The 52,677-nt window shown below is 40.1% G+C and carries 45 protein-coding genes (1 of these 45 running past the window's edge); 31 read left to right on the forward strand and 14 right to left on the reverse strand.

Annotation, left to right across the window (positions count from 1 at the left end; all coding sequences use genetic code 11):
* The 10 genes from EHQ52_RS13250 to EHQ52_RS20270 all read left to right on the forward strand — a co-directional run.
* A protein-coding gene (locus EHQ52_RS13250) for an LL-diaminopimelate aminotransferase (protein ID WP_135615600.1) crosses the window boundary here: on the forward strand, positions 1-302 show its 3' end. Its footprint begins 925 nt before the window's first position; 302 of the gene's 1,227 nt are visible here — the last part of the coding sequence; the start codon falls outside the window, past its left edge; its stop codon occupies positions 300-302.
* Positions 303-499: 197 nt separating this feature from the next.
* The gene (locus tag EHQ52_RS13255; RefSeq protein WP_135615601.1) at positions 500-1,519 is read left to right on the forward strand and encodes an adhesin OmpL37 family surface protein; all 1,020 of its coding nucleotides are present in this window, start codon (positions 500-502) and stop codon (positions 1,517-1,519) included.
* Positions 1,519-2,175 carry a PROCN domain protein gene (locus EHQ52_RS13260; RefSeq protein ID WP_135615602.1) on the forward strand — a complete coding sequence of 219 codons (657 nt, stop codon included), beginning with the start codon at positions 1,519-1,521 and terminating at the stop codon, positions 2,173-2,175. Before EHQ52_RS13255 ends, EHQ52_RS13260 begins: the two co-directional genes overlap by 1 nt.
* Before the next feature lie 195 nt (positions 2,176-2,370).
* Positions 2,371-3,492: a helix-turn-helix domain-containing protein gene (locus EHQ52_RS13265; protein ID WP_135615603.1), complete on the forward strand. Its 1,122-nt coding sequence runs from the start codon at positions 2,371-2,373 to the stop codon at positions 3,490-3,492.
* Positions 3,493-3,703: 211 nt separating this feature from the next.
* Positions 3,704-5,128 (forward strand): transcription termination factor Rho, encoded by a 1,425-nt coding sequence (rho, locus tag EHQ52_RS13270; protein WP_135615604.1) that lies wholly within the window; start codon positions 3,704-3,706, stop codon positions 5,126-5,128.
* Between the two features lie 24 nt (positions 5,129-5,152).
* Positions 5,153-5,353, forward strand: coding sequence for a 50S ribosomal protein L31 (rpmE, locus tag EHQ52_RS13275; RefSeq protein WP_008592280.1), 201 nt, complete (start codon positions 5,153-5,155; stop codon positions 5,351-5,353).
* 277 nt (positions 5,354-5,630) lie between these two features.
* Positions 5,631-6,425: a pentapeptide repeat-containing protein gene (locus EHQ52_RS13280; protein WP_135615605.1), complete on the forward strand. Its 795-nt coding sequence runs from the start codon at positions 5,631-5,633 to the stop codon at positions 6,423-6,425.
* Entirely contained in the window at positions 6,412-6,603 is a 192-nt protein-coding gene (locus EHQ52_RS13285; protein ID WP_008592353.1) for a hypothetical protein, read from the forward strand. Before EHQ52_RS13280 ends, EHQ52_RS13285 begins: the two co-directional genes overlap by 14 nt.
* Before the next feature lie 80 nt (positions 6,604-6,683).
* Positions 6,684-8,546, forward strand: coding sequence for an esterase/lipase family protein (locus EHQ52_RS13290; RefSeq protein WP_135615606.1), 1,863 nt, complete (start codon positions 6,684-6,686; stop codon positions 8,544-8,546).
* Between the two features lie 217 nt (positions 8,547-8,763).
* Entirely contained in the window at positions 8,764-9,111 is a 348-nt protein-coding gene (locus EHQ52_RS20270; protein WP_244244867.1) for a hypothetical protein, read from the forward strand.
* Positions 9,112-9,180: 69 nt separating this feature from the next.
* Here the strand turns inward: EHQ52_RS20270 and EHQ52_RS13300 are convergent, their stop codons facing one another.
* Both EHQ52_RS13300 and EHQ52_RS13305 read right to left on the reverse strand, forming a co-directional pair.
* A complete protein-coding gene (locus tag EHQ52_RS13300; RefSeq protein WP_135615607.1) occupies positions 9,181-9,819 on the reverse strand; it encodes a TetR/AcrR family transcriptional regulator in 639 nt (212 codons plus the stop codon).
* A 10-nt stretch (positions 9,820-9,829) separates the two neighbouring features.
* Entirely contained in the window at positions 9,830-10,831 is a 1,002-nt protein-coding gene (locus EHQ52_RS13305; RefSeq protein ID WP_135615608.1) for an NAD-dependent epimerase/dehydratase family protein, read from the reverse strand.
* 286 nt (positions 10,832-11,117) lie between these two features.
* Between EHQ52_RS13305 and EHQ52_RS13310 the strand changes: the two genes are divergently transcribed.
* A complete protein-coding gene (locus EHQ52_RS13310; RefSeq protein WP_135615609.1) occupies positions 11,118-11,642 on the forward strand; it encodes a hypothetical protein in 525 nt (174 codons plus the stop codon).
* A 3-nt stretch (positions 11,643-11,645) separates the two neighbouring features.
* Positions 11,646-11,996 (forward strand): hypothetical protein, encoded by a 351-nt coding sequence (locus tag EHQ52_RS13315; RefSeq protein ID WP_135615610.1) that lies wholly within the window; start codon positions 11,646-11,648, stop codon positions 11,994-11,996.
* Between the two features lie 2 nt (positions 11,997-11,998).
* On the opposite strand, the gene EHQ52_RS13320 is transcribed toward EHQ52_RS13315, so the two are convergent.
* Positions 11,999-13,099, reverse strand: coding sequence for an AraC family transcriptional regulator (locus EHQ52_RS13320; protein ID WP_135615611.1), 1,101 nt, complete (start codon positions 13,097-13,099; stop codon positions 11,999-12,001).
* A gap of 150 nt (positions 13,100-13,249) precedes the next feature.
* Here EHQ52_RS13320 and EHQ52_RS13325 point away from each other — a divergent pair, with 150 nt between their 5' ends.
* Positions 13,250-15,001, forward strand: coding sequence for a C45 family autoproteolytic acyltransferase/hydrolase (locus EHQ52_RS13325; protein ID WP_135615612.1), 1,752 nt, complete (start codon positions 13,250-13,252; stop codon positions 14,999-15,001).
* Positions 15,002-15,142: 141 nt separating this feature from the next.
* Here the strand turns inward: EHQ52_RS13325 and EHQ52_RS13330 are convergent, their stop codons facing one another.
* Together EHQ52_RS13330 and ispG are read right to left on the reverse strand one after the other, a co-directional pair.
* Positions 15,143-16,210 (reverse strand): Lcl C-terminal domain-containing protein, encoded by a 1,068-nt coding sequence (locus tag EHQ52_RS13330; RefSeq protein ID WP_135615613.1) that lies wholly within the window; start codon positions 16,208-16,210, stop codon positions 15,143-15,145.
* 85 nt (positions 16,211-16,295) lie between these two features.
* The gene (gene ispG, locus EHQ52_RS13335; RefSeq protein WP_135615614.1) at positions 16,296-18,293 is read right to left on the reverse strand and encodes a (E)-4-hydroxy-3-methylbut-2-enyl-diphosphate synthase; all 1,998 of its coding nucleotides are present in this window, start codon (positions 18,291-18,293) and stop codon (positions 16,296-16,298) included.
* 191 nt (positions 18,294-18,484) lie between these two features.
* On the opposite strand from ispG, the gene EHQ52_RS13340 reads away from it, so the two are divergent.
* From EHQ52_RS13340 to EHQ52_RS13360, 5 genes are all read left to right on the forward strand, one after another.
* A complete protein-coding gene (locus EHQ52_RS13340) occupies positions 18,485-19,111 on the forward strand; it encodes a hypothetical protein (protein ID WP_244244868.1) in 627 nt (208 codons plus the stop codon).
* 350 nt (positions 19,112-19,461) lie between these two features.
* Complete coding sequence (locus EHQ52_RS13345) at positions 19,462-20,352, forward strand: hypothetical protein (RefSeq protein WP_135615616.1); 891 nt, start codon at positions 19,462-19,464, stop codon at positions 20,350-20,352.
* Between the two features lie 50 nt (positions 20,353-20,402).
* Positions 20,403-22,484 carry an NHL repeat-containing protein gene (locus tag EHQ52_RS13350; protein ID WP_244244869.1) on the forward strand — a complete coding sequence of 694 codons (2,082 nt, stop codon included), beginning with the start codon at positions 20,403-20,405 and terminating at the stop codon, positions 22,482-22,484.
* A gap of 279 nt (positions 22,485-22,763) precedes the next feature.
* Positions 22,764-23,081: a hypothetical protein gene (locus EHQ52_RS13355; protein ID WP_008592154.1), complete on the forward strand. Its 318-nt coding sequence runs from the start codon at positions 22,764-22,766 to the stop codon at positions 23,079-23,081.
* Positions 23,082-23,150: 69 nt separating this feature from the next.
* On the forward strand, positions 23,151-24,419 hold the full coding sequence (locus EHQ52_RS13360; RefSeq protein ID WP_135615618.1) for a hypothetical protein: 1,269 nt from the start codon (positions 23,151-23,153) through the stop codon (positions 24,417-24,419).
* A 4-nt stretch (positions 24,420-24,423) separates the two neighbouring features.
* Here the strand turns inward: EHQ52_RS13360 and mdtD are convergent, their stop codons facing one another.
* Positions 24,424-25,833: a multidrug transporter subunit MdtD gene (mdtD, locus tag EHQ52_RS13365; RefSeq protein WP_135615619.1), complete on the reverse strand. Its 1,410-nt coding sequence runs from the start codon at positions 25,831-25,833 to the stop codon at positions 24,424-24,426.
* Positions 25,834-26,129: 296 nt separating this feature from the next.
* Between mdtD and gltB the strand changes: the two genes are divergently transcribed.
* From gltB to mdoH, 4 genes are all read left to right on the forward strand, one after another.
* Entirely contained in the window at positions 26,130-30,617 is a 4,488-nt protein-coding gene (gene gltB, locus EHQ52_RS13370; protein WP_135615620.1) for a glutamate synthase large subunit, read from the forward strand.
* 186 nt (positions 30,618-30,803) lie between these two features.
* Complete coding sequence (locus tag EHQ52_RS13375; protein WP_244244870.1) at positions 30,804-32,366, forward strand: OpgD/OpgG family glucan biosynthesis protein; 1,563 nt, start codon at positions 30,804-30,806, stop codon at positions 32,364-32,366.
* Entirely contained in the window at positions 32,353-32,763 is a 411-nt protein-coding gene (locus tag EHQ52_RS13380) for a hypothetical protein (protein ID WP_135615622.1), read from the forward strand. The genes EHQ52_RS13375 and EHQ52_RS13380 overlap by 14 nt, the downstream gene beginning before the upstream one ends.
* Complete coding sequence (gene mdoH / locus EHQ52_RS13385) at positions 32,760-34,934, forward strand: glucans biosynthesis glucosyltransferase MdoH (RefSeq protein WP_135615623.1); 2,175 nt, start codon at positions 32,760-32,762, stop codon at positions 34,932-34,934. The genes EHQ52_RS13380 and mdoH overlap by 4 nt, the downstream gene beginning before the upstream one ends.
* A 32-nt stretch (positions 34,935-34,966) precedes the next feature.
* On the opposite strand, the gene cfa is transcribed toward mdoH, so the two are convergent.
* Both cfa and EHQ52_RS13395 read right to left on the reverse strand, forming a co-directional pair.
* The gene (cfa, locus tag EHQ52_RS13390) at positions 34,967-36,085 is read right to left on the reverse strand and encodes a cyclopropane fatty acyl phospholipid synthase (protein WP_135615624.1); all 1,119 of its coding nucleotides are present in this window, start codon (positions 36,083-36,085) and stop codon (positions 34,967-34,969) included.
* 133 nt (positions 36,086-36,218) lie between these two features.
* Positions 36,219-37,334, reverse strand: coding sequence for a glycosyltransferase family protein (locus EHQ52_RS13395; protein WP_135615625.1), 1,116 nt, complete (start codon positions 37,332-37,334; stop codon positions 36,219-36,221).
* A 559-nt stretch (positions 37,335-37,893) separates the two neighbouring features.
* Here EHQ52_RS13395 and EHQ52_RS13400 point away from each other — a divergent pair.
* Positions 37,894-38,649: a transposase gene (locus tag EHQ52_RS13400; RefSeq protein ID WP_244244871.1), complete on the forward strand. Its 756-nt coding sequence runs from the start codon at positions 37,894-37,896 to the stop codon at positions 38,647-38,649.
* Here the strand turns inward: EHQ52_RS13400 and EHQ52_RS13405 are convergent.
* From EHQ52_RS13405 to EHQ52_RS13415, 3 genes are read right to left on the reverse strand one after another with little or no spacing between them, the layout of a single operon-like run.
* The gene (locus tag EHQ52_RS13405; protein WP_135615626.1) at positions 38,605-39,417 is read right to left on the reverse strand and encodes a TrmH family RNA methyltransferase; all 813 of its coding nucleotides are present in this window, start codon (positions 39,415-39,417) and stop codon (positions 38,605-38,607) included. The two genes, EHQ52_RS13400 and EHQ52_RS13405, sit on opposite strands and share 45 nt — an antisense overlap.
* Entirely contained in the window at positions 39,414-40,292 is an 879-nt protein-coding gene (locus tag EHQ52_RS13410) for a class I SAM-dependent methyltransferase (protein ID WP_135615627.1), read from the reverse strand. The genes EHQ52_RS13405 and EHQ52_RS13410 overlap by 4 nt, the downstream gene beginning before the upstream one ends.
* Positions 40,289-41,563, reverse strand: a complete 1,275-nt coding sequence (locus tag EHQ52_RS13415) for a class I SAM-dependent rRNA methyltransferase (protein ID WP_135615628.1) — start codon at positions 41,561-41,563, stop codon at positions 40,289-40,291. Before EHQ52_RS13415 ends, EHQ52_RS13410 begins: the two co-directional genes overlap by 4 nt.
* A 132-nt stretch (positions 41,564-41,695) precedes the next feature.
* On the opposite strand from EHQ52_RS13415, the gene EHQ52_RS13420 reads away from it, so the two are divergent.
* Entirely contained in the window at positions 41,696-41,890 is a 195-nt protein-coding gene (locus EHQ52_RS13420) for a hypothetical protein (RefSeq protein WP_135615629.1), read from the forward strand.
* A complete protein-coding gene (locus EHQ52_RS13425; RefSeq protein WP_135615630.1) occupies positions 41,890-42,624 on the forward strand; it encodes an ATPase in 735 nt (244 codons plus the stop codon). Before EHQ52_RS13420 ends, EHQ52_RS13425 begins: the two co-directional genes overlap by 1 nt.
* 73 nt (positions 42,625-42,697) lie before the next feature.
* Here the strand turns inward: EHQ52_RS13425 and EHQ52_RS13430 are convergent, their stop codons facing one another.
* Positions 42,698-43,984: a citrate synthase gene (locus tag EHQ52_RS13430; protein WP_135615631.1), complete on the reverse strand. Its 1,287-nt coding sequence runs from the start codon at positions 43,982-43,984 to the stop codon at positions 42,698-42,700.
* Between the two features lie 154 nt (positions 43,985-44,138).
* Entirely contained in the window at positions 44,139-46,394 is a 2,256-nt protein-coding gene (locus EHQ52_RS13435; RefSeq protein ID WP_135615632.1) for a lytic transglycosylase domain-containing protein, read from the reverse strand.
* A 57-nt stretch (positions 46,395-46,451) separates the two neighbouring features.
* Here EHQ52_RS13435 and EHQ52_RS13440 point away from each other — a divergent pair, with 57 nt between their 5' ends.
* A complete protein-coding gene (locus EHQ52_RS13440; protein ID WP_135615633.1) occupies positions 46,452-47,732 on the forward strand; it encodes a hypothetical protein in 1,281 nt (426 codons plus the stop codon).
* 1 nt (position 47,733) lies between these two features.
* Here the strand turns inward: EHQ52_RS13440 and EHQ52_RS13445 are convergent, their stop codons facing one another.
* Positions 47,734-49,065 carry an SBBP repeat-containing protein gene (locus EHQ52_RS13445; RefSeq protein WP_135615634.1) on the reverse strand — a complete coding sequence of 444 codons (1,332 nt, stop codon included), beginning with the start codon at positions 49,063-49,065 and terminating at the stop codon, positions 47,734-47,736.
* Positions 49,066-49,301: 236 nt separating this feature from the next.
* Here EHQ52_RS13445 and EHQ52_RS13450 point away from each other — a divergent pair, with 236 nt between their 5' ends.
* The 5 genes from EHQ52_RS13450 to EHQ52_RS13470 all read left to right on the forward strand — a co-directional run bounded on the left by EHQ52_RS13450 (position 49,302) and on the right by EHQ52_RS13470 (position 52,586).
* Positions 49,302-50,072 carry a hypothetical protein gene (locus EHQ52_RS13450; RefSeq protein WP_135615635.1) on the forward strand — a complete coding sequence of 257 codons (771 nt, stop codon included), beginning with the start codon at positions 49,302-49,304 and terminating at the stop codon, positions 50,070-50,072.
* Between the two features lie 50 nt (positions 50,073-50,122).
* The gene (locus EHQ52_RS13455) at positions 50,123-50,584 is read left to right on the forward strand and encodes a GNAT family N-acetyltransferase (RefSeq protein ID WP_135615636.1); all 462 of its coding nucleotides are present in this window, start codon (positions 50,123-50,125) and stop codon (positions 50,582-50,584) included.
* 104 nt (positions 50,585-50,688) lie between these two features.
* Positions 50,689-51,132 carry a bactofilin family protein gene (locus EHQ52_RS13460; protein ID WP_135615637.1) on the forward strand — a complete coding sequence of 148 codons (444 nt, stop codon included), beginning with the start codon at positions 50,689-50,691 and terminating at the stop codon, positions 51,130-51,132.
* A gap of 78 nt (positions 51,133-51,210) precedes the next feature.
* Positions 51,211-52,125, forward strand: a complete 915-nt coding sequence (locus tag EHQ52_RS13465; RefSeq protein ID WP_135615638.1) for a PdxA family dehydrogenase — start codon at positions 51,211-51,213, stop codon at positions 52,123-52,125.
* The gene (locus EHQ52_RS13470; protein WP_135615639.1) at positions 52,125-52,586 is read left to right on the forward strand and encodes a hypothetical protein; all 462 of its coding nucleotides are present in this window, start codon (positions 52,125-52,127) and stop codon (positions 52,584-52,586) included. Before EHQ52_RS13465 ends, EHQ52_RS13470 begins: the two co-directional genes overlap by 1 nt.
* Positions 52,587-52,677 lie beyond the last annotated feature (91 nt).

Raw genomic sequence — 52,677 nt, forward strand, 5'->3', positions numbered from 1 at the left:
AAGGTAAAAAAGAGATCCGCGCAAGTATTGATACTTATATGGCTAACGCAAAATTAATCCGTGAAGGATTGATCAAAGCAGGATATGATGTATTCGGAGGGGTGAACGCACCTTATATCTGGCTCAAAACTCCGAATAATCTTAGCTCTTGGGACTTCTTCGACCAATTATTGGATAAGGCTCAGGTGGTAGGAACTCCAGGCTCAGGTTTCGGCCCTGCGGGAGAAGGTTATTTCAGACTTTCCGCCTTCGGCAAAAAAGACGATGTGATCGAAGCAATCCGCCGTATCAGCGCTCTTTAAGGTTTCGCACGGAGCCCGCGGAGGTCACAGAGGGGAAATTGATTGTTGTAGGAGTTTCTACGCGGTAAAAATCCCTTCTTTGTTTGTCTCCGCGTTCTCGGTGAACTCTGTGCGAACCAAAAATCCTAACTTAATTCCTTAAAAAAAGAGAATATACATTTTGAAACCCTGCCGATAGACTACTAGTAGGGAAAGCTATGGGTTCGAAATATACACGCATTCTTCTTTTTATATTCGCTGCGGCGCCGATTTTTTTCACGGATAGGACTTACGCAGTTTCTCCGGACCAAACGAATCTCGCGATCCTGATTGATGAGAATAAGATAAATATAAAGTTCATCAATATATGCGTAAGTAACTTGGCACCACCTTTGGAAGAGGGTGCAGGGCCTAAATCCCAAGCAGGAGTAGCAACTGCTGCTGAAAATGCTCAATCCGGGCAAACTGCAACTGCAAGCGGGCAGACTGAACTTTTCAAAAAACTCAATACGATTGATAATTACAGATCGTTCAAGAAGGCAAACCAAGCAGACTTCAACGGAAATATGTGGTATTTCCAGAGTAATTATAGTTTGTCCTATAAAAACCTAAAGGCTGCGCAAGGGGAGATGAAAGACATCTTCCAAGTAGTTCACGAAAATTATATCAAAACTGCTCGTATCCTTTTAGAAGCTGCTTCTCCAATGATCATTCGTTCCAACGATAAGATCGCACAACATTTGTTGAAACTTGGATTTAGAGATCTTAAATCCTCCGAGGATAATTTTACAACTGCTTATAATTCTTCTCCTTACCAATTCAGAGTGAAGTTAGTACTTTTTGGAGAAGGTATTAAGATCGCAAGAAGAGCCAGAAGATTTGCACTTCTTGCAATGATCGCAGCTAAAACTCCTAATGACGATAAACGTGAGTTTCAATTTGTGAATTTGGATGAGGTCAGAAATATTGCTGAGAAGGAAAATATCTCCGACTACGATCGTATTCGAAATACTTTAATCGATTATATAGACAACGAATTACTTTCTCCTAAGATTGCTCCTCCTGGAGAAGGAAAAGATAATCCTGTGGATCTACTAGAAGTTCACGATGACAACTACAGCTTTATTACCAACGGAAGGGTTTCCTTTTTAGAAAAAAGTAATGAAGAGATCCGCGTAGACGATATCAACAAAAATGAAGCATTACCTCCTGTTCCTGCACAAGGAGGGGGCAACTAATGGATCTTCCAACTCCAGCCGAGATCATGTCCCTAAGAGTAAAGGGGAGGGGATTTTGGAAATGGATGGTTGTATTTTCATTGATCGCGGTAACAATACTAGCCGGAAGGATCTATTCTTCTCAGTCCACACAAGGATTCAGAGAAAGAAAAAAATCGGTAGATTCAAAAGTTAGGATACTAAGAGAGATTGGAAATTCATTCGAATCCTCAGAACTTAGAAAAGATTTACAAAAAATAGAAAATTATTCCGCAGATCTAAATTCTGCTTCTAAAGCAGGGAGTGCCCAAGAAAAAACGGATAGCCTTGCGTTAATCGAAAGAGCACTTCCTGAATCTATGAAACGTTGGTCTGAATTTGCTGAAACTTCTTCGGATAAACTACTCCAGCATGTAGCAAAAGAATCCCGTTTTTTGAAAATGGAATCGGAAGATCACCATCCACTTACTGCAAAAGAAGAAGAAAGAGCGAATGATTATTTCAGAATGGCAAGAGAAGAATGGCTTTCTGGAAATAAATTCCGCAGAGATGGAAACCATCTTTACGCATTAGTATTATATAAAAGATCCTTAAAATACTCTCTATCCAGCTTAAAAGTATCCAAACTTCCTTATCCAGAAGAATACAAAAAAGCAGCCACCCGCTTAGTGAAATAAGAAATCCTCCTTAAAGGATGTTTCACGCCAAGGCGCAAAGGAAAGAAGGTTCTGAGGGTTTAAGTCATTAAAATATCTTCGTGGTCTTAGCGTCTTCGCGTGAAAAACTATCCAAAGTAAGAAAAAAAGTAGAGGCATTTTCTCGCTTAGGCTTCAAAAGAAGTCATTCTGGAGGAAATTATCCTCCTTCTCCCAATGAGAATCGAAGTTTTATATAAATTTTTTCTCTATAGTCCTGCCAGTCATTTACCAGTATGGGAAGAAGGAACAGGCTTACTAGGATTACTCCCTAAAGAAAGAGTTCTAATGGAACTCGCAGACTTGAGCGCTGCAGAAAGGGAATTCGAAAGGATCCCAGAAGAGTTTTTGATCCGAGAAATTCCAGAAACCGTTCTAGCATTTTTTCAAAAACAAAGAACCATTCCAGTATTGGGTCCATTGGGAGAAAAATTAGAAGATTGGGACAAACCTAGATTTCTATCAGAACTTAGCAGATCTTCTTGGATGGCTAAAGAGACAGAAAAACCAAAGACCTCTCCTCAAAAAACCGAAGAAGAAAAAGCAAAACAAAGCCAATGGTTTATGGAAGTACTTCTCCAAAACTTTCCAGATGGACTGATCGCAACGGATCTGGATGGGCATACAGTATTCTATAACGAGACGTTCGAAAAAGATATACTGGTCAAAAAATGGTTTAGAGACAGTATTCTTCAGGCAGAAAAACTCTTAAAAGAAATGTCCAAGGATTTACTTGGAAATTACCTCAAGACCCATGAGCTACGATTGGAGGAAGGTAGACTTTCTGTTCAGACATTTATCCCAGACCTGGATTGTATCGTAAGAGTATCTATCCTAAAACAAAAAGGAAAACCACTCGGTTATCTCTATCATTTCTCCCCAGCTTCTGCAAAACTGAATAGCCAAGATGGGGAAGGGATGGAATTCCCTTCGGTCACCGAAGCATTCAACCAAAAACTTCCGCTCGAAACAATGTTAAAAGAAGTGGAAGGAAGTTATATTTATCATACACTTAAAAGAAACCAAGAGAATGTTTCCCATGCTGCCTTGGATCTGGGAGTGCCAAGAACCACTCTACAAAACAGAATTAAGTTTTTGGATTTAACCAGTAAGTTTAAATTAAATAAGGACCAGCCGATCCCTAGAAAGAAAACAGGGAAACAGAGTTCTCCTAAAAAGACAGTTCCGCAGGCAAACAAACCTGCCGTCGTGGAAACTAAACCGAAACCCGCTTCTAAAAAAAAGCAGGTAAGTTCTAAGAAAAAATCCACGTCTAAAAAAAGGACAAAGCAAAAATAAAAGCCTTGACAGAGTTTGTAATCTGGAAATAGTCCACTTAAGAGCCGACCCTTTCCTCTCTTCCGAGCAGACGCTCGTTTGAAAAAATAAGGGATTCCCCGGTCGCTTATTAAAAAAAGAACCGACTACCCGGATCCTTCAAAACCCGCTCTTAATCGAATAAAAAATGAATACAGGAAGGTCTTCCTTCCAAATCCAATAACGGTATTCCATGGCTAACCCAAGACGAGACTCCAAGCCCCGAAACAACTATCAAAACAACAATAACGACTCACAAAACGACAACAACGAAGAAGAACCGAATTTACCGGAAGATGATCCGGAAACAGCGGAGATTCGTTCTCGTAAAAGACGTCGTGGTTCCTATGAGGGACCTACGCCTGCTCCTATTGATCTAGTAGCACTTAAAAAAACGTCCATCGCTGAACTGATCGAAGTCGCTAAGAACCTTGGCGTAGAGAATACGGGCGGACTTAAAAAGCAAAACTTAATATTCGCCATCCTCCAAGCCCAAGCAGAGAGAGAAGGACAGGTCCATGCTGCAGGGGTAATGGAAAGATTACCTGATGGATATGGATTCTTAAGATCTCCGGATTATAACTACGTTCCAGGTCCGGACGATATTTATGTATCTCCTTCTCAGATCAAATTATTTGGACTAAGAACGGGAGATACGGTCGAAGGACAAATCCGTCCTCCAAAAGAATCTGAAAGATTCTTCGCTATGCTCCGTGTGGAAACCGTAAACGGATACACGCCGGATGTAGCAAGCAAACGTGCGTTATTCGACAACTTAACTCCACTTTATCCGAACGAAAGATTGGTCATGGAACATGATCCTTCTCAATTAGACACAAGGATCGTAGATCTAATGTGTCCGATCGGAAAAGGACAAAGAGCACTTATCGTTGCGCCACCTAGAACGGGTAAAACAATCCTGATGCAAAACGTGGCAAATGCAATCACAAGCAACCACCCAGAAGTTACTCTAATCGTACTACTCATAGACGAGCGTCCGGAAGAAGTAACAGACATGGCCCGTAACGTAAGGGGAGAAGTGGTAAGTTCCACATTCGACGAACCTGCTACCCGCCACGTACAAGTTGCAGAAATGGTAATCGAAAAGGCAAAAAGATTGGTAGAACACGGAAGAGATGTGGTCATTCTACTCGACTCAATCACCCGTCTTGCCCGCGCTTATAACCAGGTCATCCCAACATCCGGAAAAATACTCTCCGGTGGTGTGGACTCAAACGCACTTCACAAACCTAAAAGATTCTTTGGAGCTGCTCGTAATATCGAAGAAGGTGGATCACTCACGATCATCGCAACCGCACTTGTGGACACCGGATCCAAAATGGACGAGGTGATCTTCGAAGAGTTCAAAGGTACTGGTAATATGGAAATCCACTTGGATCGGAAACTTTCCGACAAACGGATCTTCCCTGCGATCGATATCAATAAGTCCGGAACCAGGAAGGAAGAGCTGCTATTACCTAAGGAAACCCTCCAGAAGGTCTTTGTGCTCCGAAAAGTGCTTTCTCCCATGAGCATCACAGAAAGCATGGAATTATTACTCGAGAAGATGAGACAGTCTAAGACTAACGAGACCTTCTTGGGCAGTATGAACGCCTAATAAGATTTTGGAAAAGGGGACAACATGAAAACAGACATCCATCCTAAATACGCTGACGCCAAAATTCGCTGCGCTTGCGGGGCGGTTTACGAGACTCGTACTACAGTCGGAGATATCCACGTAGAAATTTGCTCCAACTGCCACCCTTACTTCACCGGAAAATCCAAAATTCTGGATACAACTGGTCGAGTAGACAAGTTCAAGAAAAAATACAAAATCTCCTAATTAACTTTGGGAGAGATTTGAGTGCAAGTTGGTTTGCTATCTCTCGATAGCACCGACTTGCCTTCGGCAGTCCTCTTCTCGCTCCCTACGGGTCGCTGCGAAGTCTCCGGGCTTATAATATTTAGAGTGTCCTCGATTACGCCTCCGGCTATCTCGGACTTGCTCGCTCCCTATGGGTCGCTCGCAACCCTAACGCAGGCAAAAAAGAAATCCCCTTCCTCACTAAAAGTGCTTTCCTCCTTCATCAACAAAGTCTAATCTAAGAAAGGCAATCATCATGTCAGTAATGGATTTTAACAGATACAAAGAGATCAACGACCAAAGGTTGAACTATAGAGAAATGGAAGACGCAACTGTTGTTTCCAACTATAGGAACGTTGGCTGCGGAGACGGGTATCGTATCTATCTCAAAATAGACGAGAACAGAAACGTAACAGACGCAAGTTATACAACCACAGGTTGTGGGTTCGGGATCGTTGCACTTGCAATGGCCACAGAGATCGCTAAAGGAAAAACCATAGACGAACTCAAAAACGTAACCACTGAGGATGTCGAAAAACAATTCGAGTTCCCTGAACGTCGTAAAAATTATCCAGAGTCAGCAGTAGCAGCACTACAACAAGCAATCCATGATTATGAAACCGGAGCAGGAGTCCCAAAAGAAAGAAGGATCACCGCTGCAAAAGCAAAAGAAATACTCTCCCAAAACGGAAGCTTAAAAGGTGAGGATCTATCTTCTATCATATTAGAAAAAGAAGATCTACATGGAGTGGATTTCTCAGGGGCAAATCTAAATAACGCATTCTTAACTAACTGCAATTTTGCAGGTGCCAATTTCGAAGGTGCGCGTTTGCGCGGTGCCTTTTTAAACGGAGCAGACCTAACTGGCGCGAACCTAAAAGGTGCAGACTTACGCTGGGCAAAACTCGCAGGAGCCAAAATAGAAGGCGCCGATTTTACAGACGCAGTTTATGATATTGGAACCAGAGTGGACCAAAGACAAATACATATTTTCTCTTCCATGAAGAAGGAAGGAAAAGATATTTATATGGAGAAACATGAAGCCGGGTGATAAAGCCAAACTGACCAAAAGAAGTTTTCTTTTAAAAGGAGTGATCGTGCTCACCGGCGCTCAAGTGGAGATCCAAGAAATTAACGGAGACAAAGTTTCCGTTCTTTATAACGATAGAGAAGGTTATCCTCACACCATCGAAGATCTTACCCTCGCCGATCTCGCACCGATAGAATAGTTCGCGCAGAGCTCACGGAGGACACAGAGATTTAAAGGTTAGAATTCTCCTCAGCGAACTCTGTGCCCTCTGTGCGAAAAATGGTCTTCCGTAAATCTTTCTTCCTCTCGCTTATTTTTCTCATCCAATGCAGTACGGCGACTTATTCTACAAAATCGTATTCTAAATATGAACAGATCAGAACAGTTCGTGAAAACGCGATCTCTTCCGAAAATTTAAGTCTGATCACAACCAGATTTTTAAAAAGTAACGATCTATACAAAAGATACCAAGAAACTCCCAGAGTAGTCATCTATGATCTGGATAATAGACTCGTAGCATTAAAAACGAGAGAGCTTGCCTACTATCTAGCAGAGCTATGTTATCAAGCTGGATCTGAACTAGATCTGGAAGATCCAATTTTTGCGAGGATGTTTGCTTCTTCTTTAGTATATTCCTACACGTATCTATTTGATAAAAAGGCCATTCCAGCCGCGGATCCATTCTCTATGGAGTTCAGATTTGCGTTAGAAACGTATAATAGATCCCTCGCACAATTAGTTCGATTCGCCAAAAGGAATAGAAAACTCGCCAATCTAACTGACCTAAATCTCCCGCTCATAAGAGGCGCACTCTCCATGACCAGGGCAGAAGTAGAAACTGCATGGACCCCGAAAAACTTCTTAGAGGTCGAAGTAGCCTACGATTATAAAAATGCAGGATTCTCCAACCAGATCAGTAAATTCGGGATAGGAACTCCTCTTATCTTGATCCGAAAACATCCCGAAAAAGAACCAGAAGAAAGAAGAAAATATGAATTCGTAGCCGGAGTAGGTCAGGCATATCCAGGAACTGCACTCTTAACACTGGAAGAATCTTATTTAGAAAATCGTAATTTAACTTTAAAAGCAGTCATTCATCTATACGATCCAGTTCATAGGGAAAGAGTTCAGTTTTCTGGATTAGATCTTCCTATGGAAAGTGATACAACGACTCCATTAGCTTATATGCTTTCTGGGGCAGAAAAAAGAGACGGATTTTTTGCAAAGTTCGACGGAGAAGTCGCATTAGAAAGGAAAGGCCTTTATCTAGTATATCCTTATAAAAAAGGAAAGATCCCAGTTGTGTTTGTGCATGGTCTTGCCTCTTCTCCTTTTATTTGGTTTCCGATGATCAATGAACTTTTAGCAGATCCTAAGATCAAGGATAACTACCAGTTTTGGGTGTATTGGTATCCTACAGGAAATCCTATTACAATATCTGCTGCTGATTTTAGGGACACTCTGCGAGATCTTCGAAAAACCTATGACCCAAAGGGAGAAGATTCTTCTTTTGATAAGATGATGATCGTGGGTCATAGTATGGGTGGGCTACTTTCTAAGCTGATGGTAACCAGAAGTAAAAAAGAAGATTGGATGAAAGTGGCAAATGTTTCTCCTGAAAAATTCGAAGCGTTAAATTCAGAATCTAAGGAAGAAGTAAAAAGAGTATTTGACTTCAAACCTTTGCCCTTCGTAAAAAGGGCAGTGTTTATTGCGACACCACATAGAGGTTCCAATCTTGCCGAAGGATTTTTAGCCTCTATCGCAAGGATCTTATTCGTACTTCCAAAAGGTGCCCTTAATAATATAGGAAAGGCTTATAAATTTTTAACCTCCGATTCCGAGGAAGAATCCATTCTTCCTGAGACCTATGGAGTGGATGGACTTTCTCCCAATAGCCTATTCATGAAGGTGACGGGAGAATTAAAACCAGAAGTTCCATTTCACTCTATCATTGGAAACTCTAGGTTTAGAGATCTGGAATGGATCAATGATTCGGTAGTCTCTTATGACAGTTCTCATTTGGACGGAGCACAATCCGAACTTCTGATCGATTCAGACCATTCTGTCCAAGACCATATGCCTACCATTCTGGAAATTAAAAGAATTCTCTGGGAACATTCCGCGGCTTCTAAGAGATAATTTCTCTTTTTCTCAAATTATAATATTTTATTTACGTATAATATTATAATTTATTAATATTATACGTAAACTTAAACTTTGTTTTTGCTCCGAAAGAGCATATTCAGAATGGTATATAAGGAATATTTTATATTTAATTTGGGATAAAAATATTTTTAGAAAAAATCTGCAAATAGATTTACTTCGAATGTGGGCCTGTTTTTCATTCGGAAAAAATATGAGAGACTTTTCTATGTTAAGAATTTTTGTGTCTGTATTGTTGGTGCTAAGTGTTAGCTTTGCTAGTACTTCTTGCTCGGATCTAGAGGATTTAAATCCGCTTAGTACGAAGGATGACCAGGACGAGGCTATGGATAATTTTATAAAACTTTGGTTTATCGTAGTGGCAACTGGGCAAGCTCTGGCAAACAACCCTCCATCTTGGTTTCCGACTTCTGCTTCCTCTATAGATGTGGAACAATCTAAGGCAGAATGGGATAAATTAGATCCTATTAAAAAAGCAGAGGCATGTGCGATTGCATTTGCTAGTGGAGAAAAACCTCCTGTGGAGCTTTGTGCAAAATAGATAGCGAATCAACTTGAGGATCGGTGGCGCGATACATATTCCTTGGTCAGCGCGCCGCCGATCTTTCTTTTAGGCGTTCATTCCTTTCCAAAGCCAATCAAAGGATTCAGAAAGTGTCTGGTCTAATTCTCCTTCTAAAAGCCAAAGATTTTTATTTAAGAATGCTTCTTTTACTTCTTTGGGTGGATTATGATGTTGCCAAAGCATTAAACCTAAAAAATAAAAACGTAATATAAATTTTCTGGCATTTGCAATAGTAAGTCCAGTTTCTTTGGAAAGCCAGATCCTTGCCAATTCATCCATACCGTCAGAAGTGTTCTTTTTGAATTCATACAAAAAGTTTTGGTTCACATTACTTTCTAAAATTCCAGGAATAATAAGTCCTACGAACATAAAAATTTCGTTTTCTGAAAACTGACGAATGATCTTTTCTTTTAACTTGGTTAAAGAATATTCTGGGCCTTGTAGTAGTGCTCCCATTTCCTTAAAAAAGAATTCAGTTTCTTGTAAATGAAGTGTGAGAAAAATTTCTTCCCTAGTTTTGAAATAGAAATAGATCACACCCTTGGTGACTCCTGCGGCCTCCGCAATCTCCTGGGTGCTGGGAAGAGGATGTTTTTGTTTTACCAGAAGTTCCCGCAAGGCAGCCACAATGGACTGCTTGCGGATTTCCTTTTCTTCCGGCCTTCTGGCTCTTTTTTTATCCACTCTCAGGAAACTATACGGCAGCGGACAACATCCAGTCAACTGTCTCTTGGAGTGATTTTTTAACAGGCATAGGTTTCCATTGAAATTCTTTAGCCAATCGATCTGAGTTATACTCTTGTTTTCTTTGCAGATAATCTTGTACGATCTCAGAATTGATCTGTCTATCCAAACCTGTGACAGCATGTTTGAAAGCATCCAGATAAGGCATGACTCGAACGATAAAGGAAGGGAGTTCCTTCCCGGTTGTTTTTGCCTTAGGATGGATCTCTTTTACAAGTTTACAAACTTGAGAAACAGAGAGAGTTTCACCGGTTGCGATATACCTTCCTTGGGCTGCAGGATTTTCGTAAGCCAAGATATGTGCCATTGCAACATCCCTTACATCTACGTAAGAAAAAGTCATCTTAGGTGCGAATGGAAGTTGTCCTTTTAAAATGTCTTGGATCAATTTTAAAGAAGAAGTAGGTTGAGTAAACTGTGGACCCAAAATGGTTCCAGGAAGAACAGTTACCAGATTTAAACCTAATTTTTTAGAAATTTCCCAAGCCAATTTTTCAGATTGGGTTTTAGAAATCGCATATGGTTCTTTTGCAGAATCATTCCAAGTAGATTCGTTTAGAGGAGATTCTCCTTCTGCAATTGTTCCTACAGCAGCGATACTCGAAGTATATACTACTTTTTTGATCCCAGCCTTGTGAGCTTCATCCAAAATGTTTCTGGTTCCGTTGATATTCGGTTCTACAACTTCCTTCTGTGGATCTTTGGCAGTCAGATTAAATGCAGCCGCCACTTGAAAAAGCCCATCTTGCCCTTGGAGTGCCTTACGAAGAGATTCTCGATCTCCCAGATCCGCAGAGACTAATTTCACTCCTAATATTTTTAGGTTAGAAGTTTTCTTCGAATCATTCGCATCTCTAACTGCAGCCGTTACCTCATAGCCTCTTTCCTGAAGAAGTTTTACTAAAGAAAAACCCAGGTGCCCACTCGCACCAGTTACCAATACTTTTTTCATGAGCCTCTACCTCGCTAATTAATATACCATTGGACTATAAATAATATACCAATAGTCAATTATTTTTTTAAAAAAGGCTCCCGGGGATGGATTACGGGAAATCTGTATTCTGACAAATTGGCATATTTACTCAGGAATCTAATGAGGAGGTTAGATTATGATCCTGATTTGAATATTAAAATTCGACTAGTAGTATTACGTTCGGTTATTTAAGAATTAATAATAGAGAAAAGTGTACTTTCGAATTTTATAAAATTATTGACTAGTTTGGATCGAAGATTTAGGAATGTTCCTTCTTAAAGATTTCATGTTTTTCAAAATTACATTTCGCTTAATTGGAATTTTATTATTAACTTCAGTATTGGAGTGTTCCGCAACCCTCGCTCCTGCTTATGACAGAGGACTTTTGGATCGGACCATAAGCTCTAATGTGGAGTTAATGGAATTTTTCGCATCGATATCCTCCGGGACCTGCAATAACTCTGAAAAGTTCGAAACTAGGAAAGTAAGTTATTCTTCGTTGATCGGGAAATTCGATGCGCTTGGGATTTTGTCCAGGGCGAGGCCAGTTCCTAAGCCTAAACTTTTAGACAAGATCAATGAGGAGTTGATCAAGAAGAATATTCCCGTCCCGAAGGAATGGGATATTCCAAGCGCAGTGGCCTTTGAAAAAATTTCAGAGTCTTTAATGAAAATGAGAGAGAGTGATTCGAATAAGTGTGTTACCGCAACGGAAATACGTCTTTTTAAAAATCAGATCTCGATTTTCCTGCACCAGGCGCTGACGTACGAAACTTTTTTAGAGAGATAATGTATGGCTTCTAAGAATCTAATCGATACTGGGAAACTTTTGGAAGATTTAAGGAAAACGGCTGGTCAGGTCTTAAAAAAGGACGTTGGTACTTACGCTGGATTTTCGGAAAAACAATTAAGGGATATTGTAAAACAAGCCGCCGAACTCCAACAAGGAATTATCGCAGGAGAAATTTCCAAGGAGAATGAAGCATATTTTTCTCAAGGGATTAAAGATATGACGGTTAATTTTGCAAATACGTTAGAAGGACTTGCTTTGGTTACCGTGGAAAAACTTTGGAATGCGATCGTAGATGCCGTTTGGGCTGCGATCGAAAAAGGAATCGGAACTTCTATACAAAAGCCAAAATAAGTTTAATCTTTTTCGGAAATTTTTTCCTTCCTATATAACGCAGGTGACATTCCTATAAACTTTACGAATTGGGAATGGAAGGTGGATTTGGAATTAAAACCAACTGCGAATGCGATATCTAATACGGAACTTTCTGGTTCTTCTATCAGACGTTTGCATGCTTCCTGCACTCTGTATCGATTGATTAGTTCGTAAAAATTCATTTTATGAACTTCGTTTAAGTATCTGGAAGTTTGATGCAAATTTAGTCCTAACTCTGCCGCTAAATCTACTAATCTTAATTCACTGTCTCTATATAAATTTTTTGTCTCTAATAGTTCTTTGAGTTTGGAATTGGCTGCTTCTACTTCTTTGGAGAGAAGTGGAGTGTTTTGGTATTTTGCGCTTTGGATGACTTGGGTGATTTCGTTGAAAAAACCAGGATGTCTTTCTCTGACTAAGAATAGCAGAAGGACCATGATGCAGATTAATGAAGCTCCTAGGTCGAACAAATATTTGTTCTTTAGAAAGTATGCAGTTCCTATAAAACTATTTGCGAATACAGGCAGAAGTAAAACGAACCAGACTAATTTTAATTCGTACATTTCGTATCTTCTACTCACCTTATGGTATAGATAAAGGCAGAATAGGGAATATACGGAAACCTGGATGCTTGCGATAAAACTCCCCAAATGGGCCCAATCCAGTCTGAATTCTTTGGATCCTTGTATTACCTGGGCTTTTAGTTCTGAGCTATCTTGTGAAAAGAAAATACATTCAAAAACTGTGAATAGTAGTACTGGCGAAAAATGGAGCCCGTATCGGATGAGTTTTTCTTTTGGGCCTTCTTCTTCTGTTTCTAAGAAGGAACGAATGTAAGTGTAGATCAGAGGCCCTACGGAAAGTACGCTTGTATGTAAAAATATAAATAGATAAGGAATTTCTAATAGATCATCCTGCAAATACCAGGAATACCTAAGTAGAATTGTCCCAGTCAGGGTCATAATCAGCACTAAAATCCGATTTCCGGAACCTGGGCGGATGATTTCCAGATATGCGTATATAAATGCGGCCCCGGCTCCGAACTGTAGGAATTTCAGGAAAAATATATGTAGGTATTCCATAGGTTGGCTGTGCTATTTCATTCTCTGGGTAGCATTCTGCAACTCGCTTTCGCCCGCTGGAGGTATTACAGGAGTCCGATCCGATAAGTTCGGCTATCCGAACCTATGGAGGCGGTCGATGCGTGAGCGGAAGTATGTTATGATTGGCCCATGAATTCGGAAACATATCCATTAGCGGTAATACAGCTCAAGGGTTCCCAGGAAGAAATGGGAAGACAATTCGGTGAGATCATGAATGAGATCGGGCAGTTTGAGCCGATCTTTGATTTTTATCCTGTGATGGCTCGTAATCTTCTCTTGGGGAGTTTACCTCGTAGTAATCGGAATTTTTTGGCAAAGGGTGTGACTTCTCTTTTGGTGAATTGGATGTCCAAGAGAATGATGAAACATAGGCCGGAAGAATTTTCTGCGAGGACGATTGCTGCTCTAACTTCAGCAGGTCGTTCTGCGAAATTGGAGAAGGAACTTTTTACTATGGATTCTTTCCAAAACTCAGTTGGGTTTTTAGGAATGATCCAACTTCTTCCTGAACTCGCACATATGAGTCCGGGTAGAAGTCCTCAAATGATCCCTGCATGTACGAGTGTTGCTGTCTGGGGAGAGCAAAGTCAGGACGGCAAATTATACCACGCGCGCAATTTCGATTTTCCAGGTGTGGAAGTTTGGGACAAACGTCCGATCGTTGTTTTCTGTACTCCTGAAAAAGGTTTACGTTATGGTTATATTGCATGTAGAGGTGCAGATGTTCCTGGGATCACTGCGTTTAACGAAGCAGGTTTGACTATCGCATTCCATACTCGCTTTCATAAGAAGATCGGCTTTAACGGTTTAGGCGTTATCGATTTTGGTCATAAGATTATTTCTGAAGCAAGATCTATCGAAGAAGCAGTAAGTATCGCCAAAAAACATAAGATCAATTCTACTTGGGGTTTGATTGTTACAAATCATAAAGAGAAGGGACCGAAGGCTGCGATTATCGAGACCAATTACGGCAATGTGGATGTGGTATATCCTAATTTAGGAAAAGATCATATTGTTAATACCAATCATTACCAAAGTGAAAAACTGCAAGACGGAGAGATCATGGCGGCTCCCGTTTTCTATCATCATTGTATCAGCCGTTTTGATAGAGCAGAACAACTTCTTTCTTCTCAAAAAAAGAAGAAGGGAACAAGTGTCATAGATCTTCAGAATCTCCTAGATGATACGATTGATTATTCCAGCGGAGAAGTTCGCACAATGGGTTCTACGATCCGTCAAATCACTTCCGTTAAGTCAGTTGTGATGAGTGCAGAGGCTCGTAAAATTTTTGTTTCCGTTGGTACTGCTCCCACTAGTAGCGGCCCTTACATGGAAATTCCTATGGCTTGGGGAGAAGCGGGTTATAAACTTTTGGATCTTTCTGATATTAAAAAAGGAAAAGGGAAGAAGGTTTCGAAATCCAAAAATCCTAAAGTTGGTTCGGCAATCCAGCATTATAAAAAAGCGATGCTTATCAATGATGATCCTGGGATGGGAGGGATTGACGATATTCTTCTGGAATTACAAAAAGCGAACGAAGAATTCATAGGAAAGGATCCTTCTATCCTATTCTTAGAAGCAATTTTATATCTGGAAAAAGGAAATCTGAACAAGGCTGCGTTCTTATTGGAACAAGCAGAAAGTTTAGAGACTTCTTCTTTTAGAAAACAGCAAAGTGCATTGTGGCTGGCTAGAACTCAGTCAGTCTTGGGTAAACAAAAAATAGCAGATCATTTCTACGATAAGATCAAAAATTCAAAAACGGAATTTTCGACTCAGGTTTGGAAACAAAAAGTATTCCAAGACAAAGGCAAATATTCCGCTAAGAAATTAAGACAGGTTTCTCCGAACTTTATTATCGTAGAAGCGAACGAGCTTTAAAAGTTAGGCGTTCGCACAGAGAACACAGAGTTCGCGGGGGGATCTTTTGTTCATGTAGGAATTCCAAGATCTGATCAAACCTCTGTGCTCTCGGTGGGCTCTGTGCGAAAATGTTATAAACTTTTACACGTGAAAATTCAACTAAGGGCCTGCTACACAGCGAGCTCTTGTTGCAGTCGTGTTTGTTTTGGAAACTGGAACTAAAGAGAACGAATTTTGAGTGTATGCGTGAGTAAAGTAGCTAGTACTTGTGGAAGTCCACGCATTAGAAGCCTGCGTATTATTTGGAAAATAATCGTAAGGTAAATCTATGGTCCCGTAACTAGGTTCGGAATGAAAATATGCCTCTCTGGCTGTAGGTAATCTCCAATCTGTTCTTCCTGCGAAGTCTAAGTTATTACATGCATCTAAGGCTTGTTGCCAATTTAAAATGGTCGGCGTTCCAGTACAATTCCCGTCGTCCGTTTGCCCTTGTGCACATTTTTTTATCAACAATCCTGTGCTCGACTCTCTAACGGTCCCATTTCCTAAATCAGTAAAACTTGGCTGAGGAATTTTTGGTCCAGAAACGCATCTAACTTTTGCACCAGTATTTTGATCTGATTGACCGATGTCTCCATTACTATAGGCTGAATATCTTCCGAAAAAAGAGGTAATCGGAGTAGAAGCCCAATGGATATTTACGGAAGTATTTGGGAAATTAACTGATGAGACTGCGTTTACTTGTGAGAAGTCTCCGAATAGAGAAGCCTCTCTTGCCGTTGGAAGTCTCCAATTTCGATCAGCTAGTGTTAAGGAGGAACAATATGCATCTGCGGCTTGCCAATACAGATTTAGCGGGCTTCCTTGGCAGGTAGTTCCGTTCCAAGTCGTTCCAAAAGCACATCTTTGCCAAACTAATCTAGAACTTTCTTCTAAAACTGTATTTCCATCATCTTGGATCTGTAAAGAATAGGGAGCAGGAATATTTGAAAATTCGCCATCTTCTCCTGTTCCGGAGCAAGGACGAGAAGCTCCACTTGTGTCGGAACATATTGTTTGGTTGGAATCTGGTACTAAGAATGGAGTTGTATCTGAAGGAGTGGTGGAGGCACTTGTTAAGCCTAATAATAAGGAACTTTCTAAATTATAATTCTTATTCTCGGGACTACAACCTCCCAAAAAAGAGATCAAAAGAAGGGATATTACTATGAGTATTTTCCTTTTCATATAGCGTGTATTTTTCCTTGGAATTTTTATATTTTATCTATACCTCCTAACGTTAAATTCAGACAAAAATTAAAGAAAAAGTGTATTATACGATTGTAATGGATTCTCTTTCCATCCACATTCCTGAATCTTTGATTAGCTGAACGAGTCTTTCGTCTGCTTCTTCAGAAGGAACGTTTTTGAGCACGATTTCTTTTCCGCGATATAAATGCACTTTGCCTGGGCCGGCACCTACGTAACCGAAATCTGCATCCGCCATTTCTCCGGGACCGTTTACGATACAGCCCATGACTGCGATCTTGACACCTTTTAGATGGCCTGTTTTTTCTTTGATACGTGCAGTTGTAGTTTGTAGATCGAATAAGGTTCTTCCACAAGAAGGGCAGGAGATATATTCAGTTTTTGTAAGCCTTAATCTGGTAGCTTGTAGGATATCAAACCCGAGTTGTAAAACTGCTTCTGGTTCGCTGTCGATCACCTTGAGACGGAGCATGTCTCCGATACCGTCAGTCAACATTCCGCCGATCCCAATCGAAGATTCATACAATGCGGTTTCCATGTCAGGATATTCTGCGCTTAAGAAGATAGGATAATCAAAATCGCTGAGTATACGTGCTAACTTTCTGTAATCGTGCAATATATGGAAAGTTTGGATGGAGAATGTTACTGATTCTATTCCTGCGTTCTTGAATTCCTCTGGAAGTCCTTTTAGACTTTCTATCTGGTAGGCCTGGACATTTAGTTCGGTGATCCCTTTTCCTTCTCGTTTATGCAGAAATTCTAATAAAGAATCTCTGTTTTGGAAATGATGGAATGGATCTACTGTTACTTTAGGGAATGGAATTAGATCTTCTAATACATCTTCGAGTAATAATTCGTTTTGTTCTACTATGACTCCCATTGGAACGGAAGAAGATTTACTTGCAGAAATACATTCTTCTCGTAGGAACTCGTCAGTAGGGAGCGGTACTGAAACCATTTCCAATTCTAAGGACCTGGATCTTGCGTAACTTTTCAGGGAAGCCAGCTCTTGTGAAAATTTACTCTCGGATTCGAAAGGTAAAACTGATTCGATCCGGACTGCATGGTTTTCTCCGAGGGAAAGACTTCCGACTTGGATTGGTCTGCTATAAAATCTTTGGTAAGAATAAGGATTTCTGAATTCCGAATATCCATTGCTTGGTGTTTCTGGAAATCTGAGTTTATTATATTTGTCTGCAAGTAGTCTTGCAACTGGAACTTCATGGATTGGATCTTCTGTTAAGGAAACTCTGATTGTGTCTCCGAGTCCGTCTTCTAATAATGAACCAATACCAATTGCAGATTTGATCCTTCCGTCTTTTCCATCTCCTGCTTCTGTCACTCCTAAATGTAATGGATAATCCATCTGCAATTCCATGAAACGACTGCATAATAATCTATAAGCCTGGACCATTACTTGCGGATTAGAGGCTTTCATACTTACTATAATATCTTTATAAGAAAGACTTTCTGCGATCCGAATAAATTCGATCGCTGACTCCACCATTCCTTGTGGTGTGTCTCCGTATTTATTCATGATACGATCTGATAGAGAACCGTGGTTGGTCCCTATTCTCATAGAGACTCCTAACTCTTTACAACGAAGTACGAGTGGACTGAATACTTCAGAGATCCTTTCTAACTCTTCTTTGTATTCAAGTTCTGTATAATCTCTGACTGCGAATTTTTTCTTATCGGCGAAGTTGCCCGGATTGATACGGACCTTCTCCACCCATTCTACAGATTTCATCGCGACACTTGGAGTAAAATGGATGTCTGCAACGAGAGGGACCTTACTTCCTAATCTTTTAAGTTCCTTGCGAATATTTGGTAAGTTATCCGCATCAGGTTGAGAAGGTACTGTCAATCGAACGATCTCACAGCCGGCAGCTTCTAATTCCAAAATTTGTCGGACTGAATTTTCGGTATCTCTTGTATCCGCAGTGATCATGGATTGGATGCGGATCGGATTATTTCCACCTATTCCAATATCTCCTACTTTTACTTCTCTGGTTCTACGGCGTTTGTAAGAGAATGGAGAATAATTGTATCGGAAGTTCATGTGTGGTCTCTAGTTCCATTAAGAAGGGACCGAATCACTTGTCATTTAGGATTTTTCCCGAATAAGCCCGAATCTGAAAGGTTTTTGGAGATTTGTAATACATCCTGCCTCAAGATATAACAGCCAAAAGGGCGGGCAAATTGAATAAATTGACTGAAAACGCAGAGTAATCAAGATTGCTGGAATCCGATATGAATCTACTGAAACGATTTTTTGCTAAAATAGAATCTCCTAAAGAGGCAGAGTTTTTATTAAATTTTTCTTCCTATATTATATTTTTGATCGGGTTTTTACAGAGTATTCTTTTCGCCTTTCTTTTGGGATCTTTTAGGAATTTCTATATGGATGTTCTTATTATTTTTCTTTTTGGGATAGTGATACGATTTTCTAGGAGTAGGGCCTCCGTTATTCTTCTTTGCTTTTTTTCTTTGATCATTTTCGTGGGAGCGATCTTGACTTGGCTTGGAGTTGCTGAGGGTGGTGGAAATAATATATTTCTAACTTTAGTTTTACTTATTCTTTCCATTCGTACTCTTATAGTGAATTTTCAGTTCCATACATTAAAGGATACAAAACTTGTTTGGAAAAATATTTGGATCAGACATCTGATCGCGATCGGTTTTGCATTTATAATTTCTTCTTCCTTCTTTATTTCTTTTATATTGATCTCTAAATTTTTAGGGATTACTAAAATGAACCCTCTATATGGAGAATTGGTTTTTGGATCTCTTCCCATTTCTTATATTCTTCTTTTGCAACCATGGCTTCCTTGGGCTAAAAAAAGAAAAATGTATACTGGTTCTGAAATTCCCGCCTGAGCATCAGCCTATATTCAAATTTTTGAACGCGTTTTGGTGAGAATTTTACTGTAGCGCCCGTTATATAAAATGTGAGCTTTTCCTCATATTTTATCTGAAAAGATAAAAAAATCTAAAAATATAATCCTCACGATTTGTTATGCTATTAACTGGCCGGGGAACCTATATACACACATAACGTCCCGATTTGTCCGAAGTTTTGAGATCAAAACATCTGATCAATCCGTATAACAGACGTTTGTTCCTTGATTTGTGTCGTTCATTCCGAGCGACTCTGAGAAATTTTTAAATAACTCGGAAAAATACACCAGGGACGAGCTGATTGGGAAAAACGTTAGATGGGAATCTAAATGAGATTTATAAATAGAAAACAACGTTTTATAAAGATCTTACCGGTGCTCGGGATCTTTTGCGTTTTATATTGTTCCGAGGATGCAAAGAGTATTGCGGAATTGACTGCTGCTGCGAAAGCAGTTTTAGATGGAGTTGCTGCTCCTGTTCCAATTCCTCCTGGAGAACCTGCGCCTCCAGGTCAGCCTGAGAACGCTCCTGATTTGCAAGACTCTACGATCACTAGTTTTGATATTTCAAGTGGAACAAGCTTTAATGGCTTATTCTCTATCCAAGCAATCAATTTTAATTTGGCCGTTCATGATAATACTACGGTCTCCGCGTTTATAGGAGGCCAAAGTATGAAACTGACGCCTGATAATACTGTGGTGAATTCCTTTTCTCATTGGACAGTTACTTCAGGACAACTTGCTGCACCTGGGGCAAATCCTCCTGCGTTAATTGGACCAACCGATAGAAAATTGAAAGTATTGATCGTTGCCAGGAATGAATTCGGGATATCTTCTAAAGTAAAACAAGTTGGACAAACTCATTTTTGCACTGGAGCTGCGACTCTTCCTGCAACTGTTGGAAATTGTGGGACTGTTTGTGCGACTGCAGAAGTAAATGGAGACGATGTAGAGTTTAAAGCAAAGAAGACCATTTCACAAGACACATTCGATTATCTTTATGTTGATGTTTCTGTTGCTCAGCCGATCTCTTTTTCTATACCTGCAATCCCTTTCAGCTATTTTGAAATATTCGATACAATACCGATCGCAACATACGAAGCAAATGCCAGTTTGAATCGTAATACTTTCGAATATATGTGCGTGGAATTATCTTCTTATTCATACGTGGACGGTCCTTTTGATGATGAATTTATCAGAGGAAAAGTGATTATTCCTTAATCCTGATACAAATGCGAAGTTTAGAAAATTTTAATGTTTTTTCGGTATTTATGAAAAGATTAGTTTTACTTGTTTTAGTTTTTAATATTTCTATTTTTACAGGATGTTCTTCGGAAGGTGGGGGTTTTGACCCTGTATCCGCTCTTCTGGCAACAATTTCTCCGGAAGCTTCTAATCCCGGAGAAAATCCTCCTCCTGGAGAGGCTGGAACTCCTACCTGGGTAAGCGCGTCTGATGCAATATTCAGTGATAAAGTAGAAATTCGTTGGGACCCGGTCCCTGCTCAGGAATATAGAGTTTTTAAAAAATCTATATTCGAAACATCTTTCCAACAAATTGGTTCAGTAACCGATCCTGTTTTTACGGATACAGTTTCTAATTCTCAAAGTTTATTTCAATATGCAATCCAAGTTGTAGATCTGGAAGGTAAAGTTTCTCCAATCAGTATTTTTGATACTGGGACTGTAGGATTCAATTCTTCTTGTTCTACAAAATTAAATTCCCTGGGAGGAGGGACTTCTCTTTATTCCAGGTTTAAGAATGGTTTTCCTGGAGCTGCAAGTTCCGTTTCTAGTTTAGGAAACTCTTTGCTTGTCGCAAGCGGTGGAAATGTTTATATCTTAAATGCTACTGGAGATATGATCGGTGTTTGGACTGGGATCTCTCCTAAGGCAATGGTCGTGGATGCTTCTAACCGTATCTTTGCTTTGGTTGGGATGAAAATATTTGAATTAAATTCAGATTGTTCTCAAACAAGTTTGATCGATCTTCCTGCCGATTCTTCTCCTAAAGATTTGGCTTTGGATACTGCCGGGAATTTATATATTAGCGAAGCAAATTTTAATACTGGAACAGATCGTATTTTCAAGTATTCTTCTGCTGGGAATTTACTCAAGACCTGGGATCTTCCAGGAACATTCAGAGAACCTTATGCGATCTATATTCATCCTTCCGATAATAGTTTGTTAGTTGCAGATAACTCTAATTTTGATCTATTCCAATACGATATTACTGGAGATACTCCTGTTCAACTTGCTTCCAAACAGATTACTGTGGGGCAGATCATTGATATGACAATGAGTGGGAATCAGATCATAGTCGCTATCCAGCAGAATACTTTTCCAGATAACGGACCTTATTTAGTGAGATTTCATAGTGGAATGTCAGGCGGTTCTGTGACTATGAAGATAAATCCTTCTGGACCTTCTACCATCCAAAGTATTGCAACAGATAATCGTAATGGAAATATTTTAGCTGTAGATACCGAACGATCTTCTATTCTTTCCTGTCCTGCTCCTATTTTTACAAATTGTGCTCCTAGTTTAGTTGGAATTTCTCCTTTAAGAATTGTTAGAGATGATAAGAAGAACTTTTACATTCTTCATTCAACTAAACAGATCACTAAACTGAATGCAAATGGTGCTCACATTTCCAGTTTTGCCTTACCTTCTTTCCAAGGATCTTCTGTGCAAGGTTCAGATATGGAGATAGATGGGGACTTCTTATATATTTCAGGCAGAAATTCTTTGGATGCAAAAGTTTTAGTAAAAGTTAAAACTGATTTTACCGGAGTGACTACTCGAACTCTGCCTGCAAATTCATTTGTTCCTTTTACAAATATTGCAGTGACTGGCGGAAAAGTATTCAGTGATTATGTGGATTTTGGAGAAGAGGATACTTTTACTTATTTGAATTTCTCTTCGATCAATGGGGGAGGGGATGGAAGTTTTGTAAATAATTCTTATAGAGAAATTTTCATCATGAGTACGGATGAATTAGAGACGGATTATGCGGGGAATTTTTATCATATGCTCTTAGCAATGGGAGAAAGTGATACCCATACTTCTATTTCTAAATTTAATTCTAACACTTTGGAATGGAATAATTTGGTCCAATCTGCTACGACTCCTTTCCAACAGATCACAACTGATAAGTCCGGGAATTTGTATACCTTAGAGGGAACTTCCGCTAATGGATACAAGGTGTTTAAGAGAGATGGTAATTTTACTGAGCTAAGTCAGACATCTATACCAACGAACCAACTCTCAACTGAGGCGTTTTATGTTTCAGATACAGGAGATTCTTCTTTCCTTACTACCCCTTGGACTCTGCATAAAATTATGTTACCTTAGTTTAAGAGACACGGAGTTTTTAGAGACACAAAGTTTTTGGCACGCAGAGGCGCTAAGACGCGGAGGGTCTATGTCTACTAAACCCAAAATTCTCTGCGACTCTGTGGCTCTGCGTGAGAATTATTATCAGTGCTATTCGTGCGAGCTCGTTTGTCGGTAGATTATTAATTTTCCAAAAGTAAAAAAATTCTAAGGCCCGAATTTGAGATCGGGGGGTGTAAAATCCGATACTTTGCTTATAGAAAGTCTGGAAAGATTTTCAAAACAAAGGGCCTCGGCATGGAATTTCTGGAACCAAAAGACCTGACGGAAAATAAATCCTACCGGATCCGCCTAACTGTTGCCATCTATAGAAATAATATTTTATCTTATAAGAATGATATAGTAGTTCCTTCGGTTTATATGAGAAGGAACGAAGCTCGTGCTCATATCCGCAAAGAAGTGACAGAACGTCTGGCGCATTCTTCTTTTTTCCGATCTCCTCGTCCTGATTATGATCTGGTGCGCTATTCTGAAGAAGCAACCTGTAATACATTTTTAAGATACAGGATTATCAGCGGAAGTCCTACAGAAGAAACTTTACCTAAGACTGTTTAAGAAAGATTCGTAACTTAATTGTCTTGAATTCCGGTCTAGGGTTGTAAAAACTTGACTGCGAATCCGATTATGGCAGACAAAAAGGTCATAGAAAAAAATTCCCATGGAGAATACGTTCTAACCGCGTACGGGGAATTTTTGAGTTATTTCCATACTCATATCCAACTTTTCGGGACATTGATCTCGGCTAAAAAAATTCCTGCCAAAGAACAAGAAGCTCTCAAAACAAAACTTCGCTCTTATATTTCTAGTAACGTCCAAAAGACGGATCATTTTTTTGATCAACTCCCTCAGTTCGCTCAATTCCTTGGAATGGGCTCCCAAGAACTTTCTTCTTATATGAATAGAAACTTCTTGGGTGCTTTGAATAAGGTAAAAACCAAACTTATAGAACAAGAATCCACAGCAGAACAAACTCCTCGTAAGAAAAAATATTCTAAGATATCTGAAGAGATATTAGAAGGACTCGGATTTACATTCCCTGCGGGTCATAGATTCGAAGCAGAAGAGGGAATGATCTATCTGGTAGAAATTTCTACAGGCAAAAAAAGAGAAGCCGCAGCCTTGGGAGAAGTCGCAAGAGAAACTGCAGCAGCCGGCGCTGCCGCAAGACCGATCCCAGTTCCAGTTCGTAAAGGACCTGAAACTCCGATCTTAAAAGAAATATTAGAAAAATATGGTGAACTATTCTCTGGCAAACCTTTGATCATGAAGGCAGAAGAATTGGAAGAAGATGATTCTCCCGTCCAAATGGGAGAAGATATTCTTTCCGACGTAGAAGATCTTCATTTTGATGGAGACTTTGGGGGAGATTCTCCTAGCTTCTCCGAACCTCCTGTAAGCATTCCATTTTCTAAATATATGGATCAAGTGGGAAAGGTCCGAGTTTTTCAAAAAGCAGGACAACTGGAAGAGTATAAACGTTGGGTTGCATCTTTACCTGTAGAGGAAAATGCACTTGTTCAATTACAAACTTCTCTTTTGAAAGAATCCAGGGGAGAAGTAGTCGAATGGGATGGAACTCTAGGTCAACTTGGCTCTCGTACCGGACTTTCTGAATCCAGACTTAGAAAAGTATTGGAACTAGGACGTGATTTTTTCCGTATCAGAAATCAATTGGAAGCTTCTTGGAATAAAGCAAGAACCGCAAGTCCCGCAGTTGCGGAACTTGTCAAAAAAGCATGGCCTCATATTTTAAGAGTTATGGATGAATATCCTGATTTTACTCAGATCAAAGGAAAGATGGACCAACTTCTTTCTCGTATCCCAGATGCGAGCCAGAGAAAAATCCTAACCGATCTATTCTTGAACCCGGTACTTTCTATCCGCAGAAACTAGTTTTTCAATCCAAGACTGAATCTTTTAATACTGCACTTCTTCCATCTTCTTTTTTGATCTGCCAAAATATAAAACTAGAAGATAAAGTGATAATTCCCATACAAGCAAATGTGCTCTTAAATGCTAAAAGCATATTTGCAGGATCTTGACCAAAAAGATCTCTGAACGCTTCCAATGCTCCTGCAGCACATGCGACTCCCATTCCCATTGCTAACATCTGGACCATAGAGAGCATTGTATTTCCGCTGCTTGTAAATTCTCCATTCAGATCTTTTAAAGTAAGAGTGTTCATTGCGGTGAATTGAAATGAGTTAAATGCTCCAAAGCAGAATAATTGAAAAGAAAAGATCCACCAATTTTCTGAAGAGTTTAGCCAGAAAAAGCTGCTCATGCTCAAACCTATCAATAGAGTATTGGTAACCAAAACTTTTCTATAACCTAATTTATAGATTAATAATGGAGCGAACCTTTTGATCCCTATTCCTGCGATTGCCATTGGTAAAAGCATTAAGCCTGCTTTAAAAGGAGGATATCCCATATTCACTTGTAGGAATAATGGAACCAAAAACGGCATACTGGAACTTCCAAGTCTAGAGAAAAGATTTCCTAAAAGACCAATGCTTAATGTAGGGATAGAAAATATTCGGGGAGAAAATAAAGGTTTGGAACTTCTCGCTGCATGGATCCAGTAGGCTGCTATACTTGCGAGCCCGAATATTGTAAGAAGGATTACTCCTGCCTTCTGCAAACCTAAACTAGATCCTGCATCCAATGCTAAAGAAAAAGTAACCATTCCGAATGCCAAAAGTAGATATCCTTTCAGATCGAATACGGATGGATTCGGGATTGGATTTCCTTTCATGTAAATGGAAGATGCAATGATCCCGGCGACTCCAACAGGAAGATTGATCAGAAAGATCCAATGCCAAGAAGCAGTTTCTACTAACCATCCTCCCAAAACAGGACCTACTAATGGACCAATCAGACCTGGTATGGCTACAAAACTGATCGCTTGTAAAAATTGCTCTGGAGAAACAGAGCGAAGAAGTGCTAAACGACCTACAGGAAGTAAGAGTGCTCCTCCCACCCCTTGCAAAATTCTAGAAAGAACAAGCTGTGTTAAATTTTGAGAAAGAGCACAGAATAGAGAACCTAAGGCGAATAAGGATAAGGCTCCTATAAAAACCTGGCGAATTCCAAATTTGTCGGAGATCCAACCAGAAGCTGGAATGATCATCGCCATTGTAAGAAGGTAAGCGACCACCACCGACTGCATTCTCAAGGGACTCGCATCTAAATTTTTGGCGATCGCTGGCAGAGCGGTATTGACGATTGTCCCGTCCAGAGTCTGCATAAAAAAGCCGCAGGCCACGAGCCAAAGTAAAGCCTTGGTTCCCTTAGTTTCTTCTGTCATAGGATTTTAGACGGAGACCGACTGCCTTGCGCACCATGTTGGAACTCCAACACAAGAATTTCAGGCCTTGTAAGAATTCCAACATCGATATAAGCCGTATATATGCGATTTGGCTCTGGATTCCTTTAAAAAGATCGTTTTCAAACTAGGCACTCGTAAATTTACTGGTCTAAGAATCGGACATTTGCTACAAAATTCAGCCAAACATCGCGTGGGTGGGGGTTTCCTCTGTCCGTGGACCAAGGCAAGAGCAGTGTCCCGGATTTACTATCAACCCTAAAGAGGAACCTTAGCGGATGTTAAACCTTGACGAACAGTTGCGGATCCAAAAGTACTTGGAGGAAAACGGTCTATATGACAAGTCCTTCGAGCGCGATAACTGCGGAGTAGGCTTCGTCGCTTCTTATAAGGGCGAGTCCAATCACCGAGTTGTATCAATGGGTTTGAAGGCGGTCGCATGCCTTACCCACCGCGGAGCCGTAGATGCAGATATGCAAACCGGAGACGGCGCCGGGATCATGATCCGTATTCCTAAAAAACTGTTTGCGAAGTACATCGAGGAGATGGGCCATAGACGCCCTGACGAAGATTCCATCGGTGTGGGGATGGTCTTCCTACCACGCGAGGACATAGACAAACAAGATGTTTGCCGAAGCCTCATCGAATCAGCACTTATGCAATTCAACTTCAAGCTGTATGCTTGGAGATATGTTCCTGTAAATCCAGAGGTTTTAGGACCTAAGGCCAACGCTTCTCGTCCTCAGATCGAACAAGTACTGATCGGAAAACCGGATGGGATGTCCAACGAGGATTTCGAAACTAAATTATTCCTGATCCAAAAGAAAGTGATGAGAGATGCTCTTAAACTTTCTATGAGCGAGGACTTCTATATTTGTTCCTTCTCTTCTGAAAGAATTACTTTCAAAGGATTATTTAACGGAAACCAAGTCTCTCAATTCTATGAGGATCTAAAAAGTGAGGAGATGGTTTCTCCTTATTGTATCTTCCACCAAAGATATTCTACTAACACCTTTCCAAGCTGGGCTTTGGCTCAACCTTTCCGCGTTCTTGCGCATAACGGAGAGATCAATACAATCGTAGGGAACAGGATTTGGATGCTCGCAAGAGAAGAAGAACTTGCCTGCGAAAAATGGGGAGAATTTCAGAAAGAGATCCATCCGATCATCAGACCTCATTTATCTGACTCCGCAAGTTTGGATAACGCTATGGAAGCGATTGTACGTTCTGGTAAGGACGTTCTTCACGCCAAAGCGATGTTGATCCCAAATGCTTGGAGTAAGAACGTCCAAATGTCCGAAGGACTAAAATCGTTTTATGAGTATAATAACACTCTAACCGAGCCTTGGGACGGACCTGCTGCTCTTGCTTTTGCTGAAGGCGACTGGGTCGGAGGAAGTTTGGATAGAAACGGACTTCGCCCTGCAAGATATGTTGTGACCGAAGACGGACTCGTTGTAATGGGTTCCGAAACCGGTCTAGTTCATATAGACGAAGAGATCATCACCAAAAAAGGAAGATTGGGGCCAGGCGATATGCTCGCGATCAACTTGAAAGAAGGTAAGATCTACTTCAACGAGGACGTCAACGCACTCTTCGAGAAAAAATACGATTATAGAGAATGGTCTAAAGAAAATGTAGAGTATCTGGACCAAACTATTGACGAGTCCATTACTAAAACTGTAACTTATAGCGGAGATGATCTAAGAAGAAGACAGATCCTTTTTGCATATTCTCCATACAAACAAAAAGCGGTAATCAAACCTCAGGCGATCGCAGGTAAAGAAGCAATTGGTTCCATGGGAGATGATACTCCTTTGTCAATACTCATGCTTTCTCGAATCGGATTGTATACATACTTCCGCCAGAGATTTGCTCAGGTAACAAATCCACCGATCGACTATCTAAGAGAGAAGGGAGTAACTTCTCTTTATACTCGTCTTGTTAAGAAGACAAATCTTTTCGCAGATGAAAAACCTCAGAATTGTCTAGTACTTTCTCATCCGTATCTTACTAATCTTGGATTACAAAGGATCAGGGATAAGGACGGAAAACAATACAAGGTAGTTACCTTGGATGCTACTTTCGAAGCTCATCATGAGGAAGGCGCTGCCAGAAATTATCTTGAACTCGCATTGGATCAATTGCTTGCGAACGCAGTCAAATCCGCTGAAGAAGGAGTGAATATACTAATTCTTTCGGATAAAAAACTGAATAAAGACCGCGCTCCTATTCCTATGGAACTTGCGGTTGCGGCAGTTCATAACCATTTGATCCGTAATAAAAAACGTGCTGCTACAAGCATTCTTGTAGAAACAGGATCTGCATTCGAAATTCATAATGTGGCTGTTCTACTTGGATACGGTGCTTCCGGAGTGAATAGTTATCTGATCTGGGATACTCTTCACGACCTATGGACCAAGGGAGACTTTGATGCAGAAGACGGCACTCGTCCTTCTTTTGCTTCTCTTTGCACAAACTACCGTGCAGGTGTGGACGACGGACTTCTGAAAATCATGTCCAAGATGGGAATTTCTATCATGTCTTCCTATGTGGGTGGACAGGTATTTGAAGCAATCGGACTTTCTAGAACTCTGATCTCTAAATACTTCCCAGGAACTTATTCCAGAATTTCTGGAATTGGTATCGGTGGTATCGAGCAAAATATTCTACGCAACCACGACTCTGCATTCAACAAAGAGATTAACCCTGAAGACTTTATCTCTGAAAAAGATGACCAACCTCATAGATGGTCTCCTAAAGTAGTAAAATTCATCCGTAAAGCTGCGGTTGATAATGACTACGAAGCATTCTTAGAAGCTTCTAAATTAATGGAAGAAAGTGATCCGATCAATATCCGAGATCTATTCGATTTCGTAGATCGTGCACCTGTTCCAATTGAAGAAGTAGAAACAGTTTCTGAGATCCAAAAACGTTTTTTAACTCCTGGTATGAGTCATGGTGCACTTTCTATCGAAGCTCACACTGACCTTGCAATTGCAATGAACCGTTTGGGAGCAAAGTCTTCCTCCGGAGAAGGTGGAGAAAGTCCATCTCGTTACGTTGTAGATGAGAAAGGGGACCTCGCGAACTCTTCTATCAAACAAGTAGCTTCCGGAAGATTCGGAGTGACTTCTGAATATCTAAACTCTGCAAAAGAGTTGGAGATCAAGATTGCTCAGGGAGCAAAACCTGGAGAAGGTGGACAACTTCCAGGTAAGAAGAATAATGAGGAGATCGCGACTAACCGTCATACTCCTCAGGGAATCGACCTGATTTCTCCTCCACCTCACCACGATATTTATTCTATCGAGGACTTGTCTCAGTTGATCTATGACTTGAAACAGGCAAACCATACTGCTCAAGTATCAGTTAAACTGGTATCTGAAGCTGGAGTGGGAACGATCGCTGCCGGTGTTGCGAAAGCAAACGCTGACGTGATCTTGATCTCGGGGCATGTGGGAGGAACTGGAGCAGCTTCTCTTACTTCTATCAAACATGCTGGATCTCCTTGGGAGCTTGGTCTTTCTGAAACACATCAAGTTTTAGTAATGAACGGATTGAGAGATAGAGTTGTTCTCCGTACTGATGGTGGTATCGTTTCCGGAAGGGACGTGATCATCGCTGCATGTTTAGGTGCAGAAGAGTATGGAATTGGAACTGCTTCTCTAGTGGCATTGGGTTGTATCATGGCGAGAAAATGCCATTTGAACAATTGTCCTACAGGAATTGCTACCCAGGATCCTAAGTTCAGAGCGAAGTATAAAGGATCTCCTGATCAAGTCGCTACTCTAATGACACTTCTTGCAATGGAAGTTCGTGAGTATCTTGCGAAGCTTGGATTCCGCTCCATGGATGAGATCGTAGGAAGAACAGACCTTCTGAAACAAATTACTCGTTATGAGCAAGACCGTTTAGATTCTTTGGACTTGAATCCGATTTTAGTACGTCTTCCTCTTCTTTACGATCCTAAGAAGAAAAAAGACAGATTCGTAAGAAGAGAATCTGTTGGAGAAGTTTTAGATGATCGTATCCTAAAAGATGCGGAGCCTGCGTTAGAAGGAAAAACCTCCATGTCTCTTTCTTATTCTGTGAAGAATACGAACAGAACCGTGGGAGCAAAAGTTTCCGGAATTATCGCACGTAAATACGGATCCAAAGGTCTTCCTGGAAAACTAGAAATCATTCTGGAAGGAACTGCTGGCCAGTCCTTAGGAGCATGGCTCGTGAAAGGAGTGCAGATCACTCTTCACGGAGATGCAAACGACTATGTAGGAAAAGGACTCTGCGGTGGAACGATTGTGATCCGTAAACATAGACGTTCCAAACTGAAAGCATATGAGAACGTGATCATCGGTAATACCTGTCTTTACGGTGCTACTTCTGGAAAACTTTTCAGTTCAGGTAGAGCTGGTGAAAGATTCGGAGTTAGAAACTCTGGAGCGGACGCAGTAGTTGGCGGAGCGGGTGACCACTTCTTAGAATATATGACCAGTGGAACCATCGTTTGTTTAGGAACAGTTGGTAAGAATATGGGTGCCGGTATGACTGGAGGAAAAGCTTACTTCTTCCAAAAAGACTGGGAATTAGAACCTTTAATCAATAAAGAATATGTGAAAATCGTGGATCTTGAGAATGAAGATTACGATATCATAAAGTCTTTGATTACTGAACACACTAAGTTGACCGGATCTGAACTTTCAGAAGAGATCTTGAAAACTTGGGATGCTTCTAAAAAATATTTTGTGAAAGTTACTCCTAAATAAAGTAACTCTAAAAATAGCCAATCAGACCAAAGGGCAAGGTTGCGATGAGTTCGATCTGAATTCGGACTTAAAAGACCTTGCCCTCTCTGTGTACGGATGGTAGACTGGTTTAAGCATTCGTCTTGCTGAAAGGAAAGATACGAATTGTTACGATTGCATATAATTCTGGCGTTTGTGGCAACAGCCTTGCTCTTTGCCGTCGCAGATAGACAGCAGAGGCGGGACAGAGAAGAACCTGATTTCTCTTCTTCTCCATTACTAAGTGTGATGGAGGGGGAAATTTCCGACCACAGCACTCATCCTACATTTAAATTTTCATTTTCGGATCTCAAGGGACGAGCTAGAGCATTATCTAAACTACGTTACATTCCTCCTAAACATTCCACTACAGACTTTTTGAAAGGTCTGCCTTGGAACCAATACAAGAACATTTTTTTTCGTCCTGAAAAATCAGTTTGGAAGAAGGAAGGAAATCCTTTCCAGCTGCAGTTTTTGCATCCTGGACATTTATATAATACGAATATAAGAGTTTTTGAAGTGAGAGGGGACTTTGCGAGAGAGATCGTTTATGATCCTTCTTCTTTTGATCTATCTAAACTAAAGGGTGTGGGAGAACTTCCACCTAATTTAGGTTATTCGGGATTCAAAATACATTTTCCGATCAATACACAAGAACACACGGATGAATTTGCAGTTTTCCAAGGTGCAAGTTATTATAGGATCATTTCTAAAAAACAATGGTATGGACTTTCTGCTCGAGGAATTGCAATCAATACGGGTATGCCTTACCCGGAAGATTTTCCTTCTTTCAGGGAATTTTATATAGTTAAACCCGATAAGACTGACTCTACAATCACAGTTTACGCTCTTTTAGATGGAAGAACTGCGACGGGTGCTTATGAGTTCCAGATCACTCCTGGAAAAGTTTCTGCGGTAAAAGTTAATGCCGAGGTCATCCTTAGGACCAAGGTAGATCGACTCGGGATTGCACCTTTGACCAGTATGTATTGGTATAGTGAGACCAGAGGAATTCCAAAAGGACAGGCTTATCCTGAGTCTCATGATTCAGATGGATTATTGATCCATTCAGGAAAAGGAGAATGGATCTGGAGACCTCTGGACAATCCAAAAAGAAGCACAACGTATTCTTTCTCGGATGAAAACCCAAGAGGATTCGGACTAATCCAAAGAGATAGAGAATTCCAAAATTATCAACATAGCGAAATGAAATACCAACTTAGGCCGAGTGCTTGGGTAGAGCCAGAAGTTCCTTTTGGAAAAGGTTCAGTTCATCTTTTGGAAAATCCAACGGTCCAGGATTCTGATGATAATATGGGTGCATACTGGATGCCGGAACCTATTCCTCAGCCTGGAGTTCCATTCGATTTTTCTTATACAGTTCGTTGGCCGGATACTGATCCTCTTCCTGATTCTATGGCAAAGGTAGTGGCGACTCGGATAGGAGACGCACAAGGAGAGCCTGATCTGAAAATGTTCTATGTGGATTTTAAAAGTTCCAGCTTAAGTTCTTTGGATCCATTTGCATATATCCAGGCGAGAATAGATACAGGAGAAAATGCAGAATTATCCGAATATTCGGTCCAAAAAATAGAAGAGACTGGGGTATGGAGATTAACTTTCGGAGTTTATCCTAAAAATAAATTTAAGGCCTCCGATCTAAAGGCTGCATTAAGCAGAAACCAAGAAATCATTTCTGAAACCTGGAATTTCGTACTTGAGCCGAACTAAAAAAAAGCAAGAAAACTTGAGTGACTCAGGTTCATTAGAAAATCTTCATCTTTCGAAAGAATGGGAACGGCTGGAACTTTATTTAAGAGGAATGGGAATAGAAGATAGTTTAGAGATCCAAAATACCCTCTCCAAGGTTTTCGAAAAATCCAAATCTTCCGACAAAAATATATTCGAAATTTTCAAAGAAGAAACATCCGTAAAACTACATCGTGATTGGGAGAGCAGCCTTCCTCCTTTAGAACCAGGTTCCATGGTTCCGAGGCCGATCGATTTTGGACCACTCGCAGATCTTGCTTCTCCTTCTGCAGAAAAACCTGAGCCAGTTGCATTGGTCCTTACTGCATTATTCTGGGCCACGGTTTATATCTCTCTGGCAGTCTGGTACTTCTCATGAATACGGAAACTTTTCCTACAAGTATACCTGAGCCAGAAGGTATTTTAAAAGAGGCATTCGATTCTAGAAAGTTTACGTATAGAAGATTAGGATTTGTTGGAGTTCTTGGACTTCTATCCTTATTCGGGATCTATTTAGAATATCGTTTTCTTCTAATAAACGGGATCTCTCCTTTGGAATGGGCAACACTTTTGCTCTTCTGCTTTTTATTTCCTTTATTAGCGTTTGGAGCAACCACTGCGATCTTCGGGACAATCCAAAGAATTAGAGGAGGGGATCCTACGCGTATTTCTGGTTTGATTTCAGGCCAAACTGCAAGCCCGAAGGAACTCCCACCAACGGCGGTAGTCATTCCAATCCACTGTGAAGATGTAGCAAGAGTTGCAGCAGGTTTAGAATCCATGATGAAGTCAGCGGCTTCGGTTGGCTTAGGGGAAAACCTAGACTTCTTCTTATTATCTGATACAACTGATCCGGATATTTGGCTGCAAGAGGAGAAAGCATTCTCAAAACTTTCTAGAAAGCCGGAAACAAAGGGAAGGGTTTATTACAGAAAGAGAAGGATCAACCTAAACAAGAAATCAGGTAATATTGCAGACTTCTGCAGAAGATGGGGAAGACGTTATAGATATATGATCGTCTTGGATGCCGACAGTTTGGTAACCGGCGAATGTATGCTAAACCTGATCCGCCTCATGGAAGCAGTGCCTAACGCAGGTATTATACAAACAGTTCCGAAAATTATCCGAGGCAAAAGTTTATTCCAAAGATTGGCGCAATTCGGGACATGGCTCGGAAACCCGATCTTCGGAGCGGGATCTTATTATTGGCAGGTGTTTTCCGGACCTTTCTGGGGTCATAACGCAATTGTAAGATTAAAACCTTTTATGGAACATTGCGGACTTCCGGGTTTGCCTGGAGAAAGTGCGATAGGTGGAAAAATCCTCTCTCATGATACAGTTGAGGCCGCATTAATTAGAAAAGCTGGATATACTGTTTGGTTCGCTTATGATTTAGAAGGTTCTTATGAAGAATGCCCTCCTAATCTTCTGGAAAGTTTAAAAAGAGATAATCGCTGGTGTCAGGGAAACTTGCAACATTTCTGGTTTTTATTTGTGGGTGGTCTACGGATTTCCAGCAGGATACATATTCTTTTAGGAATATTGTCTTACGGAAGCTCTCTTCTTTGGGCATTACTTCTTATTGCGACCAGCTTTACTGTAATGGCGGATACTGATTATTACCGCTTGGCTTCTATTCCTGAAGAATGGGCTCAATTCCAGGAAAGTATGTATCTCCCTGTGTTCTATGGATTACAGATTTATACTATTCTAATATTATTCATGCCTAGAATACTTTCCTTCTTGGACGGCTTATTTTTCCGCAGAAAAGAAAGTGGGATTGGATTTTTCTCCTTTATAATTTCTTTTTTTGTAGAATTTATCCAATCAGTGATCTTGGCTCCAGCTTATATGGTCCAATACACTAGATTTCTTTGGATGACTTTTTGGAATAGGAAGATAGAATGGGGACCTCAAAATAGGGACTCTTCTCAAGGAATTGATAGAATGGCCGCTGCGCGTGCCTTACTTCCTCAGGCATTTTACGGCACTGGAATTTCTATCTGGTTATTCGTATATTATCCTGTACTTTTTTATTGGCTGCTACCGATTACTGGTGGTTGGCTTCTTTCTTATTTCTGGGGGGTATGGACTTCTTCTTCTAAACAAGGAGAAGTTTGGAAAAAAAGAGGATTTCTTTTAACTCCGGAAGAAACTAAGAAGAATACTCTTTTGTCAGATACTGAAAATTTAGAAAAAGAATATTCTGAGTTCTTAGATGGAATGGAATCAGGAAGAGGGATTTTTCTTTCTGTTGTGGATCCTCTTCTGTTTCGTTTTCATACTTCTCGTTTGAGATCCAGAAAAAAAGAATCAGACGCACGTAAAAGATATATGGACGTTCTTGTTTCCAATTGGAAAGAATCCGGTCCTGATTCTTTGAATTCAAAGGAGATGAGTAGACTTCTTTGGGACAAACGAATTCTAAGCGATCTTCATTTCTGGTTTTGGGAAACAGATCTTTCTAAAACACATCCTTGGTGGAAGGAAAGATTTTTAGAATACCAAACAAGGATTCGTAAAGAACAGATCGTGAATTGGTTCAACTGATCTGGAAGATCAACCTTTTATTCAAATGATTTCTACCTTATAGCCTGATAGATCTCCTCCCTATCTCCTTTTGAAAATACAAATTGCCAGAGCTGGATTTTTCTGGAACGGAATGCGCCGGCACAACTTAAAAGATAAAATTCCCACATACGTTTAAATCTTTCTCCATATTTTTTCTGGATGAGATTCCAACCCTTCTCGAAATTATTATACCAAGCCATGAGTGTTTTATCATAGTCCGGACCGAAATTATGAAGATCTTCTAATACAAAAAGATTTTCGCTGGCTTTAGTGATCTGTGCTGCAGAAGGAAGATGTGAATTCGGAAAAATATATTTTTCGATCCATCTATCTGTCATCTTGCTCGAATTATTGGAGCCAATCGTATGAAGTAAAAATAGTCCCTTCTCCTTTAGAGATTTATAAACTATTTCCATATAGGTCCTGTAATTTTTATAACCTACATGTTCCATCTGGCCTACTGAAAGAATAGAATCGAAATTGTCTTTTACGTCTCGATAGTCCATCAGTTCGTATTTTATATTTAGATTTTTGGATCTATCTTCAGCGAGTGCCAATTGTTCTTTAGAAACGCTTATGCCGAATACTTCTGCTCCATATTCTCTGGCAGCATGTCTGGCAAGTCCTCCCCAGCCACAGCCGATATCCAAAACCTTCATTCCCGGTTGGAGGTCCAGCTTCCTGCAGATTAGATCCATTTTGTTTTCTTGTGCCTGATCCAAAGAGTTGGTATTCTTCCAATATGCGCAGGAATAGACCATTTCTTTGTCTAACATTAGCTCAAATAGATCGTTTCCTAGATCGTAATGTCTTTCTCCGATCATGAACGCTCTTCTTTTTGATTGGCGATTTAATATTATAGATTCTATATATAGAAAAAAGTTCCCCCAGGTTTTGGCTGCCTTTTCTATTCCTTTATCTAATAATCTTCTGACTGTTTCGTCGAACCTTCCACATTCGAACCAGCCATTCATATAAGCTTCTCCTAAACCAAGAGAACCATTACTAAATATTTTTTCGAATAATCTATCGTCCTTTACTTGGATGTCCCAGTCGGCGTTTCCTCCGAAGCTGACTCCCGCCTTTGCAAATAATTCTTCTACCTTACCGCGAACTTTTTCTTTCCACATGATGCCCTCCCTAAGCAATCGCAGTCGCCGATTAAAATACTCGATTTTTGGAAGGAAGAAAAGTAAAAAAGATAAAAGAAGATATTAGACTATATTCTATTCTGCCAAACGCTTGTTAGCTGGATGATGTAACTTAATTGATAAGTTGAATAATTGAATCTTCGATTTCTTGGATGGCATCTTTTTGAAATCTTGGATCAGGCACAACGTTAGAAGACATAGCTGACTTAGAAACTTCTTCCCAGCGGAAAGAAAATAGATCATTATGAGAGATATAGGAAGATTTATACTGAGATTGTAACGTTTCTACCAGATATTTATACTCTGGAGAGTTACCTCTATCTGTATAAAGTATAGGAGTTCCTGCAAAATAAGACTCACTTAAAATACCATAACCTGGTTTGGTTAACACGAAATCGCATGCTCTAAGTAGATCCGGATAATGACAGTTTGGAATAGTGATAATCCCTAAATTATTTTTAGCTTCGATCTTCCATTCAATCCCGCCGATTACAATCCTTCTTTTGGATGGGTCCCATTCTTTCCAATCAAAATGAGCGGAGTCGATCCCATAAGCACCGAAGGAAAATAAATAATATTCAATATCTTCTTCAAAGCCATAGTATCTTCTGGCTTCTTCTTTATTTAAATTTGGCTTACGTCCTAATAATCCAATGTTTTTGGTTTTACGGATAGAAGTAACCGGGCAGGAAAGTGGAAGGATTAGTCCTAAATCGCAAAGTGTATATTCTTTCTTTAATTCTTCAGAATATTTTTGAAATATTTCAGACCTATAATATGAATAAATATAATCCCAAGTAAAATTTCCCAAAAATAGAGATGGGATCTTTAATTCAGAAGAGATCAGAAAGGGAAAAGAAGAAGAATCTGACCATATAATATCCGGTTTTTCTCTTTTGAGATATTCTGTTTCTGATTGTAAAAGAGAGGCTTTATTTTTCTGAAATTCTATAATTTCAGATTCAGTGGATTCCAGATCCATTCCAAGAGAATCTTTTTGGACTATTCCTACATCCGATTTTGTTTTTCTGAATTGGATCCTGGACCTGACTTGTCCCCAAATTCCGGAGACATCCAAAGAAGATGCAAATTCTTCTCCTCTAGGAGAATTGATGGTTGCGGTCCATTCTGGATTTTTAATTAAGATTTGGATGATTGCTTCTAAACTGCGGCTTATATGGCCGAAACCGTGGCCGCTTACGAATGCGGAGATATGGATCTTTTTCATTAACGATTTTGTCGATATAGTAGCACCAAAGCGCACAAGTGCATTGCGTGGGCTTGTATCATCCTATAATTCCTTTCCAATCAATATAAAATACTACCAGGAGCGTACGGAGTATTTCTTAGATACCTTTTATCCAAAGTTTTGCCCTGAATGCAAGATTCAACTCAGAAAGCGAGTAGGGCTGAGAAGCTATCTAATCCGTTGCGAGAATTGTCACCGCCAGGCTTCTCGACTCTCATATACACCACTGCACCAATTCAAGCTGCCGTTATGGACCTTTAGTTACGTACTGGAGGAAGCCTATCTTCGAAGTCCGAAGGTATTAACGTCGGCAGAGATCCAAAGGAAACTGGGGATCTCATACAAGTCGGCTCTACTTCTCAAAAGAAGGATCCAACTGTTTGCAGCAGAACAGAAGGATAGCTTCCGAGATCTAATCTTCCGGAATCTGGAATCCGAATTCCGGGAGTTTCGACTTCCAGAACTGACACCGGAAACAAACCATCATATAGAAGGAAAGAAGCGAGTAGGGCGGAACGTTCCGGACAAAAAGGAGGCGATGAAACGGGCGATACAAGGAAAGCCAATAGTCAACGCCGATACGCTGGTATTGTTCTCCGCATCCCAAAGAGCCAATAAGGGCCGTAAACGTCACAAACACGGTGGTTCTACCGCTTCCATCTATATGAACGACAAGCTGGGAGGCCGACAGATCGGAACGATGGTGCATACGATCGTAACCAGTAAGGGCGCACTGATACTCGATTCGGTCCCGGACCAGAAGATGGATACGCTTGGTCCGCTATTTCTCCGGAACATTCCAATAACCGCACCCGTATTCACCGATAGCGCATACACGTGGCTCGGAACAGCATACCGGAACCACCGGATGGTGAACCACTCGGCCCGTTCGAAGGACAGCCGTTACAGATGGGCAAGGAACCGGTGGAGCAGGGACGGAGTCCACGCCCAATACGCGGAGGGAAACCACCGAGCAATCAAACAGGCGTTCTCCCAATACGGATACATCCAACCAAAGTATTCACAACTCTACCTGGACGAGTATTGTTTCTTTAAGAACCTGAAGGCTTTCGGGATGGATCGGTTAATCGAAACGAACCGGGAAAAGAGGGGGATCGAGGTGGTGCCAACCCAAGTGTGGGAGGATGGGGTATCCTTGCTTCCAGACCGAAAAGGGAGAACTTCTCAGCCAGCTGCGCTCGGCCGTTCTTCCGCTTTTGAGCTGAAAGCGAGGATACCAACCGATGTGCTAATTGTCAATCTGAGATTTTTGTCGAAGCACTTCGTACATTAAAATTCCAGCGGACATTGCCAGATTTAAACTATCTGCCACTCCCTTCATAGGGAGAGAAATATACTGATCACTTTGAGATCTTGCGTATTCACTTAGTCCGTACTGTTCGCTTCCAAAAACAAGTGCAACTTTTCCTTTCAAGTTGGCGTCCCAATGAAGAGACTTAGCTTCTGGAGTCACTGCATATGTTTTGTATCCAGCATTTTTGAGAATAGGATAAAGTTCTTTAATGTCAGATTGAAAAACATCCAAGGTGAATAATGTTCCGGTAGAAGAGCGAATGACGTTTGGATTAAATAGATCCAATCTTGGATCAGCAACAAATACTTTGTTAAAACCAGCACCTTCTGCAGTTCTTAAGATGGTGCCTAGATTTCCAGGCTTTTCTACACCTTCGATCACAAGTACAGGGTCGTCTGAAAGTTTTGTTTTAGAAGATAAGGAAAAGTCAGGTAATTCAGCAGTGGCGATTAAGCCGTCAGGTCTATCTCTATAAGAGATCTTTTCGAAAATTTGTTTTGGAACGATGATCGTTTTTGCATCTATAGAAGAGACCAGATCTTCTTCATTTTCTCCTAAGTAACAAGCGGGGCAGGTGAGTAGATATTCAAATTGTACTTTGCCTGAAACCTGTGCTCTTTGGATCTCTCTGAAACCTTCAATGAAGAATGTGTCTGATTTTTCCCTGTTCTTTTTTTCTTTTAGTCCGGAGATATATTTCAGCTTTTCATTTGAAAAACTGCTAATTTCCAAAATGTTCTTCTTCAAAGTTTTACTCTATTCGAATAAAATACACAGTTAGAACCTGCAGGATGTAATCTTCCTGTGGATTCAGAGATAGAAAGTTCTTCTGTGAGATAATTCCCAGGGGTTTTGATCCTTCCTTCTAAAATTCTCCTGAGTGCAAGAGGGCTAAATCCTGTAGAATGACAGGTCAAAAATACAAATTCAGGTTTATTATTGCAGAGTTGCATAAGTAGATCCATCATTTCCGGTAGATCTTTTTCTATTTTGAAAACTTCTCCGCTGGCGCCGCGGCCGAAGGTAGGAGGATCTAAGATAAAACCTATATATTTTTTTTCTCTTCTGATCTCTCTATTCAGAAATTTTAATACATCTTCTATGATCCAACGCACTTTTTTATCTGCGAGCCCCGAAACTTGCGCATTTTCTCTAGCCCATTCTACCATACCTTTGGACGAATCCAAATGACATGCGTCTAGTCCACCAGCTAATACGGATAAGGTGGAAAGCCCTGAATATGCAAATAAATTTAGAACTTCTCCTTGGCCTGCAAGTTGAGAAGAAACATTTCGGATACGATCCCAATTGCTCAATTGTTCCGGAAAGATACCAAGATGTCCAAAAGGAGTAAAACGTATCTTAACAGTTAAGGGCGGTATCTGGATTAGAAATTCATCTTCTGAGTCTGGTCTCGAGGCACTGGATCCTTTCCAGCTCCAATTTCCTCCACCTTTATCGCTTCTATGATATTCTCCGTCAGCGTCCTTCCAAAGAGAAGTTTGAGTTGGAGGCCAAGCGGCAACCGGAGAAGGGCGGATCACTTTATACGGACCCACTTGTTCTAACTTTTTGAAATTTCCGGAATCGATGAGTTGGTAAGTATTTTTATTAGCGCTCATATGTTCTGATCCAAGGGTTCACATTTTTTATAGATATGCACCTTGAAGTATTTCCCCTCCGGAAATTCCTTACGTGTAGGATGATCCGGTTCCGGTCTTAATTTAAAAAGATCCTTGTACTTCCATCCTTTGTTTGCCAAGGTTTCTCGGCCAATCTTTTCGAATTCGGACTCTAGGATTCTTCCTGAACAAGAGAGTAAGATTAGGTCTCCTTCAGGTTCTAAATGTAAGAGTGCCTTAGAGATTAGACTACGATATGCTTTTTTACCAGCAGGAATAGCAGCTTGGTTCGGAGTCAGATTGGGTGGATCTAAAACGATCAGTGAAAATTTTCTGTCTTCTAAAAATCCCCAGTCTTGGAACAGATCTGCCCGGACCAGATGATGTTTTCCTTTTGTGAGGATTGTATTCTTCTTCTCAAAATTTAAGATTTCAGTTTCCGGCAAAATATGAGACGCAAATTCTTCGAGTGCTTCTTTAGCTCCATCAGCGGAGAAGACAGACTTTGCACCTGCTTCTTCTATACATACTGAAGTAAGTCCAGTATGGGAGAATAGATGGAGACAATCTTTGTCTTTAGCTAATTCTGGTTTTTCTAATATATATTGCCGCAAATTTCGAACATCTAAAAAGAATCCACCTTTCTGGCCAGGGATCTTGGTTTTCCATTGGACCTGATTCAGAAAAATTTTTTCCTCATACGGAATTTCTTTTTTGCCTCTTAGAAAACGGATGGGTAAAGATTTTTCGGAACCTATACGTTGTGGAGAGATCCATACGATTTGTTTTGGAATTGGTTCTTCTGTTTTGGATGCAGCAGAATAAAGAAGTCTGACTACCAATCTAGAAAATGTTCTTAATGATTTTGAATAGGTTTGGACCACCCAAGTGGATGCATAACGATCCACCGTGATTCCTGGGACCAGATCATTCTCTCCATGCAAAAGTCTGTATGCATTTGTTTTGGTTCGAAGAGGTTTTCTAAGTTCCAATGATCTTTCTATGGTTTGTTGTAAGTGGGGAAGTGAGAATTCATTTCCTCTTTGGATGATACGTATTCCGATCGGACCGGAAGATGAATAGATCCCAAATCCTAATGTCTCATTCGAACCGGAGACAAGTCTCATCCAATCCCCGTCTTGGAATGCAGAGATCGCAGTGGATAATTTTCCGTTTAAGATCCAAGGATGCCCCGAGTTTAAAACGGACTCAGTTGTTTTGTTGAGTTGGTATCGACGGAAACGGTTGTGTTTGGACGAATGGGTTTGCAAAACTTTGGGTCGGTTGGAAATGTCTAATTAATAAAGACTATGCTATCCTGCCCGGATAACACTTCAATCCATTTCGAAAATTTGTCGAAAAGAAGCCTTGACAAAGGAAAGTCTTAAAGGGGAAAATCGGGTATGTCTTCTAGACGGCCAAAAACGGATATATTGTCTCCAGAATTACTTCGTCAGGCAGCCGAATCTGCTAGAAGAAAAGCATTTCGTAAAAATCTTCCTATAGCGATTTATGAGAACGGTGTCGTGGTTCTTCTATATAAAGACGGAACGAAAAAATTCCCAGAGGAAGTTTCTAAAAAAATATCCCATAAATAATGCAACCTCGTTTTAGAATGTTTGCAGGACCGAACGGTTCAGGAAAGAGCACTTTTTATACAAAGTTGCGAAATGCAGAAATTATTCACACTGACTTTTATATAAGTGCCGATCGGATCGAGGCCGGACTTAGAGAAAGTAAAAGATTCGTTTTTAATGCGTATCGGATCAGTGTTTCTGAAGAAGAATTTTTCCACTCCTTATCTAGATCCAGTTTAATCAATAAACAAAATAATCTGAATCCTTACGACTGGTTCTCATTGTCGAAAGGAATTTTGAATGTGAAACCTTCCGGAATAAATTCCTATTCTGCCGCGATGATTGCTGACATTCTTACAAAAAAACTAATTGCAAAACGGCAGAGTTTCTGTTTTGAAACGGTAATGAGTCATTCGTCTAAGACGGATTTGCTACGTTTAGCCAAAATGGCCGGTTACAAGATTTACTTTTATTTCATTTATACTCAAGATCCAAAATTGAATATCCAGCGAGTAATTCAGAGGGTGAATGAAGGCGGCCATAATGTGGATTCTGATAAGATAATAGAAAGATATAAAAGAAGTTTTAAATTATTGCCTACAGCATTAAAAATCTCTGATCGAGCATACTTATTGGATAATACGGAAGAATTTGAAACTGTCGCCGAAAAAGAGGGAGAAAATTTTTTCTGGCATGTTTCAAATATCCCAAATCCGCTTAAACCAGTCCAAAAACTTTATCCATATAGATCCTAATCGCCCAGGACTCCTGAAATAAAAAAGGACAGAGTAAACTCTGTCCTTTTGAAAATATCGACCTTGAAAAATTTTACTTTTTCTTAGCGCTATCGTAAGCAGTGTCAGTCGCTCCAGTATAGATCTGACGAGGTCTACCGATTTTCATATCAGGAGATTCGATCATTTCTTTCCATTGAGCGATCCAACCTGGAAGACGTCCCATTGCAAACATTACTGTGAACATGTTCACTGGAATTCCAAGTGCACGGTAAATAATACCACTATAGAAGTCTACGTTCGGATAAAGTTTTCTTTCGACGAAGTAAGAATCTTTAAGAGCAGCTTCTTCTAATTCTTTAGCGATATCTAATAGAGGGTCGTTCACTCCCAATCTGGAAAGAACCGCGTCACAAGCTTTTTTGATAATTTTAGCACGTGGATCAAAGTTTTTGTAAACTCTGTGCCCGAATCCGGAAAGACGGAATGCATCATTCTTATCTTTTGCTTTTTCTACGATCTTTTTCACTGAAAGACCGGAAGCTTTGATCTCTAAAAGCATTTCTAATACTTCTTGGTTTGCTCCTCCGTGACGAGGTCCCCAAAGTGCGCAGATACCCGCAGAGATCGCTCCATACAAGTTTGCAAGAGAAGAACCAACTAAACGAACTGTAGAAGTAGAACAGTTTTGTTCGTGGTCAGCATGAAGTATTAATAAAAGGTTCAGGGCTTTTACGATCTCAGGATCGATATAATATTCTTCACTAGGAACGGAGAACATCATGTTCAAGAAGTTACTGCAATAATCCAAGTGGTTCATTGGGTGAACAGTAGGTTGGCCTAATGATTTTTTATAAGCGAAGGAAGCGATTGTAGGGAACTTCGCTAAAAGACGGACCATAGAGATATGTCTATGATCTGGATTTTCTGGATCATAAGAATCTTGGTAATAAGTAGAAAGTGAACCGATCATTGTGGACATGATCGCCATTGGGTGACCATCTTTAGGAAATCCATTATAAAGACGTTTTAAGTCTTCATGGATCAAAGTGTGCATGGTCAGCTCTTTGTCCCAATCTTGTAATTCTTTGTCGGAAGGAAGATGGCCATAGATCAAAAGATAAGCAACTTCGGTGAAACTTGATTTTTCGGCCAATTGTTCGATCGGGATACCACGGTATCTTAAAATTCCCAACTCTCCATCCAGGAATGTAACTGCGCTCGTGCAGGCACCGGTGTTTAAATAACCGTTATCTAATGTAATGTATCCTGTTTGTTGTCTGAGTTTGGAGATGTCTATGGCCTTTTCGTTTTCTGTTCCCGTAATGATGGGTAGTTCATATTCTTTACCGTCGATTTTTAAGATTGCGGTGTTTGCCATTTTTTACTCCTGTTAGATGAATGATATCGGACGAACCGGCATAAGGTAGACCTTGGGACAGAGAGGTGAAATTGAAAATTCTGCCCGGTCCTTAGTACTATTTCACGGATCTGAAATTCTAGACAATCCAAAAAAAAGAATCCGTTTTGTCAGCTTAGCGGTTTTTGTACTGCCTTAAACTTTGGTAATTATAATAGTTTGACGTTACGATCCTGCAATAATCACGGGGTTCTTTTAAAGGAAGTTCTTCCAAAAAGTGATTAAAATCTCCATGATAATGATTTCGTTTCCATTTTCTGAGATTTCCCGGACCTCCGTTATAAGCGATAGAAGCCCATTTCAAATCGTTTTCATTGGAAGAAAGAAGATATTTTAGGAATTTTGCACCCATTTGGATAGAAATTTCCGGATCAAAAAGAGAATAAGGACCAAGTCCTAAACCTTGGGCTAAACCTTTTCCAGTAGGTCCCATAATCTGCATGAGACCTCTAGCATTGGAAGAAGATACAGCATTCTCCTTAAAAAAGGATTCCTGCCTCATCACAGCATATACAATATCTTCTTCGATCCCGAAAGATTTAGAATAATGAGAAACTATATCTCTATGAGGTCTAGGATAGATCCTGGACGCGAGTTTGGAGGGGAGAAGGATCACATCATCAGGGATCCTTCTTCTTTTCATTAGATTTCTTGTATGGAATACAGTTAAGTATTGGTTACCTGTAACCTCTCCCAGTGCCGCGAAAATTTCGTCTTTTTCTTCTTCGGATGTTCCAGTTTGCAAAACAAATTTATCTATCAGGGAACTTGCATGAGCCATCTCTCCGATCTCTAAATATTCTTTAGCATTTTGTAATAGAGTATTTCCTCTTACCTTGCTATGAGCAGAATCTATCCGAACATCCAGGGAGAATGAATCCGGAAAATAGGCAAATTCCAGATCTCTTCCAATGATCTTATCCGAATATTTAGGATCTCCTGAAGTCAGAGAAAGATATTCGTATAATGTATCCTTGTTTCTAAGAGGACTGTCCGGTTGTTGGATAGAAGAGATCTCTGTTGCAAATTCTTCTCGGATGACTCTCGTATAGTAAGAACCTGGAATGAATTTATAATAAGATTTTAACCAAGAGTGAAGTTCATCCTGTTTACCTTTGGATTTTAAACTTCTCAAATACCAATACACCAATCTACCTTTGACTGGAAGATTGGGGATACGTTTTAAGGCCTCTTTCCAATAAGATTCTTCTAAGAAATGAGAATGGTCCCCGATCAAAAGATCGATCAGCTCATCTTGGCGGATTAGATTATAAGGATTTTTTTCGAGAGAAGATAGAAGTCCGTTAAAATATTTATCTCTTTCTCCTAAACGTTTATAAGCCCTTGCATACGCATATTCCACAGATTCGGAGGAAGATAAATTTGTTTTTTCTAATAGATCTAAACCTGATTTTGCCAAGTTTTGGTTGGAGAGTTCTACAGACATGGCTGCAGTAAATTCAGGGAAATATTCTGCATAACTCTTATGCCTGGAGAAAAGAGAAAAAAGCCTTTCCGGATAATATTGGACTAAACCTCTTGCGGCGGCCTTCCAACTTTCAGGCCTTTCAAAAACGATGGAACCGAAATATTGGTGAGAAGATATAAAAGATTTTTTATCGCTCGCATCCAAGAAAGGGATAAATAAAACTCCTTTATCTAAAGGGATCTGTTTATAAAAGGATTCTCCCTTCCAAGTCCTTAAATCAGTATAAATATCCTTTTTAACGTAAGAAGGAACATTTGCATCTTCTGCGAGAGCATATAAAAGATTTTCTCCCTTCTGCACTTCTCCGAATTTATATAATGCCTTTGCGTATCTATAATAAGCCATAGCTCCGAAAAATTCTTTCTTATCTTTTTCGGAAAAACTTTCGGCGTAGTCCTTTGCTTCTTTGAATTCTCCATTTTCGTAATGAATACGAAGAATTTCCCCAATTACATTTTTATAAATAGGATCATATTCAGGAGGAAGTTTTTTGAGATAAGAGATAAGTTCGGAAGAAGATAAACTTTTTCTTTTTACCATTTCCTCATACAATTTCCAAAAACTCATTTTGGAGACTGCATTCATGGGAGGAAGAGGGTTCTTGATCAGACTATGAAGTTCTTCTTTAGTAACTCCGACCACAAGTCTTCCTTTTAAAAGGGAGACTAGGTATCTGAATTTGTTGCTCTCGTCCCCGTCCGGATGTGTTTCATGGAAACGGACGAGTGCGTATACCTCGGACTCTTTGGAGGGAGATCTTTCCCTGAAAATCCTGCGGATTTTTTCTAAACTATAGGATTTGACCAAGTATTTTAGGTCGTCGTCCGCAAAAAGACTGCCGACAACTAGAAACGGGAGTAACCCCAGAATCGTTTTTTTCATGCGATTCTTCTCTCTTAATCTGCCTTAAAAAGGGTTCAACTCCAAAAAGGAGTCTTTATGCATATATCGGTATCAAATACAGAATGGCCTGAAATAACTTTAAGTCATCCAGACTTCGTAAGTAAAAAACAGGATAGAAAACCTGATTCGGATATCATCCGGCTCAAAACAAAAATTTTAGATCATTATAGTGGAAGTATTCTTACACATTTGAGACCTTCTCATTGTTTCAGATCGGACTTATTTGGAAGATTTGTATTCCATTCTCCTCGCCTAGATTGGATCAGAGAAGACGGGATAACAGAAAGAGAAGAAAAACTTCTGCGCTTATTCTTCCAAGAATTGTTAGATGAGCTAAAAGGAAATTTGGTTTGGGACCCAGAATTATTTTTCTTATGTTCTGCATTTCTACTTTGCGAAGATAGAATTCGAGACTACCAAGAATTGGTATATTCTTTTGGAGAAGATCTGAAAGAAGCGAAAGAAGGCAGAAGGTTATTATATTTCATAGGCGCTATTTCTGAATCAGAAAGTTTTCTGAAAGATGGACTTGAAAGAAAAGAGAGAATAAGCTATCACCACAAACAGCAAGGACTAAGCCAAGAAGAGCAGAATGAATTATTCGATTTAGTAATTTCTTCCCAAGAACCTGATCTGGCTGGACTTGCTTATTTCTATTTCAAAGACAAAAAAGAAGGGATCCGAAACATTAAAGTTTTAGATGCAAGCATCGCAAGAAGGATAGAAGAATTTTCCAGAACAGAAGCTGACTTCTTCTTGGATCAATATTCTCTCAGACATCCAATCTTGGACAGATTTTTCTTAGTTAAAAAATGCAAACCAAGAGATTTCGTATTCGAATGGATTTCTGAAGAGAAAAAGAAAAACGGAAGAGAAGAATTAAAAGAAACTCTGCGTGATTCTATCCAAGAAGGAAGTGATGATTCCTTATTTGAACGTTACAAAATCCTAAAAGAACAAGGAATGTCTTATACACTTAGACCATTCGAACTTTTAGTTCTTTGGAATTCCACTGTCGCCGGAGAATTAGATTCTGAAATGATCTCTGTTCGATCCCAAACACCAGGTTCTTATCTAAGCCAAAGAGCAATTGCGGTCCAAGAATTTAAGGATAAAAAGTTTGAAGCTTTCAGAGAGAGATTAGTGCTTACAGGAAGATTTCAATATTCTCCTGAAATGGTTTATCTAAAAGCAATCTCACTTTTGGAAACCGGACCTGTGGAAGAAGGAGTCCAACTCATGGAGTCATTGGTCTACAAATTTCCACAGTCCGATTTTTTAAGATCGGTTTTGGAAAGGTATAAGAGAAAAAGCTGACTTAATAAGGGAAAGCGGTTTTTCCAACGATATTTAAGGTTTTCGAATCCTGTATCGCAAAAGAATAATATAATGAGCCCGTTGTTAAGGCATAGATAGAACGAGCATAAGTATATTTATTCTCGTAGCCGACTCTGCTAGTTCCCGTGTGAGTTCCGGAAGTATCGTAAGATGTAAAGAATACATCCGATAAGCCCGTGGCAGAAACTGGGAACCCATTACCGGATACTGTTCCATACGTATAAACCTGATTCGAGACAAACGCTAGTCCGGCTTGTCGGACGTTTGTATTGTTATATCCAACTGCTTTTGTCCATTGTTTAGCTCCGGAAGGATCATACTGAGCCACATAAGTGTTCATAGTTCCTGGAACAGAAATCCCATCTACAAATCCGGCTCCATCTCTATTGCCCCCCAAATAAACATTTCCACTCGGATCAGTAGTCATACCTGTTGGAATGTACTGATTTACAGTCAGTGCAAAATTTCTAGACCATTGGAAAGCTATATTCGAATCATATTTTGCGATGAATACAGTTCCACTTGTACCTGGCGTAGTTTGTCCCCCTAATGAACCGTATGTGATTCCGGAAAAATAAATATTTCCGCTAGAGTCTAGTGTAAGCCGATCGGCTCGAGTACGTTTTCCACTCGCACCTAATAAAGTCGTCGAAAGTAGATTTCCGTCCGTATCATATTTAATTAGAAAGGCGTCTGAGCTTCCACTAGGAACTTGTCCATTCAAAGTGGTGCTGGTTTCTCCTACCAAAAATACATATCCGTCAGAGTTGACTTGGATTTCGCTTGGAGCGAAGGAAAGGAATTTGGTCCAAACAAAATCTCCGCCTAAATCCAATTTGGTGAGGAAGCGGCAACTTGTTGTGCAGGTTTCACCGCCTACGTTCCCATTGGAGATTCCCAAAATAAATGTGTTACCGAACATATCGACTCCGGCGCTTTTGATCTGTCCTCCCGTTCCAGGCTTATCTACGAGTATAGTAATCCAATCTCTACATGTTGCAGTATTAGAAAATTTCATTACAAAAGGCATAGTATAACCATTTGGATTTTTACCTCCAAGATTATCCGAGGTTTCGCCGATTATAAATATTCTGTCGCCGAAATTAGCTAGGATCTTTAGAGGGTCAGTATTTTTATGCCCCAAAGGATCTGAACTAAGGACGCAGTCAGGCTCTATATATGGATCTTCGACAGGACTAGAGAACATGGTCGCCAATAGAGGAAGAAAATCATTACCACCATTTGGGGAACTGCAGAAGTTTAATAAAAGTAATACGAAAAGAAGAAGTGTTCGGTTGAAGAAAGATCTCATATATATATTCAATGTATTCTAATGCTTGAAATTCCGGACAAAGTATCCGAATTTAAATGAAAAATAACGTTCTTTGTGGAGCGAGTGATTTTTAAGGTTCTTGCTCTGATTCTTCATAAGTTCCTGTCTATAGCTTTATCCCAAATCGAAGTTTTCTCCCCCAAATTGGTCAAAAAATAGAAGGAGAATTTCCTTGCCTTAGAACTGTACTTCTTCTAAAATTTGCCTAAGACCCTATGGCCATCACCCAAGAGCAAATCCTAGAACTCCAACGTCATCAAAAGATGATCCAACAATTGGAGAAGATCATAAGACTTTCCAAAAACGACGAGCAGAAGTATAGGGCCACTAGGGATTTGGATAAATACAGAAACCGGATGAGGGAAATTTCTCCAGAGGGGATTCCAGACAATCTCGAAACTGCCGCAGAGCAGATCCGTATGTTCCGTGAAAATCCAGATGCAGCGGGAAGGATCTTGGCCAAGTATCCGATCATGAAAATTTCTCCAAACTCTAACGATACTGAGGTGAATCAGATCGGGACTTGGATCAATGTATTGGATCGGGAATATCTTCCTATATTAAATGAAACTCATATTCGTTTCGACTTCTCACATGGAAATGAGAAGGACGGAGTGGTCAAACATATGGAGAATATCCGTCGGAACATCAAGGTTTTGACGGAAACCATAGAAGAATACCAAGCTGCTGAAAAACAAGATTTCAGAGAGCAGCTAAGCCGGATGAAGAATAAACAGACCCGTATTTTTATCGCAGAAGCTTTTGAAATGTTCCAAAAGTTTAATGAATTCCTCTCCAAGGTCTTGGGAGAATTTAAAGCAGGCGGGGGAGTGATTATGAACATAGAAGATAATATCACTTTTAATTCTCGTTTTGAGAAGGCGACTGAGTTGGAAGGTAAATCCATTCCAGAGGCCTTGGATGAATTTAGGGAATTCACCGCAGAAGTTTTGGATCGGATCAACGTTCCGAATATAAAACATTAAGATCCGAATTTTTTAGATCTTCTACAGAACTAAATTCTATAAATTTACTCATGACCTATACGATCAGAAAACTTTCTTCTAATGAAACTCCGCCTATGGATCTTCTTCTTCTCGCAGATCCGAATGAAAAAATTATACAGTCGTATTGGGACAGAGCCAACTGCTATATACTCGAGTCTGGAAATTCGGAAGTTTTAGGAGTTTACGTACTTTTGACGACTCGTCCTGGAACTTCTGAGATCATTAATGTAGCAGTGAAAGAAGGAGAACAAGGCAAGGGGTTTGGGAAAAAATTGGTGCTTCATGCGATTTCCCAGGCAAGAGAAGACGGTTTTCATACCCTCGAAATTGGGACAGGCAATGCAGGGATTGGCCAATTGGGTTTGTACCAAAAATGCGGATTTAGAATTACTGGGATCGATTTCGATTTTTTTACCAAAAATTATCCTGAACCGATCTATGAGAACGGGATCCACTGCCGGGACATGATCCGACTGAGTCTGGATCTGTAAAAATAGCTTCCAGTTTAAAAAATTCCTTTTCGGAAGGGGCGGGTCCGGTTTATTAGTGTATAAACCGAAAACCTGCGGTCTTTCGCAAATAGGATTTTATATTCATGGCACTTGTTAAGAACTCCTCCGAAGTTACAAACTCCACAATCGGCGAAAATTCCTACTTTAACGGAAAATTCTTCATCAATGGATCCTTAAAGATTGATGGAAAGTTCGAAGGAAAATCTCTCCAAGCGGAACAATTGTATATCGGAGCTTCCGGTAAAGTTCGCACAAACATCACTGCTGCCAGCGTCATTGTAGAAGGTATCGTAATCGGAAATATCACCGCTCGTAACAGAGTAATGCTTCTTCCTACCTCCAGAATTTTGGGAGATATCCGCACACCGGAATTGATCATCCAAAACGGAGTGGTACTCGAAGGACGTTGTATCATTTCCAGCGACCTCAAACATTCCAATAAAGATCATATCGAATTAGAATACGCTAAAGACTCTCTAACCTTAGAAAGACTTTTCGGTAAACAAACAACAGCTAAGGAAGCTTAAATCTCAGGTTAATAGGCCTTGATTCCCATCCTTATCACAGAGGGAGACCCTTGTGGGATCGGGCCGGAAATTCTTCAAATGTCTTGGGAGAAGTTAAAAACCTTCTCCGGGCAAAAACAAATTCTACTTATTAGTTCTACTTCTTCTCTTTCTTATCCTGGTTGGCAGGAAATCAAAGATCCATTTTCGATCCATTCTCCTGGACTGTATCTTTGGAGAACGAATTCTCTTTCTTCTTCTGAACAAAAATCTTTGGTGATCGGAAAGCCTGGCCCAATGTCGGGAAAGGCTGCATTTGCAAGTCTGGAAGAAGCGGTCCGCATCCAAAAGAAAATCGGGGGCAATCTAATTACACTTCCATTAAGTAAAGAATGGGTGATCAAGTCAGGCGTAAAAAAATTCACAGGCCATACTGAGTATCTGGCAGAAGTATATAAGAAAAAAACGTATATGCTAATGGCCGGAAAAGAACTGAATGTTCTTCCTTTAACCACTCATGTTCCATTGAAGAAGGTGCCTTCTTATTTAAAAAAGATCCATTTATCCAGTTTCATTTCTGCGGTTCGTTCTGCTCCTATCTCTAAAGGTAAAATCGCATTCTTAGGTTTAAACCCTCATGCCGGCGAAGGTGGAAAGGTTGGGGATGAAGAAAAGAAGATACTAATGCCGATCATTTCTAAGATGAGAAAGGCAGGATTAGATGTTACGGATCCGATCTCCGCAGATGGCGCGTTTAGCGAAACTTCCAGGTCAAAATATTCTCTGTTTTTGGCATGTTATCATGACCAAGGGCTGATCCCATTCAAGATGTGGGAGGGAAAATTTGGAGTGAATGTAACTTTGGGACTGGATTTTATCCGGGTTTCTCCGGATCATGGGACTGCTTTTGATATTGCAGGCCTCGGAAAAGCAGATCCGGAGAGTTTTCTGCAATGTTTAGAGTGGGTGTCAGGCCAAGTTTCTGCCGAAAATGATCTTAGGAGATCTCGTTGATGTTTCTCGCCCAGTCAGGTTCCTTATTACAGCAGATAGTTTTTCCCATCTTTTTGATTTGGTTCATTGGTTTGACTTTGGTGCTGATCCGAAACGATATCGAGATCATTTGGAAGATCGCGACATTCTTCGTTTTTGTATTCTACTTCTTCCAATTCTTTCCTGAATTAAAGGAAGCTTATGAAAGATTATCTAGATCTTATCCTTCTGAGATCTTAAGCTGGCTCTATGGAATTCCAAGGGCAATTTACTTTTTCCTATTATTCCTCTGGCCAATCGCAGTAATCCGTATGTATTACACTGCTTCTCCACTTTTAGCAAATATGACCGCGAGAACTTTGGTGGCAGCAACCTTAACTTACTGGATCTTCTTTTTAATTTACCATCAGTTCACAGGACAGATTGATGAGTTTTTTAAAACTAAGTTCATTGAGTGGATTACGATTGTTCCAACCAAGTAGTTTGGTTTTTTTAAAGATTAGCAAATCAAAACGGCTCAATACAAGGAGCTAACGTTACTAGCGTTATTGTTCTTTGTAATTAAGTTATTTT

This window comes from Leptospira koniambonensis (genome assembly GCF_004769555.1).
GTDB classification, from domain to species: Bacteria; Spirochaetota; Leptospiria; order Leptospirales; family Leptospiraceae; genus Leptospira_B; species Leptospira_B koniambonensis.

Bases quoted from the DNA above. Each gene is read 5' to 3' on its own strand.
- EHQ52_RS13255 (WP_135615601.1), top strand. From the start codon at position 500: ATGGGTTCGAAATATACACGCATTCTTCTTTTTATATTCGCTGCGGCG.
- EHQ52_RS13260 (WP_135615602.1), top strand. From the start codon at position 1,519: ATGGATCTTCCAACTCCAGCCGAGATCATGTCCCTAAGAGTAAAGGGG.
- EHQ52_RS13265 (WP_135615603.1), top strand. From the start codon at position 2,371: ATGAGAATCGAAGTTTTATATAAATTTTTTCTCTATAGTCCTGCCAGT.
- rho (WP_135615604.1), top strand. From the start codon at position 3,704: ATGGCTAACCCAAGACGAGACTCCAAGCCCCGAAACAACTATCAAAAC.
- rpmE (WP_008592280.1), top strand. From the start codon at position 5,153: ATGAAAACAGACATCCATCCTAAATACGCTGACGCCAAAATTCGCTGC.
- EHQ52_RS13280 (WP_135615605.1), top strand. From the start codon at position 5,631: ATGTCAGTAATGGATTTTAACAGATACAAAGAGATCAACGACCAAAGG.
- EHQ52_RS13285 (WP_008592353.1), top strand. From the start codon at position 6,412: ATGAAGCCGGGTGATAAAGCCAAACTGACCAAAAGAAGTTTTCTTTTA.
- EHQ52_RS13290 (WP_135615606.1), top strand. From the start codon at position 6,684: ATGGTCTTCCGTAAATCTTTCTTCCTCTCGCTTATTTTTCTCATCCAA.
- EHQ52_RS20270 (WP_244244867.1), top strand. From the start codon at position 8,764: ATGAGAGACTTTTCTATGTTAAGAATTTTTGTGTCTGTATTGTTGGTG.
- EHQ52_RS13305 (WP_135615608.1), bottom strand. From the start codon at position 10,831: ATGAAAAAAGTATTGGTAACTGGTGCGAGTGGGCACCTGGGTTTTTCT.
- EHQ52_RS13310 (WP_135615609.1), top strand. From the start codon at position 11,118: ATGTTCCTTCTTAAAGATTTCATGTTTTTCAAAATTACATTTCGCTTA.
- EHQ52_RS13315 (WP_135615610.1), top strand. From the start codon at position 11,646: ATGGCTTCTAAGAATCTAATCGATACTGGGAAACTTTTGGAAGATTTA.
- EHQ52_RS13320 (WP_135615611.1), bottom strand. From the start codon at position 13,099: ATGGAATACCTACATATATTTTTCCTGAAATTCCTACAGTTCGGAGCC.
- EHQ52_RS13325 (WP_135615612.1), top strand. From the start codon at position 13,250: ATGAATTCGGAAACATATCCATTAGCGGTAATACAGCTCAAGGGTTCC.
- EHQ52_RS13330 (WP_135615613.1), bottom strand. From the start codon at position 16,210: ATGAAAAGGAAAATACTCATAGTAATATCCCTTCTTTTGATCTCTTTT.
- ispG (WP_135615614.1), bottom strand. From the start codon at position 18,293: ATGAACTTCCGATACAATTATTCTCCATTCTCTTACAAACGCCGTAGA.
- EHQ52_RS13340 (WP_244244868.1), top strand. From the start codon at position 18,485: ATGAATCTACTGAAACGATTTTTTGCTAAAATAGAATCTCCTAAAGAG.
- EHQ52_RS13345 (WP_135615616.1), top strand. From the start codon at position 19,462: ATGAGATTTATAAATAGAAAACAACGTTTTATAAAGATCTTACCGGTG.
- EHQ52_RS13350 (WP_244244869.1), top strand. From the start codon at position 20,403: ATGAAAAGATTAGTTTTACTTGTTTTAGTTTTTAATATTTCTATTTTT.
- EHQ52_RS13355 (WP_008592154.1), top strand. From the start codon at position 22,764: ATGGAATTTCTGGAACCAAAAGACCTGACGGAAAATAAATCCTACCGG.
- EHQ52_RS13360 (WP_135615618.1), top strand. From the start codon at position 23,151: ATGGCAGACAAAAAGGTCATAGAAAAAAATTCCCATGGAGAATACGTT.
- mdtD (WP_135615619.1), bottom strand. From the start codon at position 25,833: ATGACAGAAGAAACTAAGGGAACCAAGGCTTTACTTTGGCTCGTGGCC.
- gltB (WP_135615620.1), top strand. From the start codon at position 26,130: ATGTTAAACCTTGACGAACAGTTGCGGATCCAAAAGTACTTGGAGGAA.
- mdoH (WP_135615623.1), top strand. From the start codon at position 32,760: ATGAATACGGAAACTTTTCCTACAAGTATACCTGAGCCAGAAGGTATT.
- cfa (WP_135615624.1), bottom strand. From the start codon at position 36,085: ATGTGGAAAGAAAAAGTTCGCGGTAAGGTAGAAGAATTATTTGCAAAG.
- EHQ52_RS13395 (WP_135615625.1), bottom strand. From the start codon at position 37,334: ATGAAAAAGATCCATATCTCCGCATTCGTAAGCGGCCACGGTTTCGGC.
- EHQ52_RS13400 (WP_244244871.1), top strand. From the start codon at position 37,894: ATGAAACGGGCGATACAAGGAAAGCCAATAGTCAACGCCGATACGCTG.
- EHQ52_RS13410 (WP_135615627.1), bottom strand. From the start codon at position 40,292: ATGAGCGCTAATAAAAATACTTACCAACTCATCGATTCCGGAAATTTC.
- EHQ52_RS13420 (WP_135615629.1), top strand. From the start codon at position 41,696: ATGTCTTCTAGACGGCCAAAAACGGATATATTGTCTCCAGAATTACTT.
- EHQ52_RS13425 (WP_135615630.1), top strand. From the start codon at position 41,890: ATGCAACCTCGTTTTAGAATGTTTGCAGGACCGAACGGTTCAGGAAAG.
- EHQ52_RS13430 (WP_135615631.1), bottom strand. From the start codon at position 43,984: ATGGCAAACACCGCAATCTTAAAAATCGACGGTAAAGAATATGAACTA.
- EHQ52_RS13435 (WP_135615632.1), bottom strand. From the start codon at position 46,394: ATGAAAAAAACGATTCTGGGGTTACTCCCGTTTCTAGTTGTCGGCAGT.
- EHQ52_RS13440 (WP_135615633.1), top strand. From the start codon at position 46,452: ATGCATATATCGGTATCAAATACAGAATGGCCTGAAATAACTTTAAGT.
- EHQ52_RS13445 (WP_135615634.1), bottom strand. From the start codon at position 49,065: ATGAGATCTTTCTTCAACCGAACACTTCTTCTTTTCGTATTACTTTTA.
- EHQ52_RS13450 (WP_135615635.1), top strand. From the start codon at position 49,302: ATGGCCATCACCCAAGAGCAAATCCTAGAACTCCAACGTCATCAAAAG.
- EHQ52_RS13455 (WP_135615636.1), top strand. From the start codon at position 50,123: ATGACCTATACGATCAGAAAACTTTCTTCTAATGAAACTCCGCCTATG.
- EHQ52_RS13460 (WP_135615637.1), top strand. From the start codon at position 50,689: ATGGCACTTGTTAAGAACTCCTCCGAAGTTACAAACTCCACAATCGGC.
- EHQ52_RS13465 (WP_135615638.1), top strand. From the start codon at position 51,211: ATGTCTTGGGAGAAGTTAAAAACCTTCTCCGGGCAAAAACAAATTCTA.
- EHQ52_RS13470 (WP_135615639.1), top strand. From the start codon at position 52,125: ATGTTTCTCGCCCAGTCAGGTTCCTTATTACAGCAGATAGTTTTTCCC.